This is a genomic window from Pseudonocardia nantongensis (genome assembly GCF_046546495.1).
Classification (GTDB): domain Bacteria; phylum Actinomycetota; class Actinomycetes; order Mycobacteriales; family Pseudonocardiaceae; genus Pseudonocardia; species Pseudonocardia nantongensis.
Map to the genome: position 1 here is coordinate 1 of NZ_JBKGXT010000017.1, position 57,671 is coordinate 57,671.

Sequence of the window (57,671 nt, forward strand, 5' to 3'; positions counted from 1 at the left end):
CAGATCCTCGGCAGGCAACATGACCGGCGCCCCTGACAGGTCGGCGACTTCAGCAATCACCAGCCTGTCCAGGGGCACCTTCATGTCGTGCGCCGACACGCCGATCAACCCACAGAACGCGCCTGAGGGCACCCGGTGCGCCCCGACCGCGCCGGGGCGGGAGGGCGGCACTGCTTGCGCTTGTCGCCGCCGTGGCCCTGCTGCTGTCCGCGTGCGGTGCCGGCGGACGACCGTCCGGTGAGGAGGGAGGAGCGCAGCCCGGCATCACGCCGCAGAGCGTCAAGGTCGGCGCGCACTTCCCGCTGACCGGCGTCGCGTCCCCCGGCTACAGCGACATCCCCACCGGCGCCCAGGCGTACTTCGCCTACGTCAACGCGAACGGCGGGGTGAACGGTCGGCAGATCGAGTACGTGTTCCGCGACGACGCCTACAACCCCACCCAGACCAGCCAGGTCGTCAACGAACTGGTGCTGCAGGACCAGGTGTTCGCGATGCTGGGCGGGCTGGGCACGCCGACGCACTCCGCGGTGCTGGACTACCTGAACAGTGAGGGCGTGCCGGACCTGTTCGTGTCCTCGGGCTCGCTGCTGTGGAACCAGCCGGAGCGCAACCCGCAGACGTTCGGCTGGCAACCCGACTACGAGATCGAGGCCAAGATCCTCGGCCAGTACATCGCGCAGAACTTCCCGCAGGCCAAGGTCGGCCTGTTCCTGCAGGACGACGACCTGGGCCGGGACGCCGAGATCGGCGTCCGGCGCTACCTGGACGCCCAGATCGTCGCCGCGGAGCGGTACACGCCCGGCAACACCGACGTCGCCCCGCAGATCGCCGCCCTGCAGGCCTCCGGCGCGGACCTGGTGATCGGGTTCAACGTGCCCTCCTACACGGCGCTGTCGCAGCTGCAGTCGCTGCGGCTGAACTACACGCCGCAGTGGGCCTACAGCAACATCGGCTCCGACCCGGAGCTGGTCGGGTCGCTGCTGGCCCGCTTCTCCGAGGGAGCGGTCACCGACGCGGGCCTGCTCGACGGGGCCATCACGACCGAGTACCTGCCCAGCGTCGAGGCCGCCGACGACCCGTGGACCCAGTTGTTCACCCGGGTCTGGCAGGAGCACGGCACCGGTGGCGAGCTGACCAACTTCCGGATCTACGGCATGGCCCAGGCGTACGCGTTCGTGCAGGTGTTGCAGGCCGCGGGCCCGGACCCGACCCGGGAGGGGCTCGTCTCCGCCGTCGAACGGGAGGGATCGCAGCTGGAGGGCCCCTGGCTGGCGCCCTACCGGTTCTCCGAGCAGAGCCACGCCGGGATCTCCGGGGTGAAGGTGAGCCGGATCGCCGGGGCGGGCACCGAGGACCTGACGCCCGTCCAGGTCACCGACAACGGGGACGCGCCGATCACGCCGTACCCGGGCGGGCCGAGCGCGCCGCCGCCGAACGGGATCCCGGCACCGCCGGCCGGCTGAGGCACGGCGGGCGCGGACCCGCACGACGTCCTTGGTCCGTCCGCGGTGGGCGAGCTCGACGCCCCGTGATCTCAGTCGGTAGCCCGGCTGGCGGTGTTCCGGCGAAAGCCGGTTTGATCACCTCGTGGAACGGCCTGCCGGCACGGAGCGCCGGCGGCCGGCCATCGCGTCCGGATCGGCTCTCGGGGAGACACCATGCGATCTGAGCAGGAGGACTGGTTCGCCCGACGCACCTGGCACCGGACCCGGCTCGACGTCGAGGCGCTGGCGGGGGCGAAGCGGGGCCGCCGGGTCTCGGTCGTGTTGCCCGCGCTGGACGAGGAGGCCACGGTCGGAGCGATCGTCGCCGCCCTGGTGCCGTTGACCGTGGGCCCGACACCCCTGGTGGACGAGCTGGTCGTCGTCGATTCCGGTTCCACGGACGACACGTGCGCCGTGGCATCGGCGGCAGGGGCGCACGTCGTCACACGCGGCGAGGTGCTTCCCGGAGTCGAGGTGCGGCCGGGCAAGGGCGAGGTCCTGTGGAGGTCGCTGGCCGCCACCAGCGGTGACCTCGTGGTCTTCATCGACTCGGACCTGGTCGAGTTCGATGCCGGCTTCGTACCCGCGCTGCTCGAGCCGCTGCTCGTCGAGCCCGGGGTGGAGCTCGTGAAGGGCTTCTACCGGCGACCGCTCCGGCTGGGGGCGGCGGAGGCGGACAGCGGTGGTGGGCGGGTGACCGAGCTGACGGTGCGTCCGTTGATCGCGGCGCTGCGGCCGGGCCTGGCCGGGATCGTGCAGCCTCTGGGTGGTGAGTACGCGGCCACCCGCGAGCTGCTGGAGTCACTGCCGTTCGCTCCCGGCTACGGGGTGGAGATCGGACTGCTGATGGACACCGAGCGGGTCCGTGGCCTGGACGCGGTGGCGCAGGTCAACCTGGGTGTGCGCAAGCATCGGAACCGGACCGTGCCGGAGCTGGGCGTGATGTCCCGCCAGATCGTGTCGGCGATGCTGGAGCGGGCGGAGATCGGTGACGCGGGAGGAACGCTGGTCCAGTTCCGCCAGGTGGCACAGGAGTGGGTACCGGTCGACCACGACGTCGAGCGGCGCGATCGGCCCCCGATGCGTGCTGTGGCGTGCGCGGTCGACACACGTTGACCTGCGGTGCGCACCTCCCTAGGTTTCGGGACACCACCCACCGGAGGGATGCTCGTGACCATTCCCGTGCCTGATCATTCCCGGCTGAGCGCCCTGTCCGAGCACTACGGCTTCGGGCTGGACGAGACCGAGGTGGCCGAGTTCCAGCCCGCCGTCGCCGGCACGCTCGGTGCCTCCGAGCGGGTGGCGGAGCTCTACGCCCGGACCGCGCCGGTGGCCCCGGACCGGGAGTACCGCGCGCCGTCGGAGAACCCGCTGCGCCTGGGCGGTCCGGGCCTCGATCAACGGATCGGGCGCCGGCCCACTGGCCGGGCGCAGCGTCGTGATCAAGGACAACGTCGCCGTCGCCGGCGTGCCGATGGCCAACGGCTCGTCGTCGGTGGCGGGGTTCGTGCCGGCCCGGGACGCCACGGTCGTGAGCCGGCTGCTCGAGGCGGGGGCCACTGTCGCCGGGAAGTCGGTGTGCGAGAACCTGTGCTTCTCGGGCGCGAGCTTCACGTCGTGGCCGGCACCGGTGCGCAACCCGTGGGACCCCGCACGCAACGCGGGTGGCTCGTCCAGCGGCAGCGCCGCCCTGGTGGCGAATGGCGATGTCGACCTCGCGGTCGGCGGCGACCAGGGCGGGTCGGTCCGGATCCCGGCGTCGTTCTCCGGAATCGTCGGCCACAAGCCGACCTACGGGCTGGTGCCCTACACCGGCGCCTTCCCGATCGAGCAGACGATCGACCATCTCGGTCCGATGACGCGGACCGTGGCCGACGCGGCGCTCATGCTGGACGTCATGGCGGGCGTCGACGGCTATGACTCCCGGCAGCCCACGGTGATCGACCCGGTCGACCACCTCGCGTCGCTGCAGCAGGGCGCGGCGGGTCTGCGGGTCGGTGTGGTCGGCGAGGGGTTCGGCACGCCGGTCTCGCTGGCCGGGGTCGACGACGCCGTGCGCGCGGCGGTCGACGGCCTGCGCGCGGCCGGGCTGACCGCCGAGGAGGTGTCGGTGCCGTGGCACCGGGACGCGATGGCGGTCTGGAACGTGATCGCCACCGAGGGCGCCGCGTATCAGATGTTGGACGGCAACGGGTACGGGATGGGCACCTTCGGGCTCTACGATCCCGAGCTGATCGCCCACTACGCGCGCGGCCGCGTCGAACGCGGGTCCGAGCTGTCGCGGACCGTCAAGCTGGTCGGGCTCTCCGGGCGCTACACCTTCGAGCTCGGGGGCGGGAGGTACTACGCGATGGCCCGCAACCTGTCCTACGAGCTCCGGGCGGCCTACGACGACGCGCTCTCGTCGTGCGACGTGCTGGTGATGCCGACGCTTCCCTACGTCGCCCGGGAGATCCCGGCCGCCGACGTCGGTCTCGCGGACTACCTCGACACGGCGCTGTCGATGATCGGCAACACCGCTCCGTTCGACGTCACCGGCCATCCGGCCTGCAGCGTCCCGGCCGGTCTCGTCGAGGGTCTCCCGGCCGGCATGATGATCATCGGGAAGCGCTTCGACGACGCGACCGTGCTGCGGGTGGCGCACGCCTACGAGCAGGCCGTCGGCGGGTTCCCCGCACCGCGGCCGGAGGCGGTCGCACCGCGCTGAGGGGCCTACGGCCTCGAGCCCCAGGCGGAGACCATCAGTGAGGTCGCGAGGTCGGGGAGCCGCCCGCTGTCGAGGTTGTGCAGGTGCTGGTCGATCTCGGCGGCGGTGGGGATGCCGTGGCGGACGAGTCGATCCCGGATCTGGACGACGGTGGCCCGCTCGAGGGCGGTGCAGGCGGGAGCGCTGATCGGGAAGTAGGCATCGGCGCCGACCTCGGTGAGCCCGTGCTCGCCGAGCCGGCCCAGGCGAGCACCACCAGCAGCGCGGCCTCGCCGATCAGCATCCGGCCGGTCGGCGTGCGCGGGGCGAACACCGACAGGTCGGCGAGCGCGGCACCGCCGAGCACGACGACGGTCACCGCGGCGGTCATGGCCGGTAGCCGGTGCGATCCCGCATCCACGACGATCACGGTGAGCGCGCCCCGCGGAGTGGGATCGGTCCTTCGGACGTAGGCGGGACGACCGGATTCGACCGAAAGTCCGATCCGCGCGCCGAGGCGCCCGTGCACGCTGCAGGGGTCGGATCACCCCTCGACATACCCCTCGAGATCACCCCTGGAACGGAGAGCACGCGTGCCACGAACCACCGTCCGCGCCGCCGCGCTGATCAGCTCGGCCGCCGCCGTGACCCTGATCAGCGGCTGCGGCCTGCTCGGGCAGAGCCGGGACGTCCGGATGGAGGTGACAGGGCCGGGTTCCGCGGCCGTCGGCACCAAGTTCGCCGGGGAACCTGACATCGGCTCCGAAGAGGACACCGTCGACGCCGCCGGCAGGGCCTGGTGCGACGCCAACAACCAGGACGACCCCTCGTGAGCAAGCGGCTGCGCGTCCTCGACGTGCTGCGCGGCATGGCGATCGCCGGGATCGTGCTGGTGAACGTCCCGGACATGCTCTCTCTCGGGGCGTCCGCGAGCCGGGGAGGGTCGCTGCGCAGCGGGCTCGACCTGCTGGTGCAGTCCCGGCTCGTCCCGATCTTCGAGGTGCTGTTCGGGGTCGGGATGTATCTGATCGTCCGGTCCGCCCGGGCCCGGCGCCTCTCCCCGTGGCCGCCGATGTTGCTGCGGCTCACGGCGCTGTTCGGGATCGGGCTCGTGCACGCGCTGGTCTATCCCGGCGAGATCCTGAGGTTCTACGCGATCGCGGGCCTGCTCGTCCTGCCCGTGGTGCTGCTGACCCCGCGCGCCGTGCAGCTCGTCCTGGGCGCCGCAGCGACCGGAGTGGTCGTCGCGCTGGCCGGCAGCTCCGCGGTGGAGACCCCGGGCATGATCCTGCTCGGTGCGGCAGGCGCGGCCTACGGCGTGCCCGCGGTGCTGGAGCGGGCCGGTCGGCCGGTGTGGTGGGTGCTGGCGATCGCCGTCCCGGTCGCGGCGGTGGCGCTGTACCGGCAGACCCTCGAACCAGGGGACCCGCGGTTCTCGACCGCGGGCGGGCAGGCCGGCATGGCCCTGGCCGTCGTCTACGTCGTGGGCACCGCGCTGCTGCTGGCCGGGCCGCTGCGCGGGGTGCTGACCGCGGTGTTCGCCCCGCTCGGGCGGATGGCGCTGACCAGCTACCTGACGGCGTCACTTGCCGTCGTGCCGGCCGGCGCCGCGCTGGGCCTCACCGGTTCCGGCGACCTGCCCGCGGCGCTGGTCCTGGGGGCGGCCGTGGTCGCCGTGCAGTGCGTGACCTGCCGGCTCTGGCTCCGGAGGGCACGCTACGGGCCGGTCGAGTGGGTGTGGCGGGCGGTGACCTGGCGGACCCGTCCGCAGGCGCCGGCCCTGCCGGTGCGGTGACCGGAACCCGGTGTCGTGCGGTCCGGGAGCCGCCGTGTAGGGGTTGACCTCATCGACCGGCAGGCGGAGGAGGGCGTGTGACGTCCGGACAGGACTCGCGAGCCGGGCGTCGCACCCCGGACCGGCTGCCGGCCGGGGCGCTGCTGTCGATCTCGCTGCTGGTCGGCTCGTCGTTCGTGATGGTGCTGAACGAGACGGTGATGACCGTCGCGCTCCCGGTGCTGGTCGGGGACCTCGGGGTCAGCGTGTCCACCGCGCAGTGGCTGTCCAGCGGCTACCTGCTCACGATGGCGGTGGTCGTCCCCACCACCGGCTACATCCTGGAGCGCTGGACACCGCGGCGGACCTACCTGGCGGCGATGACCCTGTTCGGCGCCGGGACGCTGCTCTGCGGCCTGGCCCCCGGGTTCGCGCTGCTGCTGACCGGGCGCATCGTCCAGGCGGCCGGCAGTGCGATCATGGTGCCGCTGCTGATGACGAGCATCCTCGCGCTGGTGCCCACCTCCCGCCGGGGACAGGTGATGGGCATGATGTCGATCGTGCTGGCCGTCGCGCCCGCGGTCGGGCCGACGGCGGCCGGGGCAGTGCTGGCCACCCTGGGCTGGCGGTGGATGTTCTGGCTCGTCCTGCCGATCGCGCTGGTCGCGCTCGCCGCGGGCACCCGCTGGCTGCACATCGAGTCCGAGACCTCCCGGGCCCGGCTGGACGTCTGGTCGGTGGTCCTGACCGCGGGCGCCTTCTCGACCCTGGTGTACGGGCTAACCCGGATCGGGGAGGTCGGCGCCTCCGCGTCCGAGGCGCCGCTCGGCCTGCCCTCCTGGGCGTGGGTGCTTGCCGGCGCGGTGCTGCTCACGGTGTTCGTGCTCCGGCAGCTGCTGCTCCAGCGGACCGGGTCGGCGCTGCTGGACCTCCGGCCGTTCACCGTCCCGGCCTACACGGTGTCGCTGATCCTCGCCGTCGCCAGCTACATGGCGCTGTTCAGTGCGGTCATCCTGCTCCCGTTCTACGTCCAGGGGGTGCTCGGCCGGAGCGCGTTCGTGGCCGGCCTGGTGGTGCTGCCCGGCGGCGCGGTGATGGGGCTGCTCAGCCCGCTGGTCGGGCGCGCCTACGACCGGCTCGGCGTCCGGGCACTGGTCGTCCCGGCGTCGGTGCTGCTGTGCCTGACACTGTGGACGTTCGCCTCGTTCGGTGCAGCCACGCCGGTCTGGCTGGTGGTGCTGGTACACGTGGTGATGTCGATCGGGCTCGCCATGAACTTCACGCCGCTGGTGACCGACGCGCTCGGTGCGCTGCCGCGCCCGCTGCACGCGCACGGCAGCGCGATCATGACCACCAGCCAGCAGCTGGGCGGGGCGGCCGGAGCTGCGCTGTTCGTCACGGTGATGACGCTGTGGTCGGCCGATCCGGCCGGCGAGCCCGACTCCACCGGGGTGCGCAGCGCGTTCGTCGTCGCGGCCGCGATCTCGACGGCGGTGCTGGCGGGATCGCTCCTGCTGGGACGGGGCCGCCCCGAATCGACCGGTTCCGCGGCGGCCGTTCGTGAGTGATCATGGGGTGGTGGACAGCGGGGACACGCACGGCGACGGGACCGTTCCGGACCTGGAGGTCCCGAATCTGGCCCGGATGTACGACTACTACCTCGGCGGATCGCACAACTTCGCCGTCGACCGCGCCGCGGCGGACCGGGCTCTGGAGGCGGCGCCGCACGCCCGGACGTTCGCGCTGGCGAACCGCGCGTTCCTGAGCCGCGTGGTCCGCCGCCTCGTCGCCGACGGCATCGACCAGTTCCTCGACCTCGGCTCCGGCGTGCCGACCGTCGGCAACGTCCACGAGATCGCCCAGGCCGTCGACCCGCGGGTGCGGGTGGCCTACGTCGACATCGAGCCGGTCGCGGTCATGGTCGCCACGGACCTGCTGGCCGACAACCCCGACGCCACCGTGACCCACGCCGACATCCGTGACCCGCGGACCGTGCTCGCCGCCCCCGGCGTCGCGGGGCTCCTGGACTTCGACAAGCCGGTGGCGGTGCTGGCCATCGCGCTCCTGCACGCCCTGTCCGACGCCGACGACCCCGCCGGGGTCCTCGCCGCCTACCGGGACGCCTGCTGCCCGGGCAGCTACCTCGCGGTGTCCCACCTGGCCGCCACCAGCTTCTCCCCGGACGAACAGGACGTCGTGCGCGAGGTGCTCGACACGACGCCGACGCCGGTCACCATGCGCACCCGTGAGCAGCTCGCGGACATGCTCACCGGCTACACGATCCTCGAGCCCGGCGTGGTACTGCTTCCCGACTGGCGCCCGGACGACCCGGGCGGGTCCGCCGCCACCGGCGCCGCCGCCAACGGCTACGGGGCGCTGGCCCGGCTTCCCGAGGCACGGCCGGACCGGTAGGCACCTCGCGGCCTCACCGGACCGGGGCGTCCCGTGTGGCCGTCGGGAACTCCTCGGCGCCGAGCACCGGCAGCAGCTCCGGCCGCTCGCGGGCCTCGGCGGGGCGACCGGTACCCGCCCGCGTTCATGGTCGCCCTCGGCGTCGGGAACCGACCGCGGCCGTGTGCGAAGATCGGCGGCATGACCACGACGTTCGCCGTCATGTACTCCTACACCGATGACACCGAGCTGCGAGAGGCCACGCGCCCGGCGCATCGCGAGTACCTGAACGGCTTCACCGCCGACGGGACCCTGCTCGCCGCCGGCGCGTGGGCGCCGACCGAGGCACCGGGCGGGCTGCTCGTGTTCCGGGCGGCGGACAAGTCGGCTGTGCAGGCGATCGTGGATCGGGACCCGTACACGACGGCGGGCGTGGTGTCCTCCGCCGACATCCGCGAGTGGGTTCCGCCGCTCGGTCCCGTGGCGGGTGCGCTCACCGGCGGCGAGTAACTCAGGACCGCGTTTGATTCAGGACCGCGTTTCCGAGTCGTCGGTGGGTGGCGCCAGCCAGATGCCCACGACGGCGTCCACCAGCCCGGTGGCCGTCCGGGACCAGGCGGCGGCCGGCGCGGTGGCGGCCTCGTCGGCCTCGTCGGCCAGGGTCCGCTCCCGCTCGGCGAGATGATGGACGAGCAGCAGCCGGCACAGGTCGGCGCGCTCGCGCTGCACTCGCTGGGGCAGCGCCGGAAGGCATGAGCGCAGCCCGTCGAGCGCCGCGGTGAGCGAGGGTGAGGCGAGCGACTCCGCGAGCAGGACCGGCCGCAGGGCCGGGTCGGTCATGATCTGGGCTCCGAACCGCGCGTACCAGGTGGGCGCGCCGAGGTCGCCGAGGTGCTGCGCGGCCGGGCGCACCAGGCAGTCGACCCAGTCGCGGACGCCCGGGTCCGGGCCGAGTCCGGCCACCATCGCCTCCCGCCGCCGATCCACCGCGTCGGCGTGCCGGCGGACGAGCGCGCGCACCAGGTCGGCCTTCGTGCCGAAGTGGTAGCCGACCACGGCGTTGTTGCCCTGGTCGGCGGCCTCGGCGATCGCCCGGTTGGAGACGGCGTAGACGCCGTGCTCGGCGAACAGCTGCTCCGCGGCGTCGAGAATGCGCTCGCGCGTGGCGGCGCCGCGATCGGTCCGTGCGCGTGCGGGCACCGTCCCACCACCTCCTCGTCGATCCGCCGGTGATGCCGGCCGGGCCGGGAATCGTCGCACCACCGGTGTGACATGGCGGACCCCGGCAAGACTAAGTCAAGCACATGATTTAATCTACGCCAGAACCCACACCTTCCACCCCTTGGAGCTCGTGTGTCCGGTGGTGACAGCACGACCCGGGACGACGGCCCCGTGGCCGCGTCCCGCGCGTCGTGGCTGGTCGGGGTGCTGGCACTGGCCGGCATCGTCGTCTCGCTGCAACAGACCATCGTCATCCCGCTGGTGCCGCAGTTCCCGCGGCTGCTCGACGCCGACCCGGCCGACACCGCCTGGGTCGTGACGGCGACGCTGCTGGCCAGCGCGGTCGCGACCCCCGTGGTGGGCCGGCTCGCCGACATGTTCGGCAAGCGCCGGATGCTGCTGTTCTGCCTGGGCACGCTCGTGGTCGGCTCGGTGATCGGCGCGCTGAGCGAGTCGCTGGTGCCGCTGGTGGTGGGCCGCGCCCTGCAGGGTCTCGCCGCGGGTGTCGTGCCCCTGGGCATCAGCCTGATGCGTGACCAGCTCCCGGCCGAGCGGCTCGGGTCGGCGACCGCGCTGATGAGCGCCTCGCTCGGGGTCGGTGGAGCCCTCGGGTTGCCGTTGTCGGCGTTCGTGGCCCAGTCCCTGAATTGGCACGTCCTGTTCTGGGCGGGCGGGGCGCTCGGGCTGGTCACCGCGGCCCTCGTCCTGACGACCGTGCCCGAGTCGCCGCACCGCGCCGGCGGCCGGTTCGACCTGCTCGGGGCGCTGCTGCTCTCCGCCACGTTGGTATGCCTGCTGCTCGCGGTGTCCAAGGGCGGCACCTGGGGGTGGGCGTCGGCGACCACGCCCACGCTGTTCGTGGTCGCGGCCCTCGCGCTGCTCTCCTGGGCGATGTGGGAGCTGCGGCGCACGGAGCCGCTGGTGGACCTGCGGGTCAGCCGTCGCCGGCAGGTGCTGCTGATCAACTCGGCCTCGGCGGTCTTCGGCTTCTCGATGTTCGCGATGTCGCTGGTGTTCCCGCAGCTGCTGCAGCTGCCCGCCGAGACCGGCTACGGCCTCGGGCAGTCGATCGTGGTCGCCGGCCTGGTGCTGGCGCCGGGTGGCCTCTGCATGATGGCGATGTCGCCGGTGTCGGCGCGGATCAGCGCGGCGTCCGGGCCGCGGACCACGCTGATGGTCGGCGCGGTGGTCGTCGCGGCCGGCTACGGGCTGGGCGCGGTGTTGCACGCCGAGGTGTGGCAGCTGCTGGTCAGCTCGGTGGTGATCAGTTCCGGGATCGGGCTGGCCTACGGCGCGATGCCCTCGCTGATCATGGCCGCGGTACCGGTCGCCCAGACCGCCTCGGCGAACAGCCTGAACAACCTGATGCGCGCGATCGGGACCAGCACCGCCAGCGCCGTGGCCGGCGTGTTGCTGGCGCAGATGACGACCACCATGGCAGGCGCCGAGGTCCCGACCGAGGCGGCCTTCGTGGTGGTCATGGTGCTCGGTGCGGGTGCGGCCCTGGTCGCGATGGCGATCACCGTGTTCATCCCGCCGCGCCGGGCCGAGCGAGCTCCCGACCCCGGGCCTGCCGGGGCCGACCCCGGCACGGCCGCAGGCGGGCGTCCGGCGGCGAGCGGGACCGTCCGGCACCGCGACGGCGACGCCGGCGACGCGGTCGTGACGCTCGTCGGGCCGGACGGCGCGACGGTCGGCCGGTCCCGGACCGGCCGGGACGGGGCGTTCGCGGTCGTGGCGGACGGCGCCGGGACCGCGGACCTGCTGGTCGTGAGGTGGGGGGAGCTCAGCCACGCGGAGCGGCTCGCGGGACCGGGCCCGCACCGGCGTGACGTGCTGCTGGAACCGGCTTCGCGGCGCGCGGGCGGGGAGCCGAGCGCATCCGGGAGCGATGTCCGCATCACCCCCACCGGAGTGGCCCGGGCCCGGTGGGGCCGGGACCGTCCCGTGCTCCCAAACGGGTGTGGTCGGTCACCCGGATTCCGGGCGGCCGGCTCGGTCCGGGCCCGCGACCAGCGCGAACGAACGGGGAGATGATCTTGTACGAGACTTCAACGTTAACTCTGAAAACTCTGTGATGTTCATGGACGATCGCGTGGGCACGCTGACGGTGTGTCCACGACGATCACCAGCTCCCCCCGCCCCGCACCGGTCCCTCGCCGCACCCGCCGTGCGGGCCCGGCCGTACCGGTCGTCGACAGGCCTCTGGACATGGCCGCGGCCCTCGCACTGCTCGCGTTCGGCGCGAACATGGCGAGCCCGCTGTTCCCCGGGTACCAGCAGGATCTCGGCTTCGGCGACCTGACCCTCACGCTCGTCTACGCGACGTACGCGGCGGCCAGCGTCCCCGCGCTGCTGGTGCTCGGCCCGCTCGGCGACCGGCTCGGCCGGGTCCGGCTGGTGCGGATCGGCCTGCTCGTCGCCGCACTCGGGTCGGTCTGCTTCGCGGTGGCCGCGCACCCGGCGTGGCTGTTCGCCGGGCGCGTCCTGCAGGGTGTCGCGCTCGGTGCGGCGACCGGGGCGGGCATGGCGGTGCTGGCCGAGGCCCGCGTGACCAGCCGTCGTCGACGGCTCGCCGCCGCCGGCGCGCTGGTCTTCCTGGTCGGCACCGCGGCCGGTCCCGGTGTCACCGGCCTGCTGGCCGAGTTCGTCCCGGCGCCGCACGCCACCGTGCACCTGCTGCACGTGCTCGCCCTGCTCGTCGTGCACCACCGGCTCGCTCCCACGCCGGCCCCGGCCGTGCCGGCGACCCCGCGCCACCGGCCTTCCGCCTCCCCACAGCTGCCGCAGCGGGGGCGTGCGCCCTACCTGGCCGCGATGGGGACGGGCTTCGTGTCCTGGGCCGTCGTGGGGCTGTTCCTCGGCCTGATCCCGAGCGCCCTGACCCGGGACTCCGCCGGGGTGGGCACGGCCGTGCTCGGTCTCGTCGCGGCGGTCGTCGTCCTCGCCGCGCTGCCGGCGCACGCCGTCCTGACCCGGCTCGGCGCCGTGCGCGCCCAGCTGGCGGGTCTGGCCCTCCTGGTCTGCGGGCTGCTGGTGGTGCTGAGCGCCGGCGGGTCCCCATCGGTGGCGGTCACCCTGGCGGCGGCGATGACCGCCGGCTTCGGGCACGGGCTCGCCTACGGCGGAGCGCACGGCGTGGTGCAGGCCGTGGCGGTCGGGGACCGGGCGGCCGGGACCACCGCGATGGCCTACGTCGTCTACTACCTCGGCGCCGGGATCCCGACGGTCGCGGTCGGCCTGATGACGCTGTACCGGCCGCTGGACGCCGCGACGAGCGTGCTCGCGGTCGTCCTCGTGGGGGCCGCCGTGGTGGCGGCGATGGGCGTGCGGCAGAGCTCGGTCGACGCCGCCGGGCGCGACGACTCGGCGCTCGGCGACGTCGCCGTCCTGCTGCGGGACCTGCTACGCGGGATGCACCAGGCCAACGGGATCATGCACGGTGTCGACCCGGGCGCCCGCCGTCGGACCGGGTGACGGTCGCGCGAGCACACCACACCCGCCGGTGGGGAGCCGGGCGACGCCGGCTACCCGCTCCCCTCCCGCTTGCCGGCCCGGGTGCGCTGCGGGTCCGGCGCCGCCTCCCCGGGCAGCCGGCGCAGGAACTCCTCCTCGAGCTCCAGCATCCGCCGGGTGTGCGCCTCCAGCGCGTCCTCGGAGCCGCCGAGGACGGTGTCGTTCCGGGTCTCGTGCAGGTGCGTCATCTCGCGGCGGAGCTCGTCGTCTCCGAGCTCGGCGGGCGCGATGCCGTGCGATCGATCGGTCATACCGAGCCCTACCCGCACCCGGGGCGATCATGCACCGGCGGCCGGATCGGGCGTCCGGGGCAGGAACAAGACGGCGACGACGCGGTGTTGTCGCACGAGGCGCGCCGGGGCCAGCCCGCTCGCCGCCCGTGTGGACGGCGTCCCCTCGCGTCGAACGTGGTGATCACCGACCGATGCACGGAGAGAGAGTGACAGTTCACGACGCCCGCAGCACCCGCTACGAGACCTCCCGTCGCGTCCGGGACGCGGAGCAGGACCGCGAGGAGCTCATCGACCACGAGGTCGCCGATCTCGCGCGGCTGCTCGACCGCGTCGACGGGCTCACCCACGAGGTGCGTCGGCGCCTGCGGCGCATCGAGCACCACCGGGGCGGCGTGTCTCCCGAGTGGACGTCCCGCAACATGTGACCCGACCGGTAGGCCCCCTCCCGTCGCCCCGGGCCGGGACGACGGCCCGGGTGCCGCGGGAGGTGGCCACGGGCAGAAATGTGGGCGCGCGGTGTGGGCCGGTCGCGGAGTGGTACGGCGACGGTGCACGTCGCGGGAACAGATCCGCGACGGCATCGACGCCCTGCTCGAGCGGCGCCGCAGGGTCATGATGTGCCGCCCCTGACCGACGTCCCGGTGTCAGTGGTTGACCCACCGCGGGGCGCGCTTCTGCGCGAATGCGGTGACCCCCTCCACGGCGTCCTCGCTGACCATCAGCTCGTCCAGGGCCGGGGACGGGTGCCGGACGGCCTCGACGGTGTCGGCGATCCCACCGGTCTCGTCCATGATCTGCAGCGACGTCCGGACCGAGGTGGGGGAGCCCTCCAGGATCTCCGCGGCCAGTGCGCGGGCGCCCGCCAGCGCGGTCCCGGCCTCCACCACCCGGTTCACCAGCCCGGCCGCCAGCGCCTCCTGCCCGGTCAGGCGTCGCCCGGTCAGGATCATCTCGGTGGCCAGGGTGGGGCCGACGATCCGCGGCAGCCGGACCAGCCCGCCGGCACCGGCGACGAGCCCGACCTTCACCTCGGAGAGCGCGAACCGGGCCGTGGTGTCGGCGACGACGAGGTGGCAGGCCATCGCGATCTCGCAGCCGCCGCCCATCGCGAACCCGTTCACCGCGGCGATCACCGGTTTGGTCATCGCGGCCCGGGCGGTGAGCCCGGCGAACCCGTTCTTCGGCACCCACATCGGCTTGCCCGAGGCCGACCAGCGCAGGTCGTTGCCTGCCGAGAACGCCTGGTCACCGGCGCCGGTGAGGATGGCGACCCACAGCTCCGGGTCGGCGAAGAACGCGTCGAACACCTCGTCGAGCTCGTCGTTGGCCGGCGGGTGCAGCGAGTTGCGGGCGTCCGGCCGGTCGATCGTGACCTCGAGCAGGTGCCCGTCGCGGCGGACGGCCACGTGCTCGTAGCCCTCCGGGCGCAGCCCGGGCGCGCGGCGCGGGGCGATCTCGTCCATCCGCTCGCGGGTGGTGGCGACGCGGTTGCCGGCGCCGAACGAGCGCGCGTACATGCCCGTGCCGGCCGGCTGCCCGGTGGAGAGGAGGTCGAGGGTGGTCTCGTCGCCGTCGACGGTGCGGGCCAGGAACCGGCTGCCGGCGGCGTCTGTCCGGCAGGAACCGGGGTCCAGGCGCCCGACGACGATCCCGGTGCGGGCGCCGTCGCGGCCGTGCACGACCGTCCACGTCTCGATGGTGGCGGGGCCGTCGGCGTGCTCGGTCCGCGGCGGGGCGGAGACGGCGTCCAGCTCGGCCTGGAGGTCAGCGCTGCGGTCGGTGCGCCAGGGTGTCGGGGTCGTGGAGTAGATCCCGGCCGAGTACTTGCTGCAGACGCCGCCGTTCGCGCCGACCAGCCCGTAGCTGCCCGGCGTGGCGCGGCAGCGCTGCACGGTCTCGGCGATCGCGTGCATCGAGTAGTTGTTCCCGGCGCCGCCGAAGAACGGCAGCCCCCCGGTGAGCGTCAGCCCCCGCGGGTCGTCCGGGGCCAGGCCGAGGCCGTCGCAGATGTTCGAGACCGCGATCGGGAAGCAGCTGTAGAGATCCAGTGTGGACAGCTGGTCGAGATCGATCCCGGCGACGTCGAGGGCGTGCCGGACGGCGGCCACCGAGGCCGGTGCGGTGCCCAGGTCGGCGCGCTCGAGGAGGTCCCGTTCGCGCAGGTCGGCGTGCCCGTGCAGGTACACCCAGCGGTCCTCGTGGATGCCGAGCCGGCGCGCCGCGGCGACCGAGGTGAGCAGTACCGCCGCGCCCTGGTTCACCTGGTCGCGGGCGACCAGGTAGCGGGTGTAGGGGTCGGCGATCGGGCGGTTGCGCTCGGTCGGGGTGGCCAGCTCGGACGCGCTGCGTGCGGTCGGCGCGGCGGCGTGCGGGTTGGCCGCGGCGACCCGGGTGAACGGCGCGAACAGCTCGCCCATCTCGGCCGCGTACTGCTCGCGGGTCCGGCCGAGGCGGGCCCGGCGGGCGTTGTCGAGCAGCGCGTACTGGTTCGGCGCGCCCGTCAGGCCGTGCGCGATCTGCTGGCGGGTGACCAGGCCCCGCAGCCCGAACCCGCGGTCCTCCAGCGTCCCGTCGACGGTCTCGGAGAAGTCCGGGGCGTCCTCGGTCCCGGCGAGGTGGCGGGCGGTGGAGATCGCCTCGGAGCCCACGACGAGGGCGACCTCGGCTGCGCCGGCGGCGATGGCGGCGCCGAGCTCGGTCACCAGGTGCTGCGGTGCCTGGCCGCCGGTGACCTCCAGGATCGCCCGCTCCGGGTCGGCGCCGACCCGCTGCGCGACCGAGCGCGGGTAGTTCGTGGAGCGGCCCAGCGGGGCCTCGGCGCCCGGCGTGGAGATCTCGAACTGGCGCACGCCGGCGAGCGTGTCGAGCGCCGCGGCAGGCCCGGCCGGATCGGTGACGCCGGTGTCGCGCAACGCCTCCCGTGCGGCCTCGGCGGCCAGCTCGACGGCGGACAGGCGCCGGTAGCCGGGGGCGTCGATCCGGTCCGAGGACTGGCCCACCCCGACCAGGACCGGGGTGCGGGGATCGATCTCGGTGCTCATGCCCGGCCTACTTCCTAGACGTCTTCCGTCAGCAACCGGCCGACCGTATCCCGGGGTCGGGTGGGCTTCAAGGCCGCTCAGCCCGGGCGGTGCACCGCACCGAGCAGGAAGTCGACGAGTCCCTCGGCGTAGTCGTCGAGGTCGGCGACGAGCCGCTCGCGCAGGTGCCCCGGGGCGGACGACACGTGCATCACCACCCCGCCGCACAGCGTGTCCAGCAGCATCGTCACCGACGTGTCGTCCGGGATCTCCCCGCGCCGGATGCCACGCCGGACCATCGCCCGGGCGGCGAGCACCTGCGCGTCGCGCATCGCGTCCCAGCGCTGCGCGACCCCGGGGATCGACGGCGCCTCGACGGTCATCCGCATCGCGGCCCGGCTGCTCTCGCCGAGGTAGAGCGCCAGCATCTGGTGGGCGAGCCGGAGCAGGTCACCGCGCAGCGTGCCGGTGTCGGCGTCGGCGACATCGACGAGCCGGCTGGCCAGCGCGTCGGTGAGGAGATCCTCCTTGGCGCTCCACCGCAGGTAGATCGAGGCCTTGCCGACGCCCGCCTCTCGGGCCACCGCCTCCAGGCTGAACCCGGCCCAGCCCGCGCGCCCGAACAGCTCCACCGCGGCCGCGGCGATCCGCCGGTCGACGGCCGGGTCGCGGGGACGTCCGGTGCTCGTACCGGACGTGCCGGTTCCGGTGCCGGGGGTGCTGGTGCCTGTCATGGCGGGTCTCCGGGCGGGTCTTGCTTCGGCGGCGGCCGTCACCCTAGCGTCAGGGCGGACTTCCGGACGGGCAGCGTCCAGATAGGTGCACACGGGAGGCAGCCGTGACGTCGACGTCACCTGCGATCACCCCGGAGCGGCTCGAGTCGCTGTTCCGGCCGCGCAGCGTGGCCCTGGTCGGGGCGGCGGACAAGTCCGCGTTCTCCCGGCTCGCCTACGACAACCTGGTCGAGTTCGGGTTCACCGACCGGACGTTCCTGGTGAACCGCCGCGGCGCGCCCACGCACGGGCGGCCCACCGTCACCTCGTGCGCGGAGATCGGCGAGCCGGTGGACGTCGCGTTCCTGATGGTCCCGCAGGCCGGCATGCCGGAGGCCCTCTCCGACGCCGCCGCCGCGGGGATCCGGAACGCCGTCGTGCTCTCGTCGGGCTACGCCGAGGCGGGGGAGGCGGGCCGCGCGGCGCAGGACGAGCTGGTCGCGCACGCGCTGTCGCTGGACATGGTGCTGCTCGGCCCGAACCAGCTCGGTTTCGCCAACATCACAGCGCAGGTGCCGATCACGTGCGTGCCCGGACTGCCGCGCACCCCCGGCCCGGTGGCGCTGCTGTCGCAGAGCGGAGCCAGCTCCGGCGCGATGGTGGAGTTCGCGGGAGCGGCCGGGATCGGCCTGTCGCTGATGGTCACCCTCGGCAACGAGGCGATGGTGACGGCCGGGCACGTGCTGGACTTCCTGGTCGACGACGACGCCACCCGTGCCGTCGCGATCTTCGCCGAGACCGTGCGCGACCCGGACGCGTTCCGCCGCGCCGCGCGCCGTGCCGGGGACGCGGGCAAGGCCGTCGTGGTGCTGAAGGCGGGCAGCAGCGCGCTCGCCGCCCGCACCGCGGCCGCGCACACCGGAGCGCTGGTCGGCGACGACGCGGTGATCGACGCCGTGTTCGCCGATCTGGGGATCATCCGGGTCGACTGCATCGAGGACATGCTGATCACCGCCGGGGCCACGGCGCACATGGGCCGGCTCCAGCGCCCCGGCATCGGCGTCGTGTCGATCTCCGGCGGGGCCTGCGACATCGTGGCCGACCGGGCGAAGGACGTCGGCATGGAGCTGCCGGAGCTGGCCGCGGAGACCCGCGACGCGGTGGTCGCGGTGATGCCCGACTACGGCACCGTGCAGAACCCGCTCGACGTCACCGGTGCCGCGATCCTGGACCCGAGCGTGTTCACCCGGACGATCGCCGCGGTGTCCGCGGACCCGTCGGTCGGGGCCGTCGCCGTCGTCAACTCGCTGCCCTGGACCGGCGAGGGCCCCTACAGCGGGCAGGTGTTCGTGGACGCGATCGGCGCCGGGATCGCGCAGGCCGGCTGCCCGGTCGCCTACGTGAACCAGGTGCTGGCCCCGATCACCGACCGCACCCGCGAGGTCCTTTCCGCGGGTGGCGTGCCCTACGCGATCCCCGGGCTGCGCCAGGCCGTCGTCGCGCTGCGGAACGTGGCCTGGTGGTCGCAGGCGTCCCGGCTCACCGCCGGACCGTCCGCCGTCGACGTCCCGGAGCGGTCCGCGTGTCGCGGTGCCTGGTCCGAACCGGCGGCCCGGCGGCTGCTGGCCGCCGCCGGTGTGCCGGTCGTGCCGGGCGAGCTGGTCGGCACGGCCGACGAGGCGGTCGCGGCCGCGTCCCGGATCGGCGGCCCGGTCGCCTGCAAGCTGGTCTCGCCGGACGTGCTGCACAAGAGCGGCGTCGGCGGTGTCGTGCTGGGGGTACAGGGCGACGATGCGGTGCGTGCGGCGCACAGCGCGGTGACGCTGGCCGCCGCGGCGGTCCCGGGTGCACGGGTGACGGGCGTGCTCGTCTCCCCGATGCGGCGGGGTGGGACGGAGTTGCTGGTCGGCGTCGTACGGGACCCGCAGTGGGGTCCGATCCTGGCCGTCGCGTTCGGCGGGGCCCTCGTCGAGGTGCTGGGCGACTCGGTCCTCTCGCCGCTGCCCGTCTCGCCGGAGCGGGCCGCGGCGATGCTGCGCCGGTTGCGCGGTGCCGCCGTGCTGGACGGGGTGCGCGGCGCGGCACCGGTGGACGTCGACGCGGTCGCCGCCGTCGTCGCCAGGGTCGGCGACCTCGCGCTCGCCCTCGGCGACGAGCTGGAGTCGCTGGAGATCAACCCGCTGCGCGTCGACGGGTCGGCCGTCGAGGCGCTGGACGCCGTCGTCACCTGGAGAGACGCTTCATGATGCGCACCGCCCTCACCGACCTGCTCGGCATCGACGCCCCGCTGGTCGGGTTCAACCGCTCGCCCGGCGTCGTCGCGGAGGTGAGCCGGGCCGGCGGTCTCGGCGTGCTCGCCGCGACCGCGTACACCCCGGAGGAGCTCGACGCCCAGCTGACCTGGATCGAGGAGCAGGTCGGCGGGCGGCCCTACGGCGTGGACCTGCTGGTACCCGGGAAGACGGCGCCCGGTGACCCGGCCGACCTCGTCGCCAGCCTGCGCGCCCAGATCCCCGACGAGCACGTCCGGTTCGTCGACGAACTGCTCGCCCGCTACGACATCCCGGCGCCGGCGCGACCGCGCCATGAGAGCCCCGAGCTGATCGCGAACCTCGACCCGAGCGGTGTCCCGGCGCTGCTCGACGTCGTGTTCGCGCACCCGGTCGCGCTGGTCGCGAACGCGCTCGGCACCCCGCCGCCGACGCTCGTCGACCGGGCGAAGGCGGCCGGGGTCCTCGTCGCGTCCCTGGTCGGGAAGCCCGAGCACGCCCGCCGCCAGCTCGAGGCCGGCGTGGACGTGCTCGTCGCGCAGGGCACCGAGGCGGGCGGGCACACCGGCACGGTCGCCACGATGATCCTCACCCCGGAGATCGTCGACGCGGCCGGCGACGTGCCGGTGCTCGCCGCGGGCGGGATCGCCTCCGGGCGTCAGATGGCCGCGGCGCTCGCGCTCGGCGCGTCCGGCGTCTGGTGCGGTTCGGTGTGGCTGTCCAGCCACGAGGACATCACCCCGGACGCGGTGAAGCGCAAGTTCCTGACCGCGACCAGCTCGGACACGCTGCGATCGCCGGCCCGCACCGGCAAGCCGGCCCGTCAGCTGCGCAGCGCCTGGCACGACGAGTGGGAGCGCCCGGGCAGCCCGTCCCCGCTGCCGATGCCGCTGCAGCCGATGCTGATCTCCGACGCCTGGAGCCGGATCGACGAGGCCGCCGGGAACGGGCATCCGGGTGCGACGGCGCTGGAGTCGTTCTTCATCGGGCAGGTGGTCGGCGGGTTCGCCGAGCTCGCGCCTGCCGGGGAGATCACCCGCCGGATCGTCGACGACTGCGTCGCCCGCCTGCAGGAGCTCCGGACGCTGACCTGATCACCCGTCAGCACGCCCCGGGTCCGCGGCCGGGGCCTACGCTGGCGGGTACCAGGCCCGGAGGAGGCGGCCATGCCCCAGGACCCGTTGCGCGATGCGTTCGGCCCGTTGGAACCGCTGCTCGGGCGGCTGTTCGAGAGCCTGGGGGATCTCGACGGCCCCGGTGAGGCCACCGACACCGACCAGCGCCCGCCCGGTAGCCGCGGGACCCGCGGGCTGGACCGGTTCGGCCGCGACCTCACCGCGGACGCCGCGGCAGGCCGGCTGGACCCGGTGATCGGCCGGGACGCCGAGATCGACGCCGCGCTGGAGGTGCTGGGCCGCCGGGCCAAGAACAACCCGGTGCTGGTCGGCGATCCGGGCGTGGGCAAGACCGCGATCGCCGAGGGGATCGCCGCGCGGGTGGCCGCCGGTGACGTCCCCGCGGTGCTGCGCGGCGTCCGGGTGATCGCGCTGGACCTGGCGGGCATGGTGGCCGGCACCAAGTACCGCGGCGAGTTCGAGGAGCGGCTCACCGCTGTGATCGACGAGGTGGTCGCGGCCCAGGGGCGGATCGTGGTGTTCGTCGACGAGCTGCACCTGGTCATCGGCGCCGGAGGCGGGGCGGACGGCGGCGCGATGGACGCCGGGTCGATCCTCAAGCCCGCGCTGGCCCGCGGCGCGCTGCGCCTGGTGGGCGCGACGACCACCGAGGACTACCGCCGCTACATCGAGCGGGACGCGGCGCTGGAGCGGCGGTTCGAGCCGGTCGTCGTGCCGGAGCCGACCGAATCGCAGACGGTGGCGATCCTGCACGGCCTGCGCGGGCGCTACGAGAGCCACCACGGCGTCACGCTGACCGACGCCGCGCTGGACGCCGCGGTCACGCTGTCAGCCCGCTACGTGCCGGACCGGTTCCTGCCGGACAAGGCGATCGACCTGGTCGACCGGGCCGCGGCCCGGGCCGGCATGCGTACGACCGGCGGCGACGCGGCCGCGGACGCGACCGCGCGCCAGGCCGCCGAGCTGCGGCGGGCCCGCGAGGTCGCCGTCGATTCCGAGGACTTCGAGCGGGCCGGGATGCTCAGCCGCGAGCTGGACCGGTTGCTCGCCGCCACCCCCGCGGCGGGCGGGCGCCCGGAGATCACCGCCGACGACGTCGCCGAGGTCGTCTCCCGGCGCACCGGCATCCCTCTCGCGCGCCTGGGCACCGGCGAGCGGGACCGGCTGCTGCGCTTGGAGGAGCACCTGCACGCGCGCGTCGTCGGGCAGGACGACGCGGTGGAGGCCGTCGCCGACGCCGTGCGCGCGGGCCGGGCCGGGCTCGGGCACCCGGAGCGGCCGGTCGGCTCGTTCCTGTTCCTCGGGCCGAGCGGGGTCGGCAAGACCGAGCTGGCCCGGGCACTGGCCGAGGCGCTGTTCGACTCCCCGGACCGGATCGTGCGCCTGGACATGAGCGAGTACGCCGACCGCGCGTCGGTGACCCGGCTGATCGGCGCCCCGCCCGGCTACGTCGGCCACGACGACGGCGGCCGGCTCACCGAGGCGGTCCGCCGCACCCCCTACTGCGTGCTGCTCCTCGACGAGATCGAGAAGGCGCACACCGAGGTGACCTCGACGCTGCTCGGGGTGCTCGACGCAGGCCGGCTGACCGACTCCCGGGGCCGGACCGTCGACTTCCGGCACACCATCGTGGTCATGACCAGCAACCTGGGCTCGGAGCAGCTGCTGATCGCCGCGGCCGCCGGCACGCCGCTCGACGAGGTCCGCGAGCCGCTGCTGGCGCTGGCCCGCACGCACTTCCGGCCCGAGTTCCTGAACCGGATCGACGAGATCGCGCTCTTCGCCCCGCTGGCCCCGGCCCAGCTCCGCCGGATCACCGCGATGATGCTCGACGAGACCGGCGAGCGGCTGCGCGCCCAGGGCGTCACGCTGCACGCCGACGACGACGCCGTCGACCTGCTGGCGCGGCGTGGGCACCGGCCCGAGCACGGCGCCCGGCCGCTGCGCCGCACCATCGGGCGCGAGGTGGACCGTCGGCTGTCCCGGCTGCTGCTGTCCGGGGACCTGCGTCCGGGGGGCACCGTGCGGCTCACCGCCTCCGGTGACGAGCTGTCGCTGGAGGTCCGGCCGGGGGAGTGAACGCCGGCTCGCCCTCCGCAGCGTGCAGGTAGCGCGCGAGCACGGTCACAGTGTCTCCTTCACCCGGTCCTCGGCCGGTGCCCGGCGGCGACGCCGCCACAGCGCAGCGACCAGGGGCAGCAGCACGACCGCCAGGAACGCGGTGAGCAGCACGCCGGAGATCGGCCGGGCGAGGAACCCGGCCGGGTCGCCGCCGAATAGCAGCAGCGAGCGGCGCAGCGAGGTCTCCAGCATCGCGCCGAGGACGAAGGCCAGTACCAGCGGGCCGGGCTCGAATCCGAGCTTCTTCATCAGGTAGCCGAGCGCTCCGAACACCACGACCAGGCCGATGTCGAACACGCTGTTGTTCACCGTGTACACGCCGACCAGCGTGATCAGCACCGTGATCGGGGCCAGGATCGTCGCCCGCACCCGCAGGATCTTCACGAACACACCGACCATCGGGATGCTCATGATCAGCAGCAGGATGTTCCCGATGTACATCGAGTTCACCACGCCCCAGAACAGCTCCGGGTCCTCGCTGACCAGCAGCGGGCCCGGCGTGACGCCCTGGATGAGTAGCGCGCCGAAGATCACCGCCATGGTGGCGTTGGCCGGGATGCCGAGGGTGAGCAGCGGGATGAACGACGACGTCGCCGCCGCGTTGTTGGCGGTCTCCGGCGCCGCGACGCCCTCGACCGCGCCGTTGCCGAACCGCTCCGGGTGCTTCGAGCGGCGCTTCTCCACGCCGTAGGCGGCGAGCGAGGACAGGGTCGCACCGCCACCGGGCAGGACGCCCAGCGCGAAGCCGATGACCGAGCCGCGGCCGAACGCGCCGGACGCGGTCCGGAGGTCCTTGCGCGACGGCCAGACGTCGGTCACCCGCGCCGGTGCCGAGACCGCCCGGTGCCGCTGCTCCAGGTTGTGCAGGATCTCGCCGAGGCCGAACAACCCCATGGCGATCGGGACGAAGTCGAGGCCGTCGCTGAGCGCGAGGCTGTCGAAGGTGAACCGCTCGGCCCCGGTGAAACCGTCCCGGCCCACCGTGGCCAGCAGCAGCCCGATCGCGGCGGCGACCAGCGCCTTGACCTTGCCGCCACCGCTGACGGTGGCGACCAGCAGGATGCCCAGCAGCGCCAGCGCGGTGTACTCCGGCGGACCGAAGTCGAGCGCGAAGCCAGCCACGAGCGGCGCCACGAACGTCATCGCGACGATCGCGACGGTGCCCCCGATGAACGAGCCGATCGCGGCGATGCCGAGCGCGGTGCCGGCCCGGCCCCGGCGGGCCAGCGCGTAGCCGTCGAAGACGGTCACCACCGACGACGCCTCGCCGGGCAGCCGCAGCAGCACCGAGGTGATGGTGCCGCCGTACTGGGCACCGTAGAAAATGCCGGCCAGCAGGATGATCGCGGTGACCGGCTCGACGCTGAAGGTGAGGGGGAGCAGCACCGCGATCGTGGCGGCCGGGCCGAGCCCTGGCAGCACACCGATCAGCATGCCGATCACGACGCCGAGCAGGCAGTACAGCAGGTTGGTCGGCTCGAGAACGACCGCGAATCCGTCCAGGACGGGAGTGAGGTCCACTGCGCTCCCCTCTCAGAACAGGTGCGGGATGTCGACCGACAGCCCGACGACGAACACGAGGTAGAAGGCGACGACGACGGCGACGCTGGTGATCGCCGAGAGCCGCCAGCCCTCCCTGCCGAGCACGCGGAGCCAGACGAAGGCGAGCAGGGCGGCCGGGATCTCGAAACCGATGTAACCGATCACCCCGACGAACACGACCATCGTGACCACGCCCAGCAGCACGTCCACCGACGAGCGGGTGAACCGCTCGGCGTCGGCGCTCCGCCGGGCGGTGCCCGCGAGCGTTGCGCCGAGCGCGAGCAGCAGCACGCCGACGATCAGCGGCCAGGTCCCGGGCCCGGGCTCGGCCGGCGTACCGAGGCCCAACGCCGTCGCCCCGACGGCCGCCGCGACGCCCAGGGCGACGACGACTGCCGCGACGACCAGGTTGGTCACGGGCCCGGCCGGCGGGGCCGTTTCCTCCTCGGGACCGTCCGCGTCGTCGGCGGGCAGATCGCCGTCCGCCGCAGCCGCGGCCCCGGTCCGCTCGACGGGCGGGCCGGGGTCGGCGGGCTCGTCGGTGGCGGGCGTCCGGGCGGACCCGGACGGCCGGGTCATGCGCTGCCGCCCAGGTCGATGCCGAACTTCTGGACCAGGGCCCGGTAGTTCTCCAGCGCGCTCGACCACTGCGTGCGGAGCTCTTCGCCGGAGACCTCGTTCGGGGTGAGCAGCCGCTGGGTGTTGAACTCCTTGTACTCCGGGGTGGCGAACGCGGTATCGAACGCGGTGCGCAGCTCGCCCAGGACCTCGGGCGGGGTCCCCTTCGGCGCGACGACGGCCCGGGACTGCTGGACCTGCACCGGGTAGCCCGCCTCGGTCGCCGTCGGGGTGTCGGGCAGGTAACTCACCCGCTGGCCGGCGAAGGTGACGATCGGGGTGATCGCACCGGCGCGGATCTGCTCGACCGCCTCACCGAGCTGGATCGCGGCGACGTCGACCTGCCCGCCGAGGACGGCGGTCAGGGTGGGGGAGCCGCCGTCGAACGGCACGGCGGTGGCGTCGATGCCCGCCTGCTGGAACAGCAGCTCGGAGCTCAGCTGGCTGCCGGTGCCGACGCCGGTGGTACCGAAGTTGATCGGGCGGCCGGCGGCCTTCATGTCGTCGATCGTCCGGAAGCCGGTGTTCCGCCCGGCGACCAGCACGTAGTCGTCCTGGGAGAGGCCGCTGACGATCTCGAAGTCGGCCAGGTCGATCGCCTGATCGGGCTCGACGGCCAGCGGGGTGATGTAGGAGAGCGATCCGACCAGCACCATCAGGGTCTGGCCGTCCGGCTCGGCGCCGGTGAGCTCCTGTGCGGCGATCGCGCCGTTGGCGCCGGGCCGGTTCTCGACGGCGATCGGCGCCCCCAGGTCCGCACCGGCTCGATCGGCCAGTGCACGCCCCACCAGGTCGGTGCTGCCTCCCGGGTCCTGCCCGACCAGCATCGTGATCGGCCCGTCCGGATAGGTGTCGGCGGTGGCGGCCTGGCCGCCGCCGAGGTTCCCACCACAGGCGCTCAGCGACAGGGTCAGCGCCAGCCCGAGGCCGGCGATCGCCAACCGCTTCCTGCGCGTCCGGGTCATGTCATCTCCTCTTCGAGTGACCGGTCGGCCGGTGCGCGTTCCACGCGTGTCGCGTGCCGTCACCGCAGCCGGGATGGTCGGAGCCTAGGAACGGCTCCCATGCATGTCTAAACCCGATACTGCATAGCTTGATACCGTCAAGGTATGGCGTTCACGCTGGACCAGCTGCGCGGCTTCGTGACGGTGGCCGACGAGCTCCACTTCGGACGCGCCGCGGCCCGGCTGCAGATGACGCAGCCACCGCTGAGCAGGCAGATCCAGAAGCTCGAACGGGCCGTCGGGGCCCAGTTGCTCGAGCGCGGCAACCGCAGTGTCGTCCTCACGACGGCCGGATCGGCGTTCCTGGTGGAGGCCCGCCGCCTGCTCTCGCTGGCCGACGCCGCGCCGGCGCTGGCGCGACGGGTGTCGGCGGGTTCCGCCGGTGTCGTCCGGGTGGCGTTCACCGCGGCGTCGACGTTCGGGGTGCTCGGTGACCTGCTCAACCGGGTGGGCGCCGAGCTGCCCGACGTCGAGCTGGTGCTCTCCGAGATGGTCACCCGCGACCAGGTCGCTGCCCTGCTGAACGAGGAGATCGACCTGGGGCTGGCCCGCCCGCCGTTCGACGACGAGGTGTTCGGCTCCCGCGTGCTGCACCGCGAGGCGATCATGGTGGCGCTGCCGGCCGGGCACCGGCTGGCCGGGCTGGACCGTCCGCTCGGCAGTGACGACCTGGCGGGCGAACCGGTGGTGATGCACTCGCCGACCCAGGCCCGATACTTCTACGACCTGATCGTCGGCCTGGTCGAGGTCCCGCACCAGAACGTGGTGCACACCGTCAGCCAGATCCTCACGATGCTCTGGCTGGTCGAGGCCGGCCGCGGCCTGGCGTTCGTGCCCGGGTCGGCCCGCAGGCTCGGAATCACCGGCGTCGAGTTCGCCGCGCTGGACTCGCCGGTCGCCGAGCCGGTGGAACTGCACCTCCTGTGGCCGCACGGGTCGCGCAACCCGGCACTGCGCTCGGTGCTGGCGGTGCTCGACGACGAGAACAGCGAGAACGAAGCGGACGATGCCAGCACGGTATCGCTTGATGCTCAATGAGTCCTGTACAGGCATCGTAGGACGTTCCTAGCGTGGTCGTCGCATCCCGCGCCGCGCCAACGGCGGCGTTAAGTCGAGACGCGAGGACGAGAATCCGTGCCGAACACCACCCCCGACGAGCTGGCGGCCCGCCTCACCGCGGGCCTGCTCTCGTTCCCCGTGACCCACTTCGACGCCGAGCTCCAGTTCGACGAGCAGCGCTACCGGCAGCACCTCGACTGGCAGTCGGGCTTCGACGTGGCGGGCCTGTTCGCCGCAGGCGGCACCGGCGAGGGCTTCTCGCTGACCCGGGAGGAGACCGACCGGGTCGTCCGGGTCGCGGTGGACGAGGTCGGCGACCGGGTGCCGGTGCTGGCCCCGGCGACCGGGGCGACCGCCGTCGCCGTGGAGCAGGCCTGCGCCGCGCAGGACGCCGGGGCCTCCGGGATCCTGCTGATGCCGCCGTACCTGACCGAGGCGCCGCAGCGCGGGCTCGTCGAGCACATCGGCGCCGTGTGCCGGGCCACCGATCTCGGCGTGATCGTCTACAGCCGGGCGAACGCGGTGCTCGACGACGTCACCGTCGCGGAGGCCGCGGACCGCAACCCGAACCTCGTCGGTCTCAAGGACGGCGTCGGTGACATCGAGCGGATGACCCGGACCTACGCCCGTCTCGGTGACCGCCTGATCTACATCGGCGGCCTGCCCACCGCGGAGACGTTCGCGCTTCCGCTGCTCCAGCTCGGTGTCTCGACCTACTCCTCGGCGCTGTTCAACTTCCTGCCCGAGTTCGCCCTGAAGTTCTTCGCCGCCGTCCGCGCTCAGGACCGGGTCGAGGTCTACCGCATGCTGAACGAGTTCGTGATCCCCTACCTGGACATCCGCGACCGCGCCCGCGGCTACGCGGTCTCGATCGTGAAGGCCGGGCTCACGGCGGTCGGCCGGGACGGTGGCCCGATGCGCCCGCCGCTGTCCGACCTCACGACCGCCGAGCGCGACGAGCTGGCCGCGCTGGTCCGCCGCGCGCACTGACCCGCCCCGGCCGATCTCCCACGAAGGAGCCTCCGTGTCCGCCTCCCTGACCGTGCCCACCGCCGCGCCGGCCGTCGGAGACCGCATCGCCTCGGTGACGCTGTCCTCGGTCACCCTCCCGCTGCCGAACGCGATCTCCGACGCCAAGGTGTTCACCGGCAGGCAGCGCCCGATGACCGAGGTCGCGTTCCTGTTCGCCGAGATCCGCACCGAGGGCGGGTTCGAGGGCGTCGGGTTCAGCTACGCCAAGCGGGCCGGAGGCCCCGCGCAGTTCGCGCACGCCCGCGAGGTCGCCCCGGACCTGATCGGCGAGGACCCGAGCGACATCGGCCGGATCTGGACCCGGCTGGTGTGGGCGGGCGCGTCGGTCGGGCGTAGCGGCGCCGCCACCCAGGCACTGGCCGCGATCGACGTCGCGCTCTGGGACCTGAAGGCCAAGCGCGCCGGGTTGCCGCTGGCGAAGCTGCTCGGCGCGCACCGCGATTCGGTGCGCTGCTACAACACCTCTGGCGGGTTCCTGCACGAGTCGATCGACCAGGTCCGGGCGAACGCCACCCGGACCCTGGAGGAGGGCATCGGCGGCGTCAAGATCAAGGTCGGGCTGCCGGACTCCGCCGAGGACCTGCGCCGGGTCGCCGCGGTCCGCGAGCATCTCGGCGACGGCGTTCCGCTGATGGTGGATGCCAACCAGCAGTGGGATCGTCCGACCGCGATGCGGGTCGGCCGGGCGCTGGAGCGGTTCGGCCTGGTGTGGATCGAGGAGCCGCTGGACGCCTACGACGTCGAGGGGCACGCCGCGCTGGCCCGCTCGCTGGACACCGCGGTCGCCACCGGTGAGATGCTGACCAGCGTCGCCGAGCACCATGCGCTGATCAAGGTCGGCGCGGCCGACGTCCTGCAGCCCGACGCGCCGCGGATCGGCGGCATCACCCAGTTCCTGCGCCTGGCCACGCTCGCCGAGGTCGACCACCTGCAGCTGGCCCCGCACTTCGCGATGGAGATCCACGTCCACCTCGCCGCGGCGTACCCGCACGAGCCGTGGGTGGAGCACTTCGACTGGCTGCACCCATTGTTCGAGGAACGCCTTGAGATCCGCGACGGCCGGATGCTGATCTCCGACCGGCCGGGTCTCGGCGTGACCCTCAGCGACCAGCTGCGTGCCTGGACCGTGGACAGCGTGACCGTCCATGCCCCGCACCGTTCCTGAAGGAGGACCACCTATGACCGACGTCGTGAGCGTCGACCCCCGCACCGGTGCGGCGGTGGAGACCGTCGCCCGGGAGACGACGGCCGCCGGGACCGCCGCGCTCTGCGCCACCGCCGCCGAGGCCGCACCCGGGCTGGAAGCACTCGGCCGGTCCGGGCGCGCTGACCTGCTCGACACCCTGGCCGACGCCCTGCAGGCACACCGGGACGAGGTCGTCGCCGTGGCCGACCGGGAGACCGCGCTCGGCCCGGCCCGGCTGAACGGCGAGCTCACCCGCACCTGCTACCAGCTGCGGCTGTTCGGTGAGGTGCTCCGCGAGGGGAGCTACCTCGAGGCGACGATCGACCACGCCGCCGACACCCCGATGGGCCCGCGGCCGGACCTGCGCCGGATGCTGGTCCCGATCGGCCCGGTCGCGGTGTTCGGCGCGAGCAACTTCCCGCTCGCGTTCTCGGTGCCAGGCGGCGACACCGTGTCCGCGCTGGCGGCAGGCAGCCCGGTCGTGGTGAAGGCACACGAGTCGCACCCGGCCACCTCCGCGCTGTGTGCCCTGATTCTGGCCGGCGCGGCGACCAAGGCCGGAGCCCCGGAGGGCACCGTCGGGATCGTGTACGGCCGCGCGGCGGGCGTCGCGCTGGTGACCGATTCGGCGATCCGCGCGGTCGGATTCACCGGGTCGCTCGGCGGTGGGCAGGCGTTGATGGACGCCATCGCGTCCCGGCCGGACCCGATCCCGTTCTTCGGCGAGCTGGCCGGCCTCAACCCGGTCGTCGTCACCCCGGCGGCGGCCGCCGAGCGGGGCGCGGCGATCGGTGCGGAGCTGGCGGGGTCGTTCACCCTGGGCGGCGGCCAGTTCTGCACCAAGCCGGGCGTCACCCTGGTGCCCACCGGTCCGGACGGTGACGCGCTGGTCGCGGCCGCCGCCGACGCGGTCCGGGGCAGCGCCGCGCCTGTGCTGCTGAACGGCGGCATCGCCGCCTCCTACGCCGAGATCGCTGCGCGACTGTCCGCGCTGCCCAGCGTCGGCGTCGTCGCCAGCGGGGCGGAGCCCGGAGGGGACGGGTTCGGCGGCGCACCGCTGCTGCTCACCGCCCCGGCCGGAGCGGTTCCGGACGGGCTGGACCAGGAGTGTTTCGGCCCGCTCGGTGTGATCCTGCGATACGACGATCGGACCGACCTGCTCGCGGCACTGGCGGGCCTACCGTCCTCGCTCACGGCCACCGTGCAGCGCGGCACGGGGGAGACCGAGCTGCCCGCTGCGGTCGTACGAGCGTTGCGCGACCGGGCGGGCCGGATCCTGTTCGACGCCTACCCGACCGGGGTCGCGGTGTCCTGGGCCCAGCACCACGGAGGGCCCTGGCCGTCGACCAACACCCAGCACACCTCGGTCGGCGCCAGCGCGATCCGGCGCTTCCTGCGGCCGGTGACCTGGCAGAACGCACCGGCCGAGCTGCTCCCGGCCGAGCTCACCGACGATCGTGCCGCGATCCCGCGCCGGGTCGACGGCGTGCTCGTCACCGGCGCCTGAGCCCGACCCCACCCACCGGCGAGATCGAGGAGGATCACGGTGTCACGAGTACCGACGGTGGCGGCGCTGCGCGTCGTGCCTGTGGCCGGCCGGGACAGCATGCTGCTGAACCTGTCCGGCGCGCACGCCCCGTTCTTCACCCGCAACCTGCTGGTGCTGACCGACACCGAGGGCCGGACCGGCGTCGGGGAGGTGCCCGGCGGCGAGCCCATCCGGGTCACTCTCGACGAGTCGTGTGCGCTCGTCGTCGGGAGTGCGGTGGGCGGGTACCGGTCCACGCTGCGCGCGGTGGGGGAGCGGTTCGCCGCCCGGGACGCCGGTGGCCGGGGGGCGCAGACGTTCGACCTCCGGACCACGGTGCACGTGCTGACAGCGCTCGAGTCGGCGCTGCTCGACCTGCTCGGGCAGCACCTGGAGATTCCGGTCGCCGAGTTGCTCGGTGACGGGCAGGTCCGGGACCGGGTGCCCGCGCTGGGCTACTTGTTCTACGTCGGGGACCGCACCCGGACGGGGCTGCCCTACCGTGCTGCCGAGGGGGCGACCGACGACTGGACCCGGCTGCGCGACTCCGAGGCTCTCACCCCGGAGGCCGTCGTGCGGCTGGCCGAGGCCGCGCACGCGCGCTACGGGTTCGCCGACTTCAAGCTCAAGGGCGGCGTGCTGCCCGCCGACGACGAGGCGGCCGCCGTCCGGGCGATCAAGCAGCGGTTCCCGGACGCCCGGGTCACTCTCGACCCGAACGGTGCCTGGTCGCTGGCCGAGGCGATCCGGGTCGGGTACTCGCTGCGCGACGTGCTGGCCTACGCCGAGGATCCGTGCGGTGCCGAGAACGGTTACTCCGGCCGCGAGGTGATGGCCGAGTTCCGGCGCGCCACCGGCCTGCCGACCGCCACGAACATGATCGCCACCGACTGGCGGCAGCTCGGCCACGCGATCCGCGCCGACGCGGTGGACATCCCGCTGGCCGACCCGCACTTCTGGACGATGTCCGGCTCCGTCCGGGTCGCCCAGCTCTGCGACGCCTGGGGCCTGACCTGGGGCTCGCACTCCAACAACCACTTCGACGTCTCGCTGGCGATGTTCACCCACGTGGCCGCAGCCGCGCCGGGTGATGTCACCGCGATCGACACGCACTGGATCTGGCAGGACGGCCAGGGCCTCACGAGCGCCCCGCTGCAGATATCCGGTGGGGCGATCGACGTTCCGCGTCGGTCCGGGCTGGGCATCGAGCTCGACGAGGACGCGGTCGCGGCCGCGCACGAGCTGTACGTGGAGCACGGTCTCGGCACGCGGGACGACGCGGCCGCGTTGCGCACCCTCCTACCGGGCTGGGAGTTCGACCCGAAGCGGCCGTGCCTGGACCGGCCGGTGCCGTCCCCGGCCGGCTGACAGCCGGTCCGGGGCCCGTCAGCGTGCGCCGTCCGCCGTGAGGCCGTCGGTGGCACGGGTGCCGGCCGGCGGCGCGAGCTGCGGGACGCCGAGGATCCGCCGGCGCACCGCCCCCCGGCTGCCGTCGGCGGGGGCCGTGCCGCCGACGAACTCGCGGAGCAGGTCGGCGAACCGCTGCGGCTGCTCGGCGTGCGGGAAGTGTCCGGCGCCGGTGAAGACCTCCAGCCGGCTGCCGGGCAGCCGGTCGTGCGCGGCGAGGGTGTGCTCGAGCGGGATCACCTTGTCCCGGTCGCCGCCGACCAGCAGCACCGGCACCTCGGAGAGCAGGTGCAGCCGCTGCGCTCCGTCGAGGCGCTGGCCGGACGGCTCGAGGGCGCCGCGGGCGGTCTGCACGAACGCGCCGCGGGTGCCACGGTCGGCGAACGACTCCCAGGCCGCGTGCACGCCGTCGACGTCGGAGGCCGGGACGCTGCCCACTGCGCGCGCGATCCGGTGCACGGTCCGGCGCATCCAGCGCGGCGTCAGTGAGGCCGCCGACCGCAGCACCAGCTCGGTGCCCGGGAGGCTGGCCGCGCGCAGGGCGAGCGTGAGGTCGTGGCCCAGGCCGCCGCTGGAGACCAGGACCACCCGCTCGGTGAACTCCGGGAACTGGTGGGCGAACTGCATGGCCACGCCGCCGCCGAAGGAGTGTCCGACGATCGTGACCCGCTCGACGTCCAGGGCGACCAGCAGGTCGCGCAGACCGGTCGCGAAACCGCCGAGCGAGTAGTCGCCGCTGCGCGGCGCCTCGCTGGACCCGTGCCCGAGGAGGTCCGGGGCCAGCACGTGCAGGTCCCGGCCAAGCGGGCCGAGCACCGACGACCAGGTCGTCGACCCGGCGGCCAGTCCGTGCACCAGCAGCACGGTCTCCCGGTTCCCCCTGCCGCTCTCCCGGTAGCTGACTCGCTGTCCGTGCAGCAGGATCTCCTGCTCCGCAGGCATCTCGCCCGCCATCCGACACCTCCGCGCTCCCGGCTCGGCGTACCTGGCCGGGTCTCGTCATCGACGCTACCGGCGGCGCGGGCCCACCACCGTCCGGTGTGGTGTGACCCTCGGTGCCCGCGCTCACGTCGCCGTCCACCGTGGCACCGTGCGAGAGCTCGCACACCCGTTCGATCCTGGGGAGCGTGCGTCGAGAACGCACGCGCCGCCGACAACGGCCGTGCCCACCACGCCTAGAACGGTGGCGGTTCCTCGCCCGGGGGCGGGTCCGGCTGCGGTGGCGGTGGCGGTGGTCGGGGCGGGTCCGTGACCGGTCGCTTCAGCATCGGCCGGTCGTGGCGGCGCAGCCGCTGGTCGACTTCGGTGGCGGTCTCCTCGTCCGGGTGCTCGGCGGGGTCAGGGTCGGGGAGGTCTGGGCGTACCGGTTCTCCTCGGGTCCAGTAGGTGCGTCCGAGTGGGCTGGTCCAGCGGAACAGGCCGGGTTCGGGTTGGGTGAGTGTCCAGCCGCGGTCCTTGTCCGCGTGGTGGCGGGTGCAGGCGGGTCCGAGGTTGGCCTGCACGGTCGGGCCGCCGCGGCTGTGGTTGCGGGTGTGGTCGAGGTCGGAGCGGCGGGCTGTGCGGGTGCAGCCTGGGCCGGTGCAGGTGCGGTCGCGGATGTGGATGTGGTCGGCGAGGGGGCCGCGTGCGAACCGTGCGGACGGGTGGGCGGCCAGGCGTTTGTGCCGTTGGTCGCGGTCGTTCCAGGCGTGGGCGATCTCGGCGAGTAGTGGGTGCCAGTCGGTCAGGGTGGGGTCGGCGGCGTAGCGCTGCAGTTCCTCGAGGCTCAGGTGCAGTTCGACCACTCCGCCCCGCACCGCAGGTGGTGTGCCGGTGTCGGTGTGGGGGCGGCGGCGCAGTGGTCCGGCCAGGAGGAGGTGGCCGTGGGGGTCGACGATGGCGAACAGCCAGCGTGCTCCGCGTCGTTGCCGGGCGGTGGCGGTGCGGGTGACGTGTGCGCCTACGGGGCCGAGGCCGGGGATGTCGCCGGGTCGTTCGTCGAGTCCGGCGAGGGTGCCCAGTCCGGCGCGGATTTCGATGCCCTCGCGGGTGGCCACTCGTTCGCCGGGCCATTGGTGACCGCCGGTATCGGCCGTCGGCTCGTCCGGGTGGTTGGGCTCGGTGCCGGTGTCGCCGTCCGCGTCCTCCGCGCCATCGGCGCCGGTTCCGGCCCCGTCGTCGCCGGTCTCGTCGTCTCGGGTCTCGTCGTCGCTGGTCTCGGCTTTCCCGTCGGTCTCTGCGACCGTCGGGGCGGCTACGCCGTCCCCTGTCGCGGGGGCGTTGTCCGGGCGGTCGGCGGGCTCGGCGGTGTCGCCGGAGCCGGAGCCGGAGCCGGAGCCGGAGCCGGAGCCGGAGCCGGAGCCGGAGCCGGAGCCGGAGCCGGTGTCGGTGTCGGGTTCGGTGTCGGCAGCAGGGTCGTCCTCGGGTCGTCGGGTGTCCAGGAGTCGGTGGATGATCTCGTTCTCGGTGAGGCCGTGGAACTCGCCGTTGAGCATCCCGAGGTACAGGTCGCTGCTGATCTGGCCGAGTCGGCCGGGATGTCCGGCGCGTGTCACTGCCGCGGCCAGGCGGTCGATGCGTGCGGCCGCGGCGGCTGCCTCGTCGGCGGGTAGTCCGTCGCCGACCAGGGTGGCGGTGCCGGTCCGTGGATCCAGGTAGAGCGCTACGCGGCGTTCTTGGACGGCGCGTTCGTAGCGGCGTCGCCGCAGCTGTGGGTCGATGGCCAGCAATGCCCGGTAGAGCCGGTCCGCGAGTTGTTTCGTGGTCAGTCCCGGGGCGAGCGGGACGAACCGTTCGCAGAGCCGTCGGGCCTGGGTCTCGGTCACGTCCCCGCTCGCGGGGTCGAGGTACTCGACGAAGACGCGGGCCTTCCCCGTGTCGATGCGGCCCTGCTGCAGGGCGGTGAACACCAGGGGCAGGCGCTCGCACAGGGCGACGCCGAAGGCGAGTTCGCGATCCGATGTGGTCGGGGTGAGGGTGAGTCCGGCTGCGATCTCGTGGGAGGCCCAGTCGAACTGGTCCTCGGTGCGCAGCACCGCCGTGGCCCGGTCGCCGGGCAGGTCCTCGACGGCGACGGCGTGGCCGATCTCGACCATGCCGGCGTAGCACTCGGCCTGCTCGTGTGACAGTTGCCGGTACCGAGCCTGCAGCACCTCCACCAGGCGCGCGTTCGGGATCTTCTCCCACGGCAGTGCGGCCAGCACGGTGGACAGTTCCGGGCCGGGCGGCAACGCCACCACCCGGTCCACCAGTTCCGCCACCTCGGCCATGTTTCGAACTTACGTGCGACCACCGACAGTTCCGGGTCGCCGGAACCCGGTGCGGTCCGAGTTCACCCGGATGGCCCTGCGTGCGCCGCGTCCGGTCCGAGGAGCCGCGTGGCGTGACGGAGCTGCCGGGATCGTGGGATGGACGCGCACCGTCGCCGTTCGTAGCGTCGGGGCATGCCCGACCGCAGCGATCCCGCCCGGCACCTCATCCGCTACGCCGGCCGCGGCGCCTTCAGCCCCGGGGTCGTCGACCGGGCTGCGGGCAGCGTGCTGGTCACCGAGGACGGCCGCGAGCTGCTCGACTTCACCTCCGGCCAGATGAGCGCGATCCTCGGTCACTCGCACCCTGAGATCGTGGCGACCGTGCGCGAGCAGGTCGGCCGGCTCGACCACGTCTACAGCGGCATGCTGAGCCGCCCGGTCCTCGATCTCGCCCGACGGCTCGGCGAGACGTTGCCGGCGCCGTCGGTGCGTGGCCCGCTGGACCGGGCGATGCTCCTGACCACCGGCGCCGAGTCGAACGAGGCCGCGCTGCGGATGGCCAAGCTCGTGACCGGCCGGCACGAGGTCGTGTCGTTCGCCCGGTCCTGGCACGGCATGACCGGGGCAGCCGCGAACGCCACCTACGTCGCCGGCCGGAACGGCTACGGGCCGGCCGCGCCCGGCAACTTCGCGCTGCCCGTCCCGGACCGGTTCCGGCCCGGCGTCGTCGACGCCGAGGGGAACCTGGACTGGCGCCGCGAGCTCGACCTGGGCTTCGACCTGATCGACGCCCAGTCGGTCGGCAGCCTCGCGGCCTGCCTGGTCGAACCGATCCTGAGCTCCGGTGGCGTCGTCGAGCTGCCGCCCGGGTACCTGGCCGCGCTGCGCGACAAGTGCCACGAGCGGGGCATGCTGCTGATCGTCGACGAGGCCCAGACCGGGCTGTGCCGCACCGGCGACTGGTACGCCTTCCAGCGCGACGGCGTCGTCCCCGACATCCTCACCCTGTCCAAGACCCTCGGCGCCGGCCTGCCGCTGGCGGCCGTGCTGACCAGCGCCGCGATCGAGCAGGAGGCGCACGACCGCGGCTTCCTGTTCTTCACCACGCACGTCAACGACCCGCTGCCGGCCGCCGTCGGCAACACCGTGCTCGACGTGCTGCACCGCGACCGCCTGGATCTACGGGCCCGCGAGCTCGGCGAGCGGCTGCGCACCGGGCTCCAGGAACTTGCCGGTCGGCACCCGGTGATCGGCGACGTCCGGGGCCGCGGGCTGCTGGTCGGCCTGGAACTGGTCGCCGGCGGAGGACTGGACGGCCGGGAACCGGACGGCTCGGGGCCGGACGGCGGGGGAGCGGACGCGCTCGGCGCCGCCGTCACCCGGCGCTGCGCCGAGCTCGGCCTGCACATGAACATCGTGCAGCTGCCCGGGATGGGCGGGACGTTCCGGATCGCCCCGCCGCTGACCGCGAGCGACGCCGAGATCGACCGCGGCCTGGCGATCCTGGACGACGCCCTGACCGACGTGACGGGTTCGCGGCGGGTGATCGAGCGCCGGACCGCCGGGGAGGGTGTGGCGCGCTAGGCAGCGCCACTAGTCGGGCCGGTCGTCGTCGATCCCGGCCATCCGCAGGTAGAGGGCGACGAGCCCGTCACCCGGCCGCTCCGTGCCCTCCGCGATGTCGACGGCGAGCTCGGCGGCCCGGGCGACCATGCCGGTGATCGCCCGGGAGAGTTCCGCGGGCGGCACGGCGGGATCGGCGCGGCCCTCGACGACCAGGCGTTCGAGAAAGCGGGTGTTGCGCCGCTCCACCCGGGCGACGATCTCCTCACGGAGCTCGCGCATCGCCGGATCGACCAGCGCCTGGTGCGCGAGGACGACGAGGATACCGTGGTGCCGGGTGTAGGCGGCGAGGAAGGCGTGCACCGCCTCGTGCGCGGTCCGGGCCGGCGAGGACGTGTCGACGTCCTCCTGCAACCGGAGGAACTCGTCGCGAACCCGGTCGGCGAGCGCGCGGAACACGTCGTCCTTGGAGGGGAAGTAGGCGTAGACGGTCGGGCGGGTCACCCCGGCGGCGGCCGCCAGCTCGGCGACGGTCGTGCGGGCGTGCCCGAACCGGCAGAACGCCTCCTCGGCCGCGTCGAGGAGCCGCTCCCGCTTGTCCCGCGCGCCGAGGGCGCGGTCGCCGAGGCCGTCGCCTGGGCTTGACACCCTTGAGGTTGACACTTCTGTAAAGTAGCGCAGGTCGTCAGGGGTGACGAGGAGGAATCGATGTCAGGTCTGCCGCCGGTACGAGACCGGACGCTGCGCGCCGCGTACGACCGCGCCCTCGTCGAGGTGCCGGACGAGACCGCCCAGATCGGACCCGGCGGGCGGTACACGTTCGCCGAGAGCCACCAGCGCTCGCTGCGGATCGCCGGCGGGCTCACCGCGCTCGGCGTCGCCCGGCAGGACCCGGTCGCGTTGCTGATGGACAACTCGCTCGACGCCGTGCACACCTGGACCGGCACGAGCCTCGGCGGGATGGTCGAGGTGCCGGTCAACTCGGCCTACAAGGGCGGCTTCCTCACCCACGTGCTCAACGACTCCGGCGCCGGGGTGCTGGTCTGCGACGAGTCCTACGTCGAGCGGATCGCGCAGGTCGCGGGCGAGCTCACCGCGCTGCGCACGCTCGTCGTCCGCGGCGACACCGCGGCCGCCGACGGGCTGCGGGACCGGTTCCGGGTGGTCGGGCTGGACGAGGTGCTCGGCGCCGACCCCGCCGCGCCGGAGCCGATCGACGCCGCCGACCTGATGGCGTACATGTACACCTCCGGCACGACCGGGCCGTCCAAGGGCGTGCTGATCTCGCACGCGCACGCCTACACCTACGCCTCCCGTGAGGACCAGGCCCGCCCCGTCCCGGGTGACCGGATCCTGGTCACGCTGCCGCTGTTCCACCTCGCCGGCCAGTGGTACGGCGTCTACCAGGCGCTGATCCACCGGGCGGTGTGCGTGCTGGAGCCGTCGTTCTCGGTCAGCCGGTTCTGGCCGACGGTGCGCGAGCACGGCGTCACGGTCACCGTCATGCTCGGCGCGATGGCCGAGCTGCTCCAGCAGGCGCAGCCCCGCCCGGACGACGCCGACAACCCCCTGGAGCTGGCCGTGATGGCGCCGCTCGCCAGCGACGTCGACGGGTTCCGCACCCGGTTCGGCATCGACCTCGCCGCCGTGTACGGGATGAGCGAGATCGGCGCCGTCCTCAACGGACCTCCGGAGACGGTCGTCGGCGGCGAGTGCGGCTTCCCGCGCGACGGCTTCGAGCTGCGCCTGGTCGACGACACCGGCCGCGACGTCGGGACCGGCCAGGTCGGGGAGCTGCGGGTACGGCCCGAGGACCCGCGCCTGGTCATGCGCGGGTACCACAACCTGCCGGACAGGACCGCCGAGACGCTGGTCGACGGCTGGGTGCACACCGGCGACGCGTTCCGCACCGACGCGCAGGGCCGGTTCTTCTTCTCCGACCGGATGAAGGACGCGCTGCGCCGGCGTGGCGAGAACGTCTCCAGTTTCGAGGTGGAACGGGTGGTCAACGAGCACCCGGACGTCTACGAGAGCGCGGTCGTCGCGGTGCCGTCCGAGCTGACCGAGGACGAGATCAAGGCGGTCGTCGTGCCCCGTGAGGGCCGCACCGTCGACCCGGCCGAACTCACCCGGTTCCTGGTCGACCGGCTGCCCTACTTCATGGTGCCGCGCTACCTCGAGCTCGCGGCCGAGCTGCCGAAGACGCCCACCCAGAAGATCCACAAACACGAGCTGCGGCAGACGGGAGTGCACGACGACGTGTGGGACCGCGAGGCGGCCGGGATCGTGCTGCGCCGGAGCAGCCGGTGACCCTGCTGGTGGCCAACCGCGCCGAGATCGCGGTCCGGATCATGAACACCGCCGCGGCGCTCGGGATCCGCACGGTCGCCGTGCACCCCGAGGACGACGCGGCGTGCGCGCACGTCGCCCGCGCCGACGAGGCGGTCCGGCTGCCCGGCACCGGCGCGGCCGCCTACCTCGACGTCGAGCAGGTCGTCGCCGCCGCGGTCCGCACCGGGTGCGACACGCTGCACCCCGGCTACGGGTTCCTCTCCGAGAACCCCGCGCTCTCCCGCGCCTGCGCCGCGCACGGCATCACCTTCGCCGGTCCGGGCCCCGAGTCGCTGGCCCTGTTCGGCGACAAGAGCCGGGCCCGGGCCCGCGCGGCCGAGCTGGACGTCCCGGTGCTCACCGGCACCCAGGGCCGCACCGACCCCGGTACCGCGCGGGCGTTCCTCGACGCGCTCGGCCCGGGTGGCGCTGTGATGGTCAAGGCACTCGGTGGGGGCGGCGGGCGTGGCATGCGCCCGGTCACCCGTCCCGAGGACCTCGACGACGCGCTGCGCCGCTGCGCCGCCGAGGCGGAGGCGGCCTTCGGCGACCCTGGGGTGTACGTCGAGCGGCTGCTCCCGCACGCCCGGCACGTCGAGATCCAGCTTCTCGGCGACGGCGACGACATCGTCGTGCTCGGCGACCGGGACTGCTCGGCGCAGCGCCGCAGGCAGAAGCTGGTCGAGATCGCGCCCGCTCCCGCCCTGCCCGACGCCGTCCGGGCCGCCCTGCACGAGGCGGCGAGCCGGCTCGTCGCGGGATGCTCCGGGCTGGCGACGGTCGAGTTCCTCGTGTCGGGACCCGAGTTCGCGTTCCTCGAGGTCAACCCGCGGATCCAGGTCGAGCACACGGTGACCGAGGAGGTCACCGGGCTCGACCTGGTGGAGCTGGGGCTGCGGGTCGCGGGCGGTGCGCGGCTGGCCGACCTGGGGTTGTCCGTGCCGCCGGTCCCGCGAGGCGCGGCGGTGCAGGCCCGGGTGAACACCGAGACGGTCGGGGTCGACGGCACCGTCACGCCCGGCTCCGGGACGCTGACCCGGTTCCAGCCACCCGCCGGGCGCGGGGTGCGCGTCGACACCCACGGCTACGCCGGCTACCCGATCGGCCCGCGCTACGACGCGCTGCTGGCCAAGGTGATCGTGACCGGCGCCGACCCGGCCGCCGCCGCGGCGCGGGCGGGGCGCGCGCTCGCCGAGTTCGACCTCGCCGGGGTGCAGGCGAACCTGGCCCTGTTGCAGGCGCTGCTGGCCCGGCCCGAGCTCACCGACGGCACCCTGGACACGGCGTTCCTGGACGCGCACCTGGCCGAGCTCGCCGACCGGCCGCGGGTCTCCGCGCTGCCGGACGCCGCGGAGCCGGCCGCTGGAGCGAACGCCGCCGGACCGAAAGCCGTGGGGCCGGACGCTGCGGGAGCAGAGGCCGAGCTGCGCGCGTCCGAGGGCGCCGAGGCCGTGCGGAGCCCGCAGCAGGGCGTCGTCGTCGCGGTCGAGGTGGCCGGCGGGGACGCCGTCGCCGCGGGCGCCGAGCTCGTCGTCGTCGAGGCGATGAAGATGCAGTACGCCGTGTGCGGCGAGCGGGCCGGGACGGTCGACACCGTCACGGTCCGGGTCGGCGACACCGTCGCCGCCGGGGCCCCGGTCGCGTTCCTCACCGGCGCCGCCGACGACCCGGCGGCCGCCGCACCGGAGACCGACGTCGACCCGGACCGGATCCGGCCGGACCTGGCCGAGACGCTCGACCGGCGTCGCACCGGGCTGGACGAGGGCCGGCCCGACGCCACCGCACGCCGGCACGCGGCCGGCCGGCACACCGCCCGCGAGAGCCTGGACGCGCTGTTCGACAAGGGCAGCCTCGTCGAGTACGGGGCGCTGACCCTCGCCGCCCAGCGCGGCCGCCGTGACCTCGACGACCTCGTCGCCCGCACCCCCGCGGACGGCCTGATCACCGGCACCGGCACCGTCGACGGCCGCCCGGTCGCGGTCATGGTCTACGACTACACGGTGCTCGCCGGGACCCAGGGCGTGCTCAACCACGCCAAGACCGACCGGCTGTTCCGCCTCGCCGCCCGGGACGGGATGCCGGTCGTGATCTTCGCCGAGGGTGGGGGCGGGCGCCCCGGCGACACCGACACCTCCGCGGTCGCCCAGCTCGACGTCCCGACGTTCCGGCTGCTCGCCCAGCTGCGCGGGCAGGTGCCGACGCTGGCCGTCGTCAGCGGGTACTGCTTCGCCGGCAACGCCGCGCTGGCCGGGGCCTGCGACACGATCATCGCGACCGAGGGCAGCAGCCTCGGGATGGGTGGACCCGCCATGATCGAGGGCGGTGGCCTGGGTGTGGTCGCCGCCGACGACGTCGGGCCGATGGACGTGCAGTGGGCCAACGGCGTCGTCGACCGCCTGGTGCCCGACGACGCCGCCGCGATCGCCGACGCCCGCCGCTGGCTGTCCTACCTGGACGGCCGCCGGGCTGCGGGGGAGCACGCCGACCCGCGCGGGCTGCGGCATCTCGTGCCCGAGGACCGGGTCCGGGCCTACCGGCTGCGGCCGGTGCTGGACGCGCTGTTCGACACCGGCAGCCTGCTGGAACTGCGCGGCGGGTTCGGCGCCGGGATCCTCACCGGGTTCGCCCGGCTGGACGGCCGGGCGGTCGGCGTCCTGGCCAACAACCCGGAGCACCTCGGCGGCGCGATCGACGCCGACGCCGCGGACAAGGCCGCCGCGTTCCTGGAGCTGTGCGAGACGCACCGGCTCCCGGTGGTCTCGCTGTGCGACACCCCCGGCTTCATGGTCGGCCCGGACGCCGAGCGGACCGCCACCGTCCGTCGGTTCGGCGCGATGTTCGTGGCCGGAGCCCGGCTCACGGTCCCGCTGTGCACGGTCGTGCTGCGCAAGGCCTACGGCCTCGGAGCGATGGCGATGGCCGGCGGGGACCTGCACGCCCCCGCGATCACCGTCGGCTGGCCTACCGCGGAGTTCGGCGGGATGGGCCTGGAGGGGGCGGTCCGGCTCGGTTTCCGGGCCGAGCTGGCCGCGATCGAGGACGCGGCGGCCCGGCGGGACCGGTTCGACGAGCTGGTCGCCGGCTACTACGAGCGGGGCAAGGCGCTGAACGTCGCGACCGTGTTCGAGGTGGACGACGTGATCGACCCGGCGGACACCCGGGACGTGCTCAGCCGGGTGCTGACCCAGCGGGGGCGGTGACCGCCGTCCGGCCCGGGAACTCCGCTTCCAGCAGTCGCAGCAGCGGGGCGGCCTTCACCGCGGTCTCCTCGAACTCCGCCGCCGGGTCGGACAGCGCGATCACCGCCCCGCCCACGCCGTAGCGCACCCGGTCGCCGCGCAGCACCGCGGTCCGGATGACGATGCTCAGGTCCACCGCACCGGTCAGCGAGACGTATCCGATCGCCCCGGAGTAGACCCCGCGCGGACCCCCTTCGAGCCGGTCGAGCAGCTGCACGGTCCGGATCTTCGGGGCGCCGGTCATGGACCCGCCGGGGAACGCGGCGCGCACGGCCGCGACCGGGCTCGTGTCCGGCCGCAGCCGCGCCTGCACGGTGCTGACCAGCTGGTGCACGGTGGCGAACGACTCGACGTCGAACAGCGGGTCGGCCACGACCGAGCCGACCTCGGCGCTGCGGCCCAGGTCGTGCCGGACCAGGTCGACGATCATCAGGTTCTCGGCGCGGTCCTTCTCGGCGCTCGCGAGGTCCGCCCGGTGCTGTGCGTCCTGCGCCGCGGTCGCGCCGCGCGGCCGGGTCCCCTTGATCGGTCTGGACTCCATCAGCCCGTGCCGGTCGATGCTCAGGAGACGTTCCGGCGAGGTGCTCAGCACGGCGGTGGGACCGAAGTGCAGGAACGCCGCGAACGGTGCCGGGTCGGTGCGCCGCAGCCGCCGGTAGGCCTGCCACGGGTCCAGCCGCACCCGGGCGGAGACCATGTTGGTCAGGCACGCCTCGTAGGTCTCGCCGTCGGCGATCTCGGCCTGGCAGGCCCGGACCAGCTCCAGGTAGGACGCCCGGTCGTGCCGCAGGTGCACCGGCCCGGTGTCGGGTGGCGGGGCGGGCTCCGGCCGGTCCCCGGCCGTGGCCGCGAGCCTCGCCGCGGCCGAGGCGAGCCAGTCCCGGGCCGCGGTCTCGTCGCCGTCCTCGGCCAGCGCCAGCAGGTGCCCGGTGCCGTCCCGGTGGTCCAGGACCAGGCCGCGGTCGGCGAACACCATCGACGCGTCCGGGTCGGGGGAGCGGTGCACCGCGGCGCCGTCGCACTCGGCCTTCAGCTCGTAGCCCAGGTAGCCGACCCAGCCCAGGGTGAACTCGAACGGCAGCGCGGGGACGTCGGTCTCGATCCCGGCCAGGTCGCGCTCCAGCCAGCGCAGGAACGGTGTGTGCAGCACCCGCCTGACCCGCCCGCCGGTGACGGTGACGGTGCCGGCGTGCACGTCGGCCTCGGCGGTCCGGCCGAGCGGGCCCGACGCATCACCCATCATCGACAGCCGGCCGTACCGCCCGCCCGGCCGGCTGCTGTCCAGCCAGAACGGGTGCCGGCCGGTCCGGAACAGCGCGTCGAAGGCGGCCTCGCCGTCCGGCGGGTCCGGGACGGGTTCGACCAGCAGCCGGAGCCGCCGCCGGGGCCCCGGTGCCCCGGCCGCCGGCTCCCGGAACGCCGGGACGGCGGGGGCGCCCGCCGCGACCCGCCCGGACCGGGACCGGCGCTCGGTGAGCGTCCCGAAGTTCGCCAGCAGCGCCGTCCCGTGCCCGGTCCCGACCGACTCCGGGTGGAACTGCACCCCCCACTGCGGCAGCGTGCGGTGCTGCAACGCCATCAGCACCCCGTCCGTGGTCCACGCCGTCGCCTGCAGCCCGGCGGGCAGGTCGGTGACGGTCAGCGAGTGGTAGCGCACCACGTCGAACGGGTCCGGCAGGCCCGCGAACAGCCCGGTGCCGTCGTGCCGGACCGACGAGACCCGCCCGTGCCGGGGCTCGTCGGCTCGCACGACCCGGGCGCCGTGCTGCCGCGCGACGGCCTGGTGCCCCAGGCAGACGCCCAGCACCGGCACCCGGTCCTGCGCGACGATCCCGGCGCCCAGCCCGATGTCGGCGGCCCGGTCCGGCGTCCCGGGGCCGGGGGAGAGCACCACGTTGTCGAAGGCTGCGAGCATCGCGGGCCGCCAGCGCGGGTCGTCGTTGCGGACGACCTCGGGCTCGGTCCCGTTCACTTGCGCCAGCTGGTGGAACAGGTTGAACGTGAACGAGTCGTGGTTGTCGACCAGCAGGGTGCGCATGACCGCGCCATTGTCCGGCGCGGCGCACCGCGACGATCCGGCGGGCCGGTGTGGCACGGTGCCCGCCATGGCCGTACCGACCGGGGCCGACCGTGCCGACGACTCCGCCGACGCCGACTTGCGGACGCTGCGTGCGCTCGCCCTGACCAACTACGGCCACTTCACCACGATGCTGGTGACCGACCACCGGGTCCGGGGCCTGGAGCTGCACCTGCGACGGCTGGCCCGGGACAGCCGGGCGCTGTTCGACACCGACCTCGACCCGGACGCCGTCCGGGCCCGGGTCCGGGACGCCGTCCCCGCCCGCGGGGCCGCCGTCGTCCGGGTCACCGTGGCGGACCCGGCGCTGGACCTGGGTACCGTCGGCGAGCCCGCCGACCCGCGCCTCCTGGTCACCACCCGGCCCGCCCCGGGCACGGCACCGCCGCCGCTGCGGGTGCGCACCGTCGCGCACCGGCGGACCCTGCCCGAGGTCAAGAGCGTCGACCTGTTCGCCGCGATGCACCTGCGCCGGGCGGCCCTGCGCGACGGCGCCGACGACGTCCTGTTCACCGGTGACGGGACGCTCCTGGAGGGCAGCACCTGGAACGTCGGTCTCGTCGCGGGCGACCGGGTGGTCTGGCCGGCCGGGCCCGCGCTGGCGGGTACCGGGCGCACCCTGCTGCGTGCCGCCCTCGGCGACCGCGGGAGCACCGACGAGGTCGTACCGGTGGCCGGGCTGGACCGCTTCGACGCCGCGTTCGCCACCAACGCCACCACCGGCGTCCGGGCGATCTCCGCGATCGACGGGCACCGGTTCCCCGACGTGCACCCGGTCCTGACCCGGCTGGCGAAGCTGCACGCCGCCGCGCCCGGCACGGCCCTGTAGACACCGGCACGGCCAGCGGCACGGCCCGCTGGACAGCGGGACGCCCGGGTCGGCCGCCCCCCTCGCGGCGGCCGACCCGGGCGCCGGAACCGTGCAGCGCGCGGCTGCGTCCCCCGGCTCCGATCCACGGCAACGAAGACGGAAGCTCCGATTGCCAGCTAATCTCGCTGTGCCAGAATATGCTGGCCGAAGTGGACGGCTGTCAAATCCGCCGCCGGTCGAGTCGGCGGGCGGTGCGAGCCGCGGCCCGGTACGGGCCGCGGGGGAGGGGGACGGGCGTGACCGGACCGGAGGAGACGGGCGAGCGGGCACCGGGCGCCGCCCCCACGCTGGGCGAACGGCTGCACACCCTGCGCACCTCGGTGCACCCCGCCGACCGGAGCCCCTACACCCTGGAGGAGGTCTCGGAGGGCATCCGGCGCCGGGGCGAGACGGTGTCCGCGGCCTACCTGCACCAGATGGAGACCGGGAAGCGGCCGAACCCGTCGCTGCAGAAGCTCGAGGCGATCGTCGCCTTCTACGGCGTCACGCTCGCCTACCTGTTCAACGACCGGGTCGCGCAGGAGGTCGACGAGGAGATCGCCCTGCTGCAGGCGATCCGGGACCACGGTGTCAAGGACATCGCCATGCGGGCGCTCGACCTGGATCCGGAGTACCGGCAGTCGATCTCCCGGATCATCCGCGAGATGGGCGACCTGCAGCAGCGCAGCGGCCACCCGGGCCGCCGCCGACGGCGCGGCGACGGCTGATCGGTGAGAGCATCCGGATCGGACGGCGGGACGGCCTCGACGCGGCACGCGTACTGCACGCGGCTCGCGGCACGGGCGGCCGACGACGGTGGACGAGGGACGGAGAGGCGGCAGGTGCGCTACCCGGAGCTGCGCAGGCGTTGCGCCGGCCTGGTCGACCGGCTGGACAGGGACATCGGCGGCATCCCCCGGCCGTTCGACCTGGATCTGCTGCTCGACCGGTTCGAGGCCCACCGGGGGCGCCCGATCGACCTGCATCCCACGCACGTCACCAGCAGCGGCCCGTGCGGGCTGTGGCTGCGCCAGGACGGCCGGGACGTGATCGTGCACGCCGCCAACACCAGCACCGTGCACCAGACACACATCGTCCTGCACGAGATCGGCCACATGGTGTGCGAGCACCGTGGCGCGTGCGATGTCGCGCTCGGCTCGCTCGCGGACCTCGGGCTGCCGGTGGGCTCCCGGCTCGCCGGGCACATGCTGGGCCGCTCGACCTACAGCAGCGACGAGGAGCAGGAGGCGGAGATGGTGGGGACCCTGATCCGGCTCGCCGCCGCCCCGTCCGACGACCTGATCGACTCCGGCCGGGTCCCGCACGGCGAGTCCGGGCTGTACCGGCGGATCGCCGACGTCTTCGGGTAGCGCGCCGCGATGGTGAGCGCCGTCTTCCTGCTGGTCGCCGCCCTCTGTGCCGGCACCTGCGTGCCGCGGCAGCAGTCCTGGCGGGCCCGCGGGCGGGACGGGGTCACGCCGCTGCTGCCGGCGCTGGTCGCGCTCGGGTGCGCGTTCGTCGTCATCGCCCCGGCGACCCAGCAGGTCGCGAGCGCGGTCGTCCCGGGGGTGGGGCGGTTGCTGTCGAACTGCTGCACCCTGGTGGCCGCGTACGGCTTCTCGCAGATGCTCGGGTACCTGCACGGCCGCGACGATCCGGCGCCCGGCGGGCAGCGGGCCGGGCGCGGGACGGTGGCGCTGGTCGCGGTGCTGGCCGTCCTGGTCGTCACGTTCTTCCTGGGCGACCGGTCGGATGCGGCGATCGGGTTGTTCGACTACCGCGACGCCCCGGCCCTGACCACCTACGTCGTGGTGTACGCGCTCTTCCTCACGCTGACCCTGGTCCGGATGCTGCTGCTGGCGGGCCGGGCCGTCACCCGGACCCGGCACCGGCTGCGGATCGGCATGCTCGTCGTCGCCGCCGGGTGCGTGTTCGGCCTCGCCTACTCGACGTCGAAGATCTCCACCACGGTCCTGGCCTACGCCGGTGCCGGCGGCGGGGCGGACCGGTACTGCGCGGGACCGTTCAGCCGGCTCGACTGCACGCTCGACATCGGGTTCCCGGCGCTGTCGGTCGGCCTGATCGTGCTCGGTCTCGGAGTTCCGTTCCTGCTCAGCGCCCCGGGTGAGCTGCGCCACCGGATCACCGACGCCCGCCTGGCCCGATCGCTGCGCCCGCTGTGGCACGCGATGTACGCGGCGGTCCCGCAGATCGCGCTGACCTCACCCGGCGCCGTGCGCGGCAGCGTCCCCCGGCACGACGCCGCGCTGCGGCTCTACCGGCGCACCGTCGAGGTCCGGGACGGCGGGTTGATCCTGCAGCCGTACCGCAGCCGCGACGACACCGACGAGCACGCCCGCCGTGCCCGGGCCGCCGGGCTGTCCGGGGCGCACGCCCGGGTCGCCGTCGAGGCCGCCGACCTCGCCACGGCGATCGAGCGCTACCGGCACGAGACCCCGGCCGTTCGCCCGCCGGCGCCGCCGGAAGCCGCCGGGCACACCGACGACGTGCGGGAGGAGGCGCGCTGGCTGGCCCGGGTGTCCGAGGCGCTCGCCCGGCACGACATCGAGCCGTTGCCCGGCGGCGTCGCGCGCTGACAGCCGGTGATCACCCGGCATGTGCACCCCGCTGCTACCGTCCGGCTGGTCCGAACGATGAGGGGACGCGAACCGTGACGAAGGCGGCCGAGCGGCCGCGGCGGCGTCCGGCGCTCGACGACGTGGCCGCCGCCGGGGTCTCCCGGGCGATGGTCTCGATCGTGCTGCGGGGCACCCCGGTCCCGGGAGGGGCGCCGACCGCGACCTCGCACTCCTCGCGGTTGCCTACGGCGACCGTGACAGAACGGCGGAAGGGGTACCGGGCCGCGATGCGTGCCGCCGGGTCGGCCGACCGGGTGGTGCCCGGTGAGCACGGCGAGGTCGGCGGCGCCCGCGCGGCCGGGATCCTGCTGGACCGCCCGGAGCTGCCCACCGCCGTCGCGGTGTTCAACGACCGGTGCGCCGTTGGCCTGCTCGACGCGCTGAGCCGAGCCCCGCGAGGTCGTGCTCGCACCCCGCCTCGTACCCCGGCGCCCGACGGCGCCCCGCGAGCGGACGGGCCGGCTCCCGGTACCCGGTGATCACGGATCCGGAAGGGATTCGGTCATCCCCGGCCGCCCTGCTTCCGGATCCGTGATCAGGCGTTCGCTTCCGTCAATCCGGACGTGGGGTGGCGGGCGCCTGTGCAGGGTCGGGGGATGGATCTGGACCGGGTGCTGCGGGACCAGGACGGGGTCCTGACCGTCGCGCAGGCGGTGGCCTGCGGGGTCTCGGCCCGGACGGTGCACCGGTGGGTCGTGGCCGGCCGGTGGTCCGCGCCGTTCCCGGGGGTGCTCCTCGCCGGCGGGCACCGTTACGGGTTCGCGGCGAGGAGCCGCGGGGCCTGGTTGTGGGCGGGACCGTCGGCCCTGGTGTCCGGTCCCGCGGCGGCGTGGTGGCACCGCATGCTCGACAGCCCGCCGCCGATGGTCGGGATCACGGTCCCGCGGGCGGTGGTGCGACGCCCGCGATCGGGTGTCCGCGTCCGGCGCCGGGACGTCGCGTGGGTCGATCGCTCGGTGGTGCGCGGGATCGCGCTCACCGCGCGGCCGCTGACCGCGCTGGAGACGGCGATCGCGATCGAGGACGGGGCGGCGTTCCTCGACCGTGTCCTGCAGCGGTGGGTCACGTTCGAGGCGCTGCACGCCGCCTGGTGCCGGATGAGCGGTGCGACCGGAGCCACCGCCGCCCGGACCCTGCTCGTCGCGGCCGGGGACCGGGCGGCGTTGCAGGCCGAACGGCGACTGGTCCGGCTGCTGCGCGACGCCGGCATCACCGGCTGGGTCCGCGGCTACGAGCTCGGCCCGTACGAGCTCGACCTCGCGTTCCCCGAGCAGCGGGTCGCCATCGAGTTCGACGGCTGGGCGTGGCACAGCGACGTCGAGCGCTTCCGCCGGGACCGCCGCAAGGGCAACGACCTCGTGACCGCGGGCTGGACGCTGCTGCGCGTCACCTGGCACGAGCTCGACACCGCACCGGCCCGCGTCGTCGCCCAGATCCGGCACACCCTGCGCCTGGCCGGCTGATCACGGATCCGGAAGCGATCCGGCCGCCCGTGGCCGTCCTGGTTCCCGATCCGTGATCACCGGAGCGGTGGTGCGGCGGACGACGAGCTGCAGGGCCAGGACCTGCTCCACCGGGGCGCCGCCCGGGGTGTCGAGCAGGCCGATCGCGCGCCGGTCGTTGGCCGCGACCACGGCGGTCGGCAGGTCGGGGCCGTCCAGCAGCGTCCGGGAGGCCGCGATCCCGGCCTCCTCGTCGTAGGCACCGGGCAGTACCCGGGTCCGGTCCGCGAGCCCGGCCGCCGCCATCGCCGCGAGGTAGCCGTCCCGGCGGATCGCGGCGTTCGGCCCGGACCCGCCGTCGACGTGCACGATCTCCCGGTGCCCGGCCCCCGACCAGGTGCTCGACGGCCTGCCGGACCCCTCGAGCCGCGCTCCGGGACCGGTCAGAGCGGCAGCACCGCGCGCTGAGCCCAGCCGCTGTCGGTCAGCTCGACCAGCACGGCCGCCGCCGGCTCCGTCTCCACCGGCAGGAACCCTTCGGCCAGCGCGGCGATCCGGGCGCCCTCGTCGGGGTCGGTGCCGGAGGCCGGGCCGGTGCCGGGGCCGGTGTCGGTGTCGGGGCCCGGGGCGAGTGCGAGCGTCAGGTGCGGTGCCGGTTCGGGCCCGAACCGGCCGCCGTAGGGCGGGCACTCCGGCCACTGCGCGATGAACGACCGGGTGAGCGCGGCCACCGGCGCGGCCGGCACCGGGGCGAGGAACACCATCGACGGGCCGGCCTCGACGTGGTCGAACCGGAGCCGGAGCGGACCGGTGCCGGCGCACAGCTCACGGCACCGTCCGACGGTCTGCTCGGTCAGCTGCTCCGCGGGGAGGAACGGGTAGAGCACGGTCAGGTGCGCGGGGACCCCCGGCCGGACGGCCTCCGGCCGGTGTGCGGCCACCGCCCGCAGCAGCGGGTCCAGGCCCGGCACGGGAACGACGACGGCGGTCCGACCGGGTTGTGCCACCTCCCGATCATGGCATTCGCGAGGGACGGTTGTCCCCGCTCACCATCCGGGCCTGCTCGCCATCCGGGCCGGCACGCACTACGGTGGCCGCGCTCCGCGACCCCCGGTGCGGAGCCACGTCGGATCCCCGCGCTGCCCCGGCGCAGGGATCCGGTCATCCGGCCACCCGGGCGACACCCCGCCCCGCCCCGGCCGGCAGAAGGAGGATCACGACGTGCACCGCACCGACGGGCACCCCGGGCCCGGCCCCGCCGAGGCGCAGGACCGGGCCTACTGGCTGCTGGAACCCGGCCGCGGCGCGATCCGGCCGGTCGCGCTGCCCGCGCCCGGCCCGGACGACGTGCTGGTCCGGACCCTCTGGTCGGGGGTCAGCCGGGGCACCGAGGCGCTGGTGCACCGCGGCGGCGTGCCCGCCGGGCAGCACGCGGTGATGCGGGCCCCGTACCAGGAGGGCGAGTTCCCCGGCCCGGTCAAGTACGGCTACCTCAACGTCGGCGTGGTCGAGCAGGGACCGGCCGGGCTGCGCGGACACACCGTGTTCTGCCTGTACCCGCACCAGACCCGCTACGTCGTGCCGGCTGCCTCCGTGCTGCCGGTGCCGCCCGGGGTGCCCGCGGAGCGGGCCGTGCTGGCCGGAACGGTGGAGACCGCGGTGAACGCGCTCTGGGACCTCGCGCCGCTGGTCGGGGACCGGCTCTCGGTCGTCGGTGCCGGGGCGGTCGGGTGCTGTGTCGCCGCGGTCGCCGCCCGGATCCCGGGGGTGCGGGTCGAGCTGGTCGACGTCGAGCCGTCCCGGGCCGCTGTGGCCGAGCGGCTCGGCGCCGCGTTCGCGCTGCCCGTGGACGCCACCGGCGGCCGCGACCACGTGGTGCACACCAGCGCGACGGCGGCCGGGCTGACCCGCGCGCTGGACCTGCTCGCCGACGACGGCCGGGTGCTGGAGTTGAGCTGGTACGGCGACCGTCCGGTGACGGTGGAGCTCGGCGGGGACTTCCACTCCCGCCGGTTGGGGGTCCACGGCAGCCAGGTGGGGGCCGTGGCGGCGGCCAGACGGGCCAGCCGCACGCACGCCGACCGGCTGGGACTGGCCCTGGAGCTCCTCGCCGATCCGGCGTTCGACACACTCATCACGCGAGATGTCCGGTTCGACGACCTGCCGGCCGAGCTGTCCCGGATCGCGGCCGGTCCCGAACCGGACGAGCTCGGTACCCGGGTCTGCTACACCTGATGGCAGGGAGTTGCGTGTTCCACATCACCGTCCGCGACCACTTCATGATCGCCCACAGCTTCCGCGGGGAGGTGTTCGGCCCGGCCCGGCGGCTGCACGGCGCCACCTACGTCGTGGACGCCACGTTCCGCCGCCCGGAGCTCGACGCCGACGGCATCGTCATCGACATCGGGCTGGCGACCCGGGAGCTGAAGGAGGTGCTGGACGGGCTGGACTACCGCAACCTCGACGACGAGGAGGCCTTCGCCGGCGTCAACACCTCGACCGAGTACCTGGCCCGGGTGGTCGCCGACCGGCTCGCCGACCGGGTGCACGCCGGCCGGCTCGGCGCCGGCGCCCGCGGACTGAGCGGGCTGGCGGTGGAGCTGCACGAGTCGCACGTGGCCCGGGCCGGCTACGAGCGGGACCTGTGAGACGTCGCCACCCCGGGACCCTGCACCTGCTGGTGCCCGCCGACGCCGACGACCCGCGGTGGCCCAGCGGCGGCAATGCTTACGACCGCCGGATCACCGACGGCCTGGCCGCGTCCGGCCGTCCGGTGCGCTGGACACCGCTGCCCGGCGGCTGGCCGGCGCCGGACCCGGCGGCCCGCGCGGCCCTGGACCGGGTGCTGGCCGCGGTGCCCGACGGCGGCATCGTGCTGGCGGACGGGCTCGTGGTGTGCGGGGTCCCGGAGGTCGTCGCCGGGCACGCGGCCCGGCTCGACCTGGTGGTGCTGGTGCACCTGCCGCTGGCCGACGAGACCGGCGCCGACCCGGTCTCCGACGACGCCGAACGGGCCGTGCTCCGCGCCGCCCGCGGCGTGGTCGCCACCAGCCCGTGGACGGCGTCGACGCTGGTGGCGCGGCACGGGCTGGACCCGGCGCGGATCACCGTAGCCGAGCCCGGGGTCGCCCCGGCGCCGCTCGCGCCCGGCAGCGGCGGGGCCGGCGGGCTGCTCAGCGTCGGATCGCTGACCCCGCGCAAGGGCCACGACGTGCTGGTCGCGGCGCTGGCCGGGCTGACCGACCTGGACTGGACCTGGACGCTCGTCGGCCCGTCCGGCCGGACCCCGGCGCACGCCGATGCGGTGCGGGCCGCGGCCCCGCCGGGGCGGATGCGGTTCGCGGGTGCGCGGCACGGGGCGGAGCTTGACGCCGCGTACGCGGCCGCGGACCTGCTGGTGCTGCCGTCCCGGGCCGAGCCGTACGGGATGGTCGTCACCGAGGCGCTGGCCCGGGGGATCCCGGTGCTGGCCTCAGACGTCGGGGGGGTGCGGTCGGCCCTCGGGGCCGCCGCGGTGCCGGAGCTGCTCGTGCCCGCCGCACCCGGTGAGCCGGCGCCGCAGCCGGCGGTCGATGCGCTCGCCGCGGCCCTGCGGCGCTGGCTCACCGACCCGGATCTGCGTGACCGGGCCCGTGCCCGCGCCCGGGACCGCCGCGCCGAGCTGCCCGGCTGGGACGCCACCTGCCGCGCGCTGGACACCGCGCTCACCGCGCGAGGACGGGTGGGTACGCCGTGAGCGGGCCGGGGTCACCGGTAGCGCTCGCCGACTGGCTGGCACTGCGCGAGCCGGCCGACGCCGAGGCCCGCTGCACCGAACTCGCGGTCTCGGCCGGCGTCCATCTCGCCGCCGTGTACCCGCCGGAGGCCCGGGCCGCCGTGGACCGGCCGGAGGCCCGAGCCGCCGCGGACCGGCCGGAGGTCCGAGCCGGCGCGGACGGTCCGGTGGTCCGGGATCTCGGCGCGGGGACCGGCTCGATGGCGCGCTGGCTGTCCCCACTGCTGCCGGGACCGGTGCGGTGGGTGCTCCAGGACGCCGACCCGGCCGTGCTGGCTCGCGCCGCGGTACCGGGCGCGCGCACGGTAGCGGCCGGGGTCGGCGACCTCACCGCCGCCGACCTCGCCGGGACGTCGCTGGTCACCGCCTCGGCGTTGCTCGACCTGCTCACGACCACCGAGATCGACGCCCTGGTCGCGGCGTGCGCCGGGGCGGGCTGCCCGGCGCTGCTCACGCTGACCGTCACCGGCGGCGTCCGGATCGACCCGCCGGACCCGCTCGACGATGCCGTCGCCGCCGCGTTCGACGCCCACCAGCGCCGCGACCATCAGTGCAGGGACACCGCGGGGTCCTCCCGGCTCGGCCCGGACGCGGCCGGGCACGCGGCGACCGCCTTCGGTGCGCACGGCACGGTGCACAGCCGGCCCAGCCCGTGGCGGCTCGGCCCGGGGCATCCGGAGCTGACCGCCGAGTGGCTGCGTGGCCGGGTCGCCGCGGCCGCCGAGCAGAACTCCGGGCTCCCGGCGGCGAGCTACCTGGACCGGCGGCTCCGGGCCCTGGACGACGGCCGGATCACCGCCGAGGTCGGGCACGCGGACCTGCTGTTCCTGCCCGCCGGGGGCCGGTCGTGAGCGCGGCGCTGCGGGTGCTGGCCGCGGCCGCGGTCCTCGCCCTGCTGGGCGGCGGGCTGGGCACCGGCGCGGTGCTCGACGCCCTGGGTGCCGTCGGGCCCGGCACGGTGCTCGCCGCGCTCGGCCTCGGCCTGCTCGGCACCGGGGCGATGGCCGCCCGCTGGTGGCTCGTCGCCCGGCGGATCGGTGCACCGCTGGGTACCGGCGCCGCGGTCGCGGACCTCTACCGGGCGCAGCTGCTCAATGCGGTGCTCCCGGCCGGCGTGCTCGGCGACGTCCACCGGGCGGCCCGGCACGCGGGTGCCGGCGGGCCTGCGGGATTGCGTGCGGTGGTCCTGGAGCGGGTGTCCGGCCAGTCGGTGGTGGTGCTGACGTGCGCGGCGCTGGCGGCCGCCCCGGCCGCACCGGGGCCGACAGGCGTGCTGGTCGCGGTCGCGCTCGTCGCGCCGGTGCTCGCCTGGACTCGGCCATCGGCACGGGCGTGGACCCGGGTGTCCGGGTTCGGAGAACGCGGGGTGCCGGTGTTCGCCGGGACCCGGGCTTCGGGGGTGGCCGGGGCCGGTCCGCCGCCGATCCCGCGGGGTCCGCGGGTCCTGAGGGTATCGAGGGAGGTGTGGGTCCCGAGGGAGGCACCGCCACGGCGTCCCGGGCGCGGCCGGCACGTCCGCCCGGCCGGTGCGCGGTGCCGGAGGGCGGCACGGTCCTGGCTCGCCGACGTGCGTACCGTCCTCGGTTCGCGCCGGACCGGGCCCGCGGTCGTCGCGCTGTCGGTGGCCGGGCTCGGCTGCCACCTGGGGATGTTCGTGCTGGCGGCCCGGACCGCCGGCGTCGGTGTCCCGCTCGGGACGCTGCTGCCGCTGCTGGCCGCCGGGCTGCTCGCGATGAGCGTGCCGATCGGCGTCGGCGGGTGGGGGCCGCGGGAGGGGGCCACCGCGGGTGCGTTCGCCGCGGCCGGGCTGGACCCCGCGGCGGGCCTGGCGGCGGCCGTGGTGTTCGGCGCGCTCGCCCTGACGTCCAGCCTGCCCGGGGCCGTCCTGCTGTGTCGCGCCCCGGCCCGGGGGCGGGCCCCGGACCCGATACAGGCGCTGCCGACCCCCGACCGGGTCCCGGCCACCGCCGAGGGGAGGGCCGCATGACCGATGGATCGCCCGGTGCGATCGCCGACGCCCTGCTCGGGCCCACCCGGCCCGGTCCCGACCGGCCGTTCGTGCTGCTCAAGTACGCCCAGACGCTCGACGGCCGGATCGCGGCCACCGGCGGCGACTCGAAGTGGATCAGCGGGGACGCCGAGCGGGCCGTCACCCACGCCCTCCGCGCCCGCTGCGACGCGATCATGGTCGGGGTGGGGACGGTGCTCAGCGACGACCCCCGGCTCACCGTGCGCGCGGTCCCCGGGCCGTCGCCGCGCCGGGTGGTGCTCGACTCGTCGCTGCGGACCCCGCCGGACGCGGCGCTGCTCGACGGTGACCCGGAGACCCTGCTGATCAGTACCGAGTGGAGCGCCGGCGGAGCGAGCATCAGCACCGATCCGGGCCCGGGGGGCGGGCAGGCCCGGCTGGAGCGCCCCGGCGTCGCGATCCGCCGGGTCCCGGCCGGGTCGGGCGGGGTGGACCTGCCGTCGGCGTTGCGGGAGCTGCGCGCCGCAGGCGTGCGCAGCGTGCTGGTCGAGGGCGGCTCCCGGGTGCTCACCGGGCTGCTCGCGCAGCGGCTGGTCGACCGGGTCGTGGTGGCGATCGCGCCGCGGATCCTCGGGGCCGGGATCGACGCCGTCGGGGAGCTCGGGCACCGCCGGATCGCCGACGGGATCGCCCTGCACCGGACCTGCGTGCACGTCGTGGGCGGGGACGTGCTGATCGGTGGGGACGTCGGCTGAGAGCCTCGAGTGCGGCCCCGGGTTTGGAAACCGATCATCCGGGGATCCTGGGCCCGTGGGGATGCGCGAGTGGCTCGACGCCTGGCCGGTCCGTCGGCAGCTGACCGGGGACGACCCGCTCGGCCGCGGCGCGGCGGCCCGGTCGTCGGGCACCGAGGAGAAGGTCGCCCGCACCGAGCAGGCCGACGGCGTCACCAAGTCGATCTGCCCGTTCTGCGCGGTCGGCTGCGGCCAGGACGTCTACACCGAGAACGGCAGGGTCACCCATGTCGAGGGCGACCCGGACTCGCCGATCAGCCGCGGCCGGCTGTGCCCGAAGGGGTCGTCGACGCTGTCGCTGGTCACCTCCCCGCAGCGCGCCACCACGATCCGCTACCGGCGCCCGCACGGCACCGAGTGGGAGGATCTGGACCTCGACACCGCGCTGGACATGATCACCGACCGGGTGCTGGAGACCCGGCGCCGGACCTGGCAGGACGTCGACGACGAAGGCCGGCACCTGCACCGCACCCTCGGCATCGCGAGCCTCGGAGGAGCGACCCTCGACAACGAGGAGAACTACCTCATGAAGAAGCTCTACACCGCGATGGGCGCGGTCCAGGTGGAGAACCAGGCCCGCATTTGACACTCCTCCACGGTTCCCGGTCTGGGAGCCTCGTTCGGCCGTGGTGGGGCCACCAACTACCAGCAGGATCTCGTCAACTCCGACTGCATCGTCATCCAGGGCTCGAACATGGCCGAGGCGCACCCGGTGGGCTTCCAGTGGGTCATGGAGGCGAAGAAGCGGGGCGCGACGGTGATCCACGTCGACCCGCGGTTCACCCGCACGTCCGCGGTCGCGGACGTGCACGTCCCGATCCGGGCGGGCAGTGACATCGCGTTCCTCGGCGGGCTCATCCGGTACGTGCTGGAGAACGACCTCTGGTTCGACGAGTACGTGCGCGCCTACACGAACGCGCCGATGATCGTCTCCGGGGACTTCGCGGACACCGAGGACCTGGCCGGTGTGTTCTCCGGTTACGACCCGGAGACCGGCAGCTACGACGTCACCACCTGGCAGTACGAGGGGGCCGAGGTCGAGTCGGCGGCCGGCTTCCGGGACGAGCGCGCCATGGTCCAGGAACACGAACGCGGCGAGATCGCCGGGTCCGGCGGGGCGCCGTTCACCGGAACCCCGACCCGCGACGACACGCTGCAGGACCCGAACTGCGTGTTCCAGGTGCTGCGCCGGCACTACGCCCGCTACACCCCGGAACTGGTGCAGCAGGTCTGCGGGATCGAGCCGGGGACGTTCGCCCGGGTCGCCGAGGCGCTGACGTCGAACTCGGGCCGGGACCGGACCGCGGCGTTCTGCTACGCCGTGGGCTGGACCCACCACACGGTGGGGGTGCAGTACATCCGCGCGGCGTCGATCCTGCAGGCGCTGCTGGGCAACATCGGCCGCCCCGGCGGCGGGATCCTCGCGCTGCGCGGGCACGCCTCGATCCAGGGCTCCACCGACATCCCGACGCTGTTCGACCTGCTGCCCGGCTACATCCCGATGCCGCACGCGCACCGGGAGCAGGACCTCGAGATGTTCGTCGAGCACAACTCGGGCCGCAAGGGCTACTGGGCCGAGATGGACACCTACCTGGTCAGCCTGCTGAAGTCCTGGTTCGGTGAGGCCGCGACGGCCGAGAACGACTTCTGCTTCGACCACCTGCCCCGGCTCGACGGCGACCACTCGTCGTTCCCCACGGTGATGGCCCAGGCCCGCGGCGAGGTGCCCGGCTACTTCGTGGTCGGGGAGAACCCGGCCGTCGGGACGGCGAACTCGAAGCAGCAGCGGCTCGGGCTCGCGGGCCTGGAGTGGCTGGTCGT

The 57,671-nt window shown here is 74.5% G+C and carries 49 protein-coding genes (1 of these 49 running past the window's edge); 36 read left to right on the forward strand and 13 right to left on the reverse strand.

Annotated features, from left to right (window positions below):
* Nucleotides 1–191: 191 nt before the first annotated feature.
* The 9 genes from ACLFMI_RS18450 (at nucleotide 192) to ACLFMI_RS18490 (ending at nucleotide 8,845) form a co-directional block, all read left to right on the forward strand.
* The gene (locus tag ACLFMI_RS18450) at nucleotides 192–1,463 is read left to right on the forward strand and encodes an ABC transporter substrate-binding protein (RefSeq protein WP_410949132.1); all 1,272 of its coding nucleotides are present in this window, start codon (nucleotides 192–194) and stop codon (nucleotides 1,461–1,463) included.
* A 195-nt stretch (nucleotides 1,464–1,658) separates the two neighbouring features.
* Complete coding sequence (locus tag ACLFMI_RS18455; RefSeq protein WP_410949133.1) at nucleotides 1,659–2,600, forward strand: glucosyl-3-phosphoglycerate synthase; 942 nt, start codon at nucleotides 1,659–1,661, stop codon at nucleotides 2,598–2,600.
* Nucleotides 2,601–2,769: 169 nt separating this feature from the next.
* Nucleotides 2,770–4,191: an amidase gene (locus ACLFMI_RS18460; protein ID WP_410949134.1), complete on the forward strand. Its 1,422-nt coding sequence runs from the start codon at nucleotides 2,770–2,772 to the stop codon at nucleotides 4,189–4,191.
* A gap of 83 nt (nucleotides 4,192–4,274) precedes the next feature.
* Entirely contained in the window at nucleotides 4,275–4,643 is a 369-nt protein-coding gene (locus tag ACLFMI_RS18465; protein ID WP_410949135.1) for a hypothetical protein, read from the forward strand.
* A 120-nt stretch (nucleotides 4,644–4,763) separates the two neighbouring features.
* Nucleotides 4,764–5,003 carry a hypothetical protein gene (locus ACLFMI_RS18470; protein ID WP_410949136.1) on the forward strand — a complete coding sequence of 80 codons (240 nt, stop codon included), beginning with the start codon at nucleotides 4,764–4,766 and terminating at the stop codon, nucleotides 5,001–5,003.
* Complete coding sequence (locus tag ACLFMI_RS18475; protein ID WP_410949137.1) at nucleotides 5,000–5,965, forward strand: DUF418 domain-containing protein; 966 nt, start codon at nucleotides 5,000–5,002, stop codon at nucleotides 5,963–5,965. Before ACLFMI_RS18470 ends, ACLFMI_RS18475 begins: the two co-directional genes overlap by 4 nt.
* Before the next feature lie 77 nt (nucleotides 5,966–6,042).
* Entirely contained in the window at nucleotides 6,043–7,512 is a 1,470-nt protein-coding gene (locus tag ACLFMI_RS18480; RefSeq protein WP_410949138.1) for an MDR family MFS transporter, read from the forward strand.
* Nucleotides 7,513–7,522: 10 nt separating this feature from the next.
* Nucleotides 7,523–8,356, forward strand: a complete 834-nt coding sequence (locus tag ACLFMI_RS18485) for an SAM-dependent methyltransferase (protein WP_410949139.1) — start codon at nucleotides 7,523–7,525, stop codon at nucleotides 8,354–8,356.
* Between the two features lie 180 nt (nucleotides 8,357–8,536).
* On the forward strand, nucleotides 8,537–8,845 hold the full coding sequence (locus ACLFMI_RS18490) for a YciI family protein (RefSeq protein WP_410949140.1): 309 nt from the start codon (nucleotides 8,537–8,539) through the stop codon (nucleotides 8,843–8,845).
* 18 nt (nucleotides 8,846–8,863) lie between these two features.
* Here the strand turns inward: ACLFMI_RS18490 and ACLFMI_RS18495 are convergent, their stop codons facing one another.
* The gene (locus ACLFMI_RS18495) at nucleotides 8,864–9,535 is read right to left on the reverse strand and encodes a TetR/AcrR family transcriptional regulator (RefSeq protein WP_410949141.1); all 672 of its coding nucleotides are present in this window, start codon (nucleotides 9,533–9,535) and stop codon (nucleotides 8,864–8,866) included.
* A gap of 192 nt (nucleotides 9,536–9,727) precedes the next feature.
* Here ACLFMI_RS18495 and ACLFMI_RS18500 point away from each other — a divergent pair, with 192 nt between their 5' ends.
* Together ACLFMI_RS18500 and ACLFMI_RS18505 are read left to right on the forward strand one after the other, a co-directional pair.
* Nucleotides 9,728–11,593, forward strand: a complete 1,866-nt coding sequence (locus ACLFMI_RS18500) for an MFS transporter (protein WP_410949142.1) — start codon at nucleotides 9,728–9,730, stop codon at nucleotides 11,591–11,593.
* A 174-nt stretch (nucleotides 11,594–11,767) separates the two neighbouring features.
* Nucleotides 11,768–13,033 carry an MFS transporter gene (locus tag ACLFMI_RS18505; RefSeq protein WP_410949143.1) on the forward strand — a complete coding sequence of 422 codons (1,266 nt, stop codon included), beginning with the start codon at nucleotides 11,768–11,770 and terminating at the stop codon, nucleotides 13,031–13,033.
* Between the two features lie 50 nt (nucleotides 13,034–13,083).
* On the opposite strand, the gene ACLFMI_RS18510 is transcribed toward ACLFMI_RS18505, so the two are convergent.
* Nucleotides 13,084–13,323, reverse strand: a complete 240-nt coding sequence (locus tag ACLFMI_RS18510) for a DUF6158 family protein (RefSeq protein ID WP_410949144.1) — start codon at nucleotides 13,321–13,323, stop codon at nucleotides 13,084–13,086.
* Nucleotides 13,324–13,511: 188 nt separating this feature from the next.
* Here ACLFMI_RS18510 and ACLFMI_RS18515 point away from each other — a divergent pair, with 188 nt between their 5' ends.
* Nucleotides 13,512–13,730, forward strand: a complete 219-nt coding sequence (locus ACLFMI_RS18515) for a hypothetical protein (protein WP_410949145.1) — start codon at nucleotides 13,512–13,514, stop codon at nucleotides 13,728–13,730.
* Between the two features lie 219 nt (nucleotides 13,731–13,949).
* On the opposite strand, the gene ACLFMI_RS18520 is transcribed toward ACLFMI_RS18515, so the two are convergent.
* Together ACLFMI_RS18520 and ACLFMI_RS18525 are read right to left on the reverse strand one after the other, a co-directional pair.
* Nucleotides 13,950–16,346: an acetyl-CoA acetyltransferase gene (locus ACLFMI_RS18520; protein WP_410949146.1), complete on the reverse strand. Its 2,397-nt coding sequence runs from the start codon at nucleotides 16,344–16,346 to the stop codon at nucleotides 13,950–13,952.
* A 77-nt stretch (nucleotides 16,347–16,423) separates the two neighbouring features.
* Entirely contained in the window at nucleotides 16,424–17,059 is a 636-nt protein-coding gene (locus tag ACLFMI_RS18525) for a TetR/AcrR family transcriptional regulator (RefSeq protein ID WP_410949147.1), read from the reverse strand.
* Nucleotides 17,060–17,163: 104 nt separating this feature from the next.
* On the opposite strand from ACLFMI_RS18525, the gene ACLFMI_RS18530 reads away from it, so the two are divergent.
* From ACLFMI_RS18530 to ACLFMI_RS18540, 3 genes are all read left to right on the forward strand, one after another.
* Nucleotides 17,164–19,284, forward strand: coding sequence for an acetate--CoA ligase family protein (locus tag ACLFMI_RS18530; protein WP_410949148.1), 2,121 nt, complete (start codon nucleotides 17,164–17,166; stop codon nucleotides 19,282–19,284).
* Entirely contained in the window at nucleotides 19,281–20,402 is a 1,122-nt protein-coding gene (locus ACLFMI_RS18535) for an NAD(P)H-dependent flavin oxidoreductase (RefSeq protein WP_410949149.1), read from the forward strand. The genes ACLFMI_RS18530 and ACLFMI_RS18535 overlap by 4 nt, the downstream gene beginning before the upstream one ends.
* 72 nt (nucleotides 20,403–20,474) lie before the next feature.
* The gene (locus tag ACLFMI_RS18540; RefSeq protein WP_410949150.1) at nucleotides 20,475–22,523 is read left to right on the forward strand and encodes an ATP-dependent Clp protease ATP-binding subunit; all 2,049 of its coding nucleotides are present in this window, start codon (nucleotides 20,475–20,477) and stop codon (nucleotides 22,521–22,523) included.
* Between the two features lie 45 nt (nucleotides 22,524–22,568).
* Here the strand turns inward: ACLFMI_RS18540 and ACLFMI_RS18545 are convergent, their stop codons facing one another.
* The 3 genes from ACLFMI_RS18545 to ACLFMI_RS18555 are packed head-to-tail and all read right to left on the reverse strand — an operon-like array spanning nucleotide 22,569 to nucleotide 25,690.
* Nucleotides 22,569–24,086: a tripartite tricarboxylate transporter permease gene (locus tag ACLFMI_RS18545; RefSeq protein ID WP_410949151.1), complete on the reverse strand. Its 1,518-nt coding sequence runs from the start codon at nucleotides 24,084–24,086 to the stop codon at nucleotides 22,569–22,571.
* Between the two features lie 12 nt (nucleotides 24,087–24,098).
* Complete coding sequence (locus ACLFMI_RS18550) at nucleotides 24,099–24,686, reverse strand: tripartite tricarboxylate transporter TctB family protein (RefSeq protein WP_410949152.1); 588 nt, start codon at nucleotides 24,684–24,686, stop codon at nucleotides 24,099–24,101.
* Nucleotides 24,683–25,690, reverse strand: a complete 1,008-nt coding sequence (locus ACLFMI_RS18555) for a Bug family tripartite tricarboxylate transporter substrate binding protein (protein WP_410949153.1) — start codon at nucleotides 25,688–25,690, stop codon at nucleotides 24,683–24,685. Before ACLFMI_RS18555 ends, ACLFMI_RS18550 begins: the two co-directional genes overlap by 4 nt.
* 144 nt (nucleotides 25,691–25,834) lie before the next feature.
* Between ACLFMI_RS18555 and ACLFMI_RS18560 the strand changes: the two genes are divergently transcribed.
* The 5 genes from ACLFMI_RS18560 to ACLFMI_RS18580 all read left to right on the forward strand — a co-directional run bounded on the left by ACLFMI_RS18560 (nucleotide 25,835) and on the right by ACLFMI_RS18580 (nucleotide 31,902).
* Nucleotides 25,835–26,767 carry a LysR family transcriptional regulator gene (locus ACLFMI_RS18560; protein ID WP_410949154.1) on the forward strand — a complete coding sequence of 311 codons (933 nt, stop codon included), beginning with the start codon at nucleotides 25,835–25,837 and terminating at the stop codon, nucleotides 26,765–26,767.
* A gap of 96 nt (nucleotides 26,768–26,863) precedes the next feature.
* The gene (gene kdgD, locus ACLFMI_RS18565; RefSeq protein ID WP_410949155.1) at nucleotides 26,864–27,778 is read left to right on the forward strand and encodes a 5-dehydro-4-deoxyglucarate dehydratase; all 915 of its coding nucleotides are present in this window, start codon (nucleotides 26,864–26,866) and stop codon (nucleotides 27,776–27,778) included.
* A gap of 34 nt (nucleotides 27,779–27,812) precedes the next feature.
* Nucleotides 27,813–28,985, forward strand: coding sequence for an L-talarate/galactarate dehydratase (locus ACLFMI_RS18570; RefSeq protein ID WP_410949156.1), 1,173 nt, complete (start codon nucleotides 27,813–27,815; stop codon nucleotides 28,983–28,985).
* 13 nt (nucleotides 28,986–28,998) lie between these two features.
* Entirely contained in the window at nucleotides 28,999–30,513 is a 1,515-nt protein-coding gene (locus ACLFMI_RS18575) for an aldehyde dehydrogenase (NADP(+)) (RefSeq protein WP_410949157.1), read from the forward strand.
* Nucleotides 30,514–30,552: 39 nt separating this feature from the next.
* Nucleotides 30,553–31,902 carry an enolase C-terminal domain-like protein gene (locus ACLFMI_RS18580; RefSeq protein ID WP_410949158.1) on the forward strand — a complete coding sequence of 450 codons (1,350 nt, stop codon included), beginning with the start codon at nucleotides 30,553–30,555 and terminating at the stop codon, nucleotides 31,900–31,902.
* An 18-nt stretch (nucleotides 31,903–31,920) separates the two neighbouring features.
* On the opposite strand, the gene ACLFMI_RS18585 is transcribed toward ACLFMI_RS18580, so the two are convergent.
* Together ACLFMI_RS18585 and ACLFMI_RS18590 are read right to left on the reverse strand one after the other, a co-directional pair.
* A complete protein-coding gene (locus ACLFMI_RS18585) occupies nucleotides 31,921–32,895 on the reverse strand; it encodes an alpha/beta fold hydrolase (RefSeq protein WP_410949159.1) in 975 nt (324 codons plus the stop codon).
* A gap of 221 nt (nucleotides 32,896–33,116) precedes the next feature.
* Entirely contained in the window at nucleotides 33,117–35,189 is a 2,073-nt protein-coding gene (locus tag ACLFMI_RS18590) for an HNH endonuclease signature motif containing protein (protein ID WP_410949160.1), read from the reverse strand.
* Between the two features lie 174 nt (nucleotides 35,190–35,363).
* Here ACLFMI_RS18590 and ACLFMI_RS18595 point away from each other — a divergent pair, with 174 nt between their 5' ends.
* The gene (locus ACLFMI_RS18595; RefSeq protein ID WP_410949161.1) at nucleotides 35,364–36,755 is read left to right on the forward strand and encodes an aspartate aminotransferase family protein; all 1,392 of its coding nucleotides are present in this window, start codon (nucleotides 35,364–35,366) and stop codon (nucleotides 36,753–36,755) included.
* Nucleotides 36,756–36,764: 9 nt separating this feature from the next.
* Here the strand turns inward: ACLFMI_RS18595 and ACLFMI_RS18600 are convergent, their stop codons facing one another.
* Nucleotides 36,765–37,382, reverse strand: coding sequence for a TetR/AcrR family transcriptional regulator (locus tag ACLFMI_RS18600; protein ID WP_410949162.1), 618 nt, complete (start codon nucleotides 37,380–37,382; stop codon nucleotides 36,765–36,767).
* 60 nt (nucleotides 37,383–37,442) lie between these two features.
* Here ACLFMI_RS18600 and ACLFMI_RS18605 point away from each other — a divergent pair, with 60 nt between their 5' ends.
* Both ACLFMI_RS18605 and ACLFMI_RS18610 read left to right on the forward strand, forming a co-directional pair.
* The gene (locus ACLFMI_RS18605; protein WP_410949163.1) at nucleotides 37,443–39,044 is read left to right on the forward strand and encodes an AMP-binding protein; all 1,602 of its coding nucleotides are present in this window, start codon (nucleotides 37,443–37,445) and stop codon (nucleotides 39,042–39,044) included.
* Complete coding sequence (locus ACLFMI_RS18610) at nucleotides 39,041–42,265, forward strand: acetyl-CoA carboxylase family protein (protein WP_410949164.1); 3,225 nt, start codon at nucleotides 39,041–39,043, stop codon at nucleotides 42,263–42,265. Before ACLFMI_RS18605 ends, ACLFMI_RS18610 begins: the two co-directional genes overlap by 4 nt.
* Here ACLFMI_RS18610 and pabB read toward each other — a convergent pair.
* On the reverse strand, nucleotides 42,234–44,342 hold the full coding sequence (gene pabB / locus ACLFMI_RS18615) for an aminodeoxychorismate synthase component I (protein ID WP_410949165.1): 2,109 nt from the start codon (nucleotides 44,340–44,342) through the stop codon (nucleotides 42,234–42,236). The two genes, ACLFMI_RS18610 and pabB, sit on opposite strands and share 32 nt — an antisense overlap.
* Nucleotides 44,343–44,409: 67 nt before the next feature.
* On the opposite strand from pabB, the gene ACLFMI_RS18620 reads away from it, so the two are divergent.
* From ACLFMI_RS18620 to ACLFMI_RS18645, 6 genes are all read left to right on the forward strand, one after another.
* On the forward strand, nucleotides 44,410–45,210 hold the full coding sequence (locus tag ACLFMI_RS18620) for an aminotransferase class IV (RefSeq protein ID WP_410949166.1): 801 nt from the start codon (nucleotides 44,410–44,412) through the stop codon (nucleotides 45,208–45,210).
* A gap of 278 nt (nucleotides 45,211–45,488) precedes the next feature.
* Nucleotides 45,489–45,959, forward strand: coding sequence for a helix-turn-helix domain-containing protein (locus tag ACLFMI_RS18625; protein ID WP_410949167.1), 471 nt, complete (start codon nucleotides 45,489–45,491; stop codon nucleotides 45,957–45,959).
* 114 nt (nucleotides 45,960–46,073) lie between these two features.
* On the forward strand, nucleotides 46,074–46,601 hold the full coding sequence (locus ACLFMI_RS18630; protein WP_410949168.1) for a hypothetical protein: 528 nt from the start codon (nucleotides 46,074–46,076) through the stop codon (nucleotides 46,599–46,601).
* Between the two features lie 9 nt (nucleotides 46,602–46,610).
* The gene (locus ACLFMI_RS18635) at nucleotides 46,611–47,828 is read left to right on the forward strand and encodes an MAB_1171c family putative transporter (protein WP_410949169.1); all 1,218 of its coding nucleotides are present in this window, start codon (nucleotides 46,611–46,613) and stop codon (nucleotides 47,826–47,828) included.
* A gap of 74 nt (nucleotides 47,829–47,902) precedes the next feature.
* Entirely contained in the window at nucleotides 47,903–48,349 is a 447-nt protein-coding gene (locus tag ACLFMI_RS18640) for a type 1 periplasmic-binding domain-containing protein (RefSeq protein WP_410949170.1), read from the forward strand.
* Between the two features lie 117 nt (nucleotides 48,350–48,466).
* Nucleotides 48,467–49,333 carry a DUF559 domain-containing protein gene (locus tag ACLFMI_RS18645; RefSeq protein ID WP_410949171.1) on the forward strand — a complete coding sequence of 289 codons (867 nt, stop codon included), beginning with the start codon at nucleotides 48,467–48,469 and terminating at the stop codon, nucleotides 49,331–49,333.
* On the opposite strand, the gene ACLFMI_RS18650 is transcribed toward ACLFMI_RS18645, so the two are convergent.
* Nucleotides 49,334–49,681 carry a substrate-binding domain-containing protein gene (locus ACLFMI_RS18650; protein WP_410949172.1) on the reverse strand — a complete coding sequence of 116 codons (348 nt, stop codon included), beginning with the start codon at nucleotides 49,679–49,681 and terminating at the stop codon, nucleotides 49,334–49,336.
* Nucleotides 49,682–49,755: 74 nt separating this feature from the next.
* Nucleotides 49,756–50,319, reverse strand: a complete 564-nt coding sequence (locus ACLFMI_RS18655; protein ID WP_410949173.1) for a 2'-5' RNA ligase family protein — start codon at nucleotides 50,317–50,319, stop codon at nucleotides 49,756–49,758.
* Nucleotides 50,320–50,533: 214 nt separating this feature from the next.
* Here ACLFMI_RS18655 and ACLFMI_RS18660 point away from each other — a divergent pair, with 214 nt between their 5' ends.
* The 7 genes from ACLFMI_RS18660 to fdh form a co-directional block, all read left to right on the forward strand.
* Nucleotides 50,534–51,547, forward strand: coding sequence for a zinc-dependent alcohol dehydrogenase (locus ACLFMI_RS18660; RefSeq protein WP_410949174.1), 1,014 nt, complete (start codon nucleotides 50,534–50,536; stop codon nucleotides 51,545–51,547).
* Nucleotides 51,548–51,561: 14 nt separating this feature from the next.
* Nucleotides 51,562–51,960 (forward strand): 6-pyruvoyl trahydropterin synthase family protein, encoded by a 399-nt coding sequence (locus ACLFMI_RS18665; protein WP_410949252.1) that lies wholly within the window; start codon nucleotides 51,562–51,564, stop codon nucleotides 51,958–51,960.
* On the forward strand, nucleotides 51,957–53,048 hold the full coding sequence (locus tag ACLFMI_RS18670; RefSeq protein WP_410949175.1) for a glycosyltransferase family 4 protein: 1,092 nt from the start codon (nucleotides 51,957–51,959) through the stop codon (nucleotides 53,046–53,048). The genes ACLFMI_RS18665 and ACLFMI_RS18670 overlap by 4 nt, the downstream gene beginning before the upstream one ends.
* The gene (locus tag ACLFMI_RS18675) at nucleotides 53,045–53,938 is read left to right on the forward strand and encodes a class I SAM-dependent methyltransferase (RefSeq protein WP_410949176.1); all 894 of its coding nucleotides are present in this window, start codon (nucleotides 53,045–53,047) and stop codon (nucleotides 53,936–53,938) included. The genes ACLFMI_RS18670 and ACLFMI_RS18675 overlap by 4 nt, the downstream gene beginning before the upstream one ends.
* Nucleotides 53,935–55,074, forward strand: coding sequence for a lysylphosphatidylglycerol synthase domain-containing protein (locus ACLFMI_RS18680; protein ID WP_410949177.1), 1,140 nt, complete (start codon nucleotides 53,935–53,937; stop codon nucleotides 55,072–55,074). Before ACLFMI_RS18675 ends, ACLFMI_RS18680 begins: the two co-directional genes overlap by 4 nt.
* A complete protein-coding gene (locus ACLFMI_RS18685; protein ID WP_410949178.1) occupies nucleotides 55,071–55,811 on the forward strand; it encodes a RibD family protein in 741 nt (246 codons plus the stop codon). Before ACLFMI_RS18680 ends, ACLFMI_RS18685 begins: the two co-directional genes overlap by 4 nt.
* A gap of 61 nt (nucleotides 55,812–55,872) precedes the next feature.
* On the forward strand, nucleotides 55,873–57,671 hold the 5' portion of the coding sequence (gene fdh, locus ACLFMI_RS18690) for a formate dehydrogenase (protein ID WP_410949253.1). It continues 1,420 nt past the right edge of the window; the window shows 1,799 of its 3,219 coding nt (coding positions 1–1,799); it begins with the start codon at nucleotides 55,873–55,875; its stop codon lies beyond the right edge, outside the window.

Bases quoted from the DNA above. Each gene is read 5' to 3' on its own strand.
- ACLFMI_RS18490 (WP_410949140.1), top strand. From the start codon at position 8,537: ATGACCACGACGTTCGCCGTCATGTACTCCTACACCGATGACACCGAG.
- ACLFMI_RS18620 (WP_410949166.1), top strand. From the start codon at position 44,410: ATGGCCGTACCGACCGGGGCCGACCGTGCCGACGACTCCGCCGACGCC.
- ACLFMI_RS18535 (WP_410949149.1), top strand. From the start codon at position 19,281: ATGATGCGCACCGCCCTCACCGACCTGCTCGGCATCGACGCCCCGCTG.
- ACLFMI_RS18540 (WP_410949150.1), top strand. From the start codon at position 20,475: ATGCCCCAGGACCCGTTGCGCGATGCGTTCGGCCCGTTGGAACCGCTG.
- ACLFMI_RS18525 (WP_410949147.1), bottom strand. From the start codon at position 17,059: ATGACAGGCACCAGCACCCCCGGCACCGGAACCGGCACGTCCGGTACG.
- ACLFMI_RS18455 (WP_410949133.1), top strand. From the start codon at position 1,659: ATGCGATCTGAGCAGGAGGACTGGTTCGCCCGACGCACCTGGCACCGG.
- ACLFMI_RS18605 (WP_410949163.1), top strand. From the start codon at position 37,443: ATGTCAGGTCTGCCGCCGGTACGAGACCGGACGCTGCGCGCCGCGTAC.
- ACLFMI_RS18595 (WP_410949161.1), top strand. From the start codon at position 35,364: ATGCCCGACCGCAGCGATCCCGCCCGGCACCTCATCCGCTACGCCGGC.
- ACLFMI_RS18505 (WP_410949143.1), top strand. From the start codon at position 11,768: ATGGCCGCGGCCCTCGCACTGCTCGCGTTCGGCGCGAACATGGCGAGC.
- ACLFMI_RS18520 (WP_410949146.1), bottom strand. From the start codon at position 16,346: ATGAGCACCGAGATCGATCCCCGCACCCCGGTCCTGGTCGGGGTGGGC.
- ACLFMI_RS18635 (WP_410949169.1), top strand. From the start codon at position 46,611: ATGGTGAGCGCCGTCTTCCTGCTGGTCGCCGCCCTCTGTGCCGGCACC.
- ACLFMI_RS18560 (WP_410949154.1), top strand. From the start codon at position 25,835: ATGGCGTTCACGCTGGACCAGCTGCGCGGCTTCGTGACGGTGGCCGAC.
- ACLFMI_RS18510 (WP_410949144.1), bottom strand. From the start codon at position 13,323: ATGACCGATCGATCGCACGGCATCGCGCCCGCCGAGCTCGGAGACGAC.
- ACLFMI_RS18575 (WP_410949157.1), top strand. From the start codon at position 28,999: ATGACCGACGTCGTGAGCGTCGACCCCCGCACCGGTGCGGCGGTGGAG.
- ACLFMI_RS18550 (WP_410949152.1), bottom strand. From the start codon at position 24,686: ATGACCCGGCCGTCCGGGTCCGCCCGGACGCCCGCCACCGACGAGCCC.
- ACLFMI_RS18585 (WP_410949159.1), bottom strand. From the start codon at position 32,895: ATGGCGGGCGAGATGCCTGCGGAGCAGGAGATCCTGCTGCACGGACAG.
- ACLFMI_RS18590 (WP_410949160.1), bottom strand. From the start codon at position 35,189: ATGGCCGAGGTGGCGGAACTGGTGGACCGGGTGGTGGCGTTGCCGCCC.
- ACLFMI_RS18645 (WP_410949171.1), top strand. From the start codon at position 48,467: ATGGATCTGGACCGGGTGCTGCGGGACCAGGACGGGGTCCTGACCGTC.
- ACLFMI_RS18555 (WP_410949153.1), bottom strand. From the start codon at position 25,690: ATGACCCGGACGCGCAGGAAGCGGTTGGCGATCGCCGGCCTCGGGCTG.
- pabB (WP_410949165.1), bottom strand. From the start codon at position 44,342: ATGCGCACCCTGCTGGTCGACAACCACGACTCGTTCACGTTCAACCTG.
- ACLFMI_RS18685 (WP_410949178.1), top strand. From the start codon at position 55,071: ATGACCGATGGATCGCCCGGTGCGATCGCCGACGCCCTGCTCGGGCCC.